Here is a 57,185-nt window from a genome sequence, read left to right as displayed (position 1 = left end):
GGGTCCGCGTCAGAATCGTGGACGCGGCCCCCGGTCCCAGCGTCCATTCCAAGGCGATGCTGGTGTGGCCGCGCACCCTGGACATCCTGGAGGACCTCGGGCTCTCCGGGGGTGTCGGCCAGGTCGCGGTCAAGCTGCGGCAGATGACCTACTACTCGGAGAAGAAGCCGGTCACCCGTATGCGGATGGCCGATGACATGGCTCCCTACTGTCTGCCCCAGCGGCTCACCGAGGAGGTGCTGACCGAGGGTCTGCACCGGCTCGGCGGCCGTGTGGAGCGCGGTGTGCGGCTGGTGTCGCTGCAGGATGTGGACTTCAGCGGGGCGATACGCGAGGGCCGGCCGGTCACCGCGGTGCTGGAGCACGCCGGCGGGAGCGTCGAGCGGGTGAGCGTGCCGTGGGTGATCGGTGCGGACGGCGCGACGAGTGCGGTGCGCCGCCAGCTGGGCATCGCCTATGAGGGCGCCACGTACGAGAACCGTTTCCTGATCACGGATGCGAAGGTGGCCGGCGACCCGCTGGAGCCCGACGAGATCCACTACTACCAGTCACGGATGGGTGTCCTGGCCATCGTGCCGCAGCCGTTCGGGCTGTTCCGTTTCTTCACCAACGCTCCTGCGGACATGGCGGACGGGACGCTGGCCGACATGCAGCGGCTGGTGGACCTGCGCGGGCCGGGCGGGCTGCGGCTGACGGACCCGGACTGGGTGACCACCTTCCGGGTGCACCGGCGCCGGGCCGCCTCGTTCCAGCTGGGCCGGGTGTTCCTGGCCGGGGACGCCGCGCACGCGCACAGTCCGATGGGCGGGCAGGGTCTGAACACCGGGATCCAGGACGCGCAGAACATTGCCTGGAAGCTGGCGTCGGTGGTGCGTGGTGAGGCGCGGACGGGGCTGCTGGAGAGTTATACGCCCGAGCGGGCCGCGGTGGCCGATGCCGTGGTGCGCGACACCGACCTGCAGACCCGGGCTGCGATGTGGACCCGGGGCAGTCAGGTCACCCTGCGGGACACGGCGATGCGGGCCCTGGACCGTACGGGGGTTCTGGACCGCTTCTACGTGCCGGTCGCCGCGGGCCGGCGCTGGGTTTACGGCCCGGTCGCGGACGGGCCGCGGCGTGCGCGGGCCGTGCACTGGTGCTCGGCCCGGGCGGGTCTGCGCCGGCATGCCCGGGAGGGTGCGGCTCTGCCGCGGCCGCTGGCCGTGGCGCTGGGGGTGGCCGGGCCGGCTGCCGATCCGGTGCGGCTGCACCTGGTGGTGCTGCCGGGTGAGAAGGACCCGGACCGGGGGCTGGCGGATGCGGTGCGCCGGCTGGCCGGGCCGTGGGCCGGGCAGGTGCGGGTGGTGGACACCGCGGCTCTGCCCGGGCGGGGTCCGGCCGCGTCGGCCGCCCGTGAACTGCACTGCCGGCACGCCGGTTTCCATCTGGTGCGGCCGGACGGGCACGTCGTCCTGCACGGGCACCGCGAGGAGCTGCGCGAGCTGTACGACACTCTCGACCGCCTTCTGGTCCCCGGGGCGGGCTCCGCTCCGGAGGCCGGCCTTTCACCGACCGTTGAACTCCCGCTGGAGGATGAGGACATGTACCAGACCGCCGGATCCGTTCCTTTCGCCCACACTGTGGGTTCCGGCCCGCACAAGGTGATCGTGCTGCACTCGCTCTTCGGCGGGCATCAGTCGTTCTCGCCGCTGTGGCCGTACCTGGACGGGTCGCGTTTCACGTATGCGTTCATGGATGCCCGGGGTTTCGGGCGCAGCCTGGATGTGGCCGGTACGTACACGACGGATGAGATCGCCTCGGACGTGCTGACCTTGGCCGACAGCATGGGCTGGGAGGACTTTTCGCTGATCGGGCACTCGCTGGGCGGGCAGCCGATCCAGCAGGTGCTGTTGAAGGCTCCGCAGCGGGTGAGGCGGATCGTGGGGCTGAGTCCGGTGCCTGCGGGGGGCATGCCCATCCCGGACTCCGACTTCCCGCTGTTCGCGGAGGCCGCGCACAAGGTCGAGAACCGTCGCATCGTCATCGATCTGACGACTGGCAACCGGCTGTCGCCGCACTGGGTGACGGCTTTTGCCGAGTCGTCGATGAAGGAGGTCGGGCCGGTCGCTTTCCGCAGCTACCTGGATTCGTTCCGTACGACCGATTTCGCCGACCGGGTGAGCGGTGCTCAGGTGCCGGCCCTGGTGGTGGTCGGTGAGCACGATCCGGCGGTGACGGCGGAGTCGATGCAGGAGACGTGGATGAAGCACTATCCGAACGGGCAGCTGGCCGTGGTCGGCAATGCCGGCCACTACCCGATGGTGGAGACCCCGGTCGCGCTGGCCACCCTGCTGGAGGAGTTCCTCTCCCAATAGTCCTGGCTGCCCCTCCCCCGTCCCCCGCGGGCGGGGCGCCGAGGAGGCGGAGGCGGATGTCCGGTGACTCTCCTGTCGGTTGCCCGGGCATCCGCCTTCTGCCTGTCCGGGACCGGTGGTGTGCCGGCGTGAGAGCAGGAAGAGGGAGAGCAGGAAGAGCAAGAGGGAGAGGGAGAGGGGGGAGGGCGGATGCCCAGGGTGGTGACGGGGGTGTCCGTGCCGGTGCGCGGGCCGGGGACGGGTCTGGTGGCGGTGGTGGCCGGGCATGAGCTGACCGCGTTCGTCAGCGCGGCTCTGGAGTCGGCGGGTGCCCGCCCGGCCGACGCGGACCTGACGGCCGAGGTGCTGGTGGCCGCGGATCTCGCGGGGGCGGCGCGGCACGGTGTGGTCCGGCTGCTCCCGTATGTGCGGGGGCTGCTGGGCGGAACGATCAATGGCGCCGCCCGGCCCGAGATCGTGCGCCGGTACGGGGATGTGACCGTGATCGACGCGCATCACGGGCTGGGCCAGCCCGCGCTGGCCTTCGCTGTGGACCAGGCGGTGGAGCGGGCGCGGGTGCACGGTTCGTCCGTGGTCTCGGTGCAGCATTCGCGCCATGTCGGCATCACGGCCTGGTATTCCGGGCGGGCGGCGCGGGGCGGCGCCTTCGGTGTCATCACCACGCGTGCGGCCCGGTCGGGAGGGGGTGCGGGGGTGCTCCGGGAGGGGGCGGTAACAAGCCAGTTCCTGATGTGTCTGAGCGGAACGGCCGCGGGCGTGGCGCGGCCCGTCGCAATGGTCCCGCCGGCCGGCGCCGGGGGGGTGCGGCCGCGGTTGACGCTGCCGGTTCCGGTACTGGACGAGCTGGTGCGGATCGCGGCTCTGGTCAAGGTGACGCCGGTACGGGCGCTGGACCGGCGGCGGCCCACCCGTTCCGAATGTCCGTGAGTAAACACTCCGGACCTTTTCTATTTACCGGCCCTCCTGGAGAACGTACGGGAAGCGGGTGGTGCACACCCGAACCAAAAGTCGTACACACCTCAACAATCAAGGTGGATTTACACGGTAAGTGACCAGTAACGCCGCCGCCGGCAGCCCGTCCGGGAATACTGCGGCGCTGGCTGAATTGTCGTCGGTGTTCCCCTGCAGGTGGACTCGCCGGTCCTGCTCTGCTCGCCAAATCGCCTTGCCGCATGGGATCTTGGCCCCCAAGTTATGCGGAGTGACGGACGTCACGGGCCGGAATTCGCCGTTCCGGGTTTCCTTTGTAAGGAGGCCCGTGTGGCGTGAATCAGCCGGGCCTCGGACGGCAGTTCCGCACGTTTCCCATCGGCTAGTATTCGGCGGATGTTTCAGCGCAGTGCGCGGGCAGCGAAAGGCGAAAAAAGAATGCAGCGGGCGACGGGAGTTCGAGATTCTGATCTTGGAAAGTTCCTTCAGGTACGGCGCAGCCTGCTGTCGCCGGACGACATCGGCCTGCCCAGCGACGGCAAGAGACGCCGGGTGCGGGGGCTGCGCAGGGAGGAGGTCGCCCACATCGCCCAGGTCAGCGTCAACTACTACACGCGCCTGGAGCAGGGGCAGAACCGCAGCGCCTCGCCCGAGGTGCTGGACGCCATCGCCAACGCGCTGCGCCTGAACCCGGGCGAGCGGGCCCACCTGCACAACCTGTCCCGCGCCGCCGAGCTCGCGCGCCCGGCCAAGGCCGCCGAGGAAGTGCGGCCCGCGGTGGCCCGGATGATCTCCGCCTACCTCCAGGGTCCGGCGGTCGTGCTGGGCCGGCAGATGGACATCCTCGCCTGGAACGCCCTCGCCCGGACCATGTTCTCCGGACACATCGACATCGAGGAACTCCTCGCCCGGGACACCCCGCCGAACCTGGCCGAGCTCGTCTTCCTCCACCCCGGCGCCCGCGCCCTCTACCCCCGCTGGAACGACGAGGCGGTCGAGATGGCGGGGTACCTGCGGATGATGGCCGGCCGTTTCCCGGGCGACCCGGAACTGGTCGAGCTGATCGAACGTCTCTCCCACGCGAGCCCGGAGTTCACCGAGATCTGGTCGGGACACGTGGTGTGGGACAAGACGTTCGGTACGCGCCATCTCCACCACCCGGCCGTCGGGGAACTGACCCTCGCCTTCGAGAGCCTGCGCCTTCCCGACTCCCCCGACCAGTGCATCGTGCTGTACCACGCGGAGCCCGCCTCCCTGGAGGAAGAGGCGCTGCGCATCCTCCTGGAAGGCCGCGGCGGCGGCTAGCGGCCCGCGCCGGCAGGACGCCGGCGCCGGTCCGCAGGGAGTCGAGAACACGTCAATACCCGCTGAGGATGACCAGCAGGGGCAGGCGAGGGGATCAACGCCTCGCCGAGACTGGACCCATGGAATCCTTCGCCGACCTCAGCCACTTCCTGCGCTCCCACCGCCTGCGCACGGCCCCCGGGCAGACGGGGGTGCCGGCGGGCGCGGGCCCCCGGACCGCGCCCTGTCTGCTGCCCGCCGAACTGGCCCGGGCCGCGGGGCTCGACGCCGACCGCTACACCGACATCGAGGACGGCCGGGCCGGCCGCGTGTCCCTGTCCGCACTCCACGCGCTGGCATCGGCGCTGCGCCTTGAGGCCGGCGACCGGGCCGAGCTGTTCCGGCTCGGGGCCTCCCCCGGCACGTCCCGGCTGCGGGGGCTCGGCCACCTGACCCGGGCCGTGCCCACGCTGCCGGTCATCGCCTTCAACCACCGCTACGACATCACCGGCTGGAACCTGCCGGGGCAGGCGCTGCTCGCCTGGGACCTGGACTGGCCGGTCGAGCACGTACAGCCCAACCTCGCCCGGATGCTCTTCCTCGGCCGGGCGACGCGGGCGCTGTACGGGCCCGGGCAGCGGCAGGTCGCCGGGCTCGTCGGGGCCCTGCGGCGGGCGGTGGAGCAGCATCCGGACGAGGAGCTGACCCGCCTGGTGGGCGAACTGGCCGCCGGCAGCGGTGAGTTCGCGCAGCTGTGGTCGCGTCCGGCCGGGGAGAGGAGGGACGAGGACGACTGCGGCGTCCTCTTCCGCTTCGAGCATCCGGCGGTGGGCTCCATGGAGCTCTCCCGGGTGGTGCTGGAGGAGGGGGCGCAGAACGGGGAGTGGGCCGTGGTGTTCAGCCCGGATCCCGGTTCCGCGTCCGCGGCCGCGCTGGACGATCTGCTCGCCCGGGTCGCCGGACGGTCCGGCTGATGCACCACGGCCGGCCGGCGCGGCCGGGCCCGGCAGCCGCCGCTGCGCAGGTGCACGCGTACGCGAGGGGCCCGGCCGGCTCAGGCGGGCGGTTGCGGCAGCCCCGGGTAGGCGCGCTCGGCGCGCGGGGGCACGGCGAAGGTGGCCCGGCTCCGGACGTCCATGAACGCGTTGATGCCGTTGTTGCGCCGCACGCCGATCCCGCCGTGGTGGGTGGAGGCGTCGGCCGCGTTCATCATCGCCCGGGTGGCGTGGAAGTCCTCCATGGTGCGCTGCAGGGACACGAAGTGGGTGCCGGGCACCCCGTGGTCCATCGTCGCGAAGTCCCTGCGGTTGATCCGCGGACGGCCGGCGAGCCGGGCCCGCCCGGTCGCCTGGGCGTGGCCGACCCGGCCGTGGGCGGCGGCCACCGCCGCGAGCTCCGTACGGTCGCTCTCCGCGTCCTCGACGAGGGCGTGTGCCTCCTTCGCGGTGGTCCGGGGCGAGTACATCAGAGCGGCACGCTCGTCCTCGTGCTGCTCGTACCAGCTGTCGGTGTCGAGGACGATGTAGCTGACGTGCATGGTCGTGCCGCCGGCCAGCGGCCCCCCGGTGATCGAGACCTCTTCCTCGGTGGCCTGGTTGCGGCGCAGTCCCGAGTGGAAGCCCAGCAGCAGCGGGGCCCCGTCGGGGACGCCGGCCTGCGGCCGGCGCGCGGCCGGCAGGCCCTCCCCCACGAAGCCGCTGCGGGTCTCGCGCAGCACGAGGCGCCCGCGCTGGTCCTGGGGTCCCGGCCCGAAGAGCGACGCGGCGGCCTCGGTGACGGTCTCCTCCCGGTCGGAGGCCAGGTGCAGGCAGGCGTCGTACTCCTCCAGCACCGGGTTCTCCCAGCGGGCCATCGGGACGGGCCGCCCCACCGGGGAACGCAGCCGGGTGTGCCGCTCGAACCAGGCCGGGCCCCAGCCCATGCACATCAGGATGCCGCCGGGTCCGTGCCCGTAGCGCTCCTCCAGGTTGCCCAGGGCGGCCTCCAGGTGTCCGGCGTCCTCCCGTAGGGGGGTGCCCGCGACGTCGAGCATCAGCAGCCGGTGGTGGCGGGGCGGCAGTGCGCGGCCGGCCTCGTCGGAGCGGAAGGTGTCCTCCCAGGCGTGCTGGGCGGCGGGACGTGCGGGCATCACAGCTCCTCCTGCGGCTCGTCGCGGCGCAGGGCCGCGAACGCCGCGGCCCAGTCGGCCACGGGCGCGCCGGGTTCGTTGAACAGGCTGAAGGTCGTGGACCGGCTGGCGGGCTGTTCGATGGCCGCGACGATCGCGGCGGCCATGTCGGAGCGTGCCACCATGCCGTCGCCGTGGGGATGCTGGCTGAGGGTCAGGGCGTGGCTGCCGGGCGGGTCGTCGGTCATCCAGGTGGGCCGCACGATGGTGTAGGGCAGGCCGCTGCCGCGTACCAGCCGTTCGGCGGCGACCCGGGCCGGGAGCAGGGTGTCGTTGATCCGGTTGAGCGGGTGGGCGGGTCCGTGGCCGACCGCGAACGAGCTGAAGAGGACGAAGTGCGCGGCGGGCCGGTGGCGGCGTACCTGTTCCAGCAGCACCCGGGTGGCCCGTTCGGTGTGCACCCGGGCGTCGCCCCGCTTGGGGACGAGGACGACGGCTTCGGCGCCCTCCAAGGCGGTGGCCGCGTCCGTCAGTTCACCGAGGTCTTCCGGCCGGGCCGGGTCGCCGAGGTCGCTGACGTAGCGGATGGTGTGGCCCCGTTCGGCGGCCGCCGAGGCGATGATCTTTCCGGTGCCGGCCCGGTAGGGCGAGCCGGCGACGACGATCCGTGCCACGCCCTCACGCCCCGTCGTGGACGAGCAGGGTGGCCTTGCCGGCGATCCGCCGCTCGCGCAGCGACGTCATCACCTCGGGGAGCCGTTCCCAGGCGTCCTGGTGGCCCAGGACCGGCCGCAGCCGGCCGAGGTCGATCAGGCGGACCAGCAGTTCCAGGTCCTCGCCGACCGGCTCGCCGGACCCGAACACCCAGAAGGGGTGCAGGGTCTGGCGTGCGTGGGGCACGAAGGAGGAGATGCTGAGGCTGGCCGTGCGGCCCGAGGAGGTGCCGAGCACCACGATGTGGCCGAAGGCCGACAGCCGTTTGAGGGCCGTGACCAGTACTTCTCCGCCCACGGATTCGAGGATCACGTCGAAGTCGCCCTCGGTGTCGGCGAGTGAGGTGACCACGTGGTGCGCACCCAGTGCCTTCAGGTCGAGGTCGCGGTGGGTGCCGGTCAGCGCGGTCACCTCGGCGCCCTCGGCGGCGGCCAGTTGCACGGCGAAGGAGCCGACGCCGCCGCTCGCCCCGGTGACCAGGACGCGGCGGCCCAGCAGCGGCCCGCCGCGGCGCAGGGCGCGCAGGGCGGTCAGTCCGGCGACGCCGAGGGTGGCCGCCCCGGCGAAGGCCACCGCGTCGGGGAGGACGGCGAGGCGGTCGACGGGGACGGCCGCGTACTGGGCCCACCCGCCGAAGTCGTTCATCGCCGCGATGCGGGTGCCGGCGGCGGGGCCGCTGCCGTCGGCCGCGGCCCGTACGACGACGCCGGCCAGGTCCTGCCCGGGCCGCCAGCCCTCGGCGCGGCGCCGGAACAGGTTCAGTTCGCCGCGGTTGACGGAGAAGGCCGCGACGCTCACCAGCGCCTGGTCCGGGGCCGGTTCGGGCAGGGCGACGATGCGCAGGTCGGGGCCGTCGGGGGTGCCGATCCAGGCGCGCATCCGCTGGGGCAGGACCGGCGGCACGGGGTGGGCGGAGGCGGGGGACGTGCGGGAAGAGGTCATGCACCGACCGTAGGCAGGGCTGGGGCCGGGAGGGAAAGACCGGCTCTGTCTCGGTTCATAACCCCCGGATATGAATGGGGCGGCGCCTCTACGATGGCGGGGTGACGATGCCCGAGGCGAGACTGCTGCGCTACTTCCTGGCCGTGGCCGAGGAGGGCAGTTTCACGCGGGCGGCGGCCCGGCTGCACATCGCGCAGCCGGCGTTGAGCACGCAGATCCGCCGGCTGGAGAGCCGGCTGGGTGTGCTGCTGCTGCACCGCACCACCCGGGTGGTGCGCCTGACGGAGGCCGGGCAGGCGGTGTACCAGCGTGGTGCGGGTGCGCTCGCCGCGCTGGAGGACGTGTGGGAGGCGGCCCGGCGGGCCGGGCGCGGTGAACTGGGGCGGCTGCGTCTGGTGTACAGCACCAGTACGGGGTACGGGACGGTGCCGGGACTGGTGGAGGCGGTGCGGGCGCGGCTGCCGGACGTCCAGGTGGCCGCCGAGGTGCTGCGGACTCCCGATATCGCGCACGCGGTGCTGGACGGGCGCGCGGATGCGGGGATCGCGCGTTCGCCGGAGGCGGTGGCGGGGGTGCGGCTGCTGCTGGTGCGTACCGAACCGCGCGGGGTGCTGCTGGCGGCCGCCCATCCGCTGGCCGGGCGGCGCGAGCTCGCCTTGGCCGAGGTCGCGGCCTTCCCGCTGGTGCTGCACGAGCGGCAGGCCAACCCCGGCCACTACGACGAGGTGCTGGCCGTGTTCCGGGGGGCGGGGCTGGTACCGCGGCTGACGGAGCGTCCGATGGCCTTCGATCCCACGCAGAGCGTGCTGCGGGACGCCCGCACGGTGGCTCTGGTCGCCGCGTCGTCGGGTGACCAGCTGCCGGGGTGGCTGCGCTGGGTGCCGCTCGCTCCCGGGATCCGGCCGCTCGCCACCCATCTGGTGCTCCCGGAGACCTCGCCGTCGCCGATCGTCACGCACTTCACGCATGCCGCGCTGGACGCGGCCCGGGAGGCGGGCTGGCTGGACGATCCGGGTGCGGCCGGTGCGCTCCGGGGTGTGTGACCGGGGGCCGGCTTCTCCGTGAGGGGGACACGGACGGGGTGTCCGGGGCGCCGGTGAGGGGCGGTTCGTGCTTCTCCCGGCGGGTCCTTCCGCTCGCAGGGCGTGTCGAGCGGGGCCAGCGGCCCCGGGTGGACCAGTGCGTCGCGCAGGCGGGGGTGGGCGGCGAGGATCCGGGCGTCCCGCAGGCGGGCCGGTGCGGGTCCGGGACCGTGCGCGGTGTGCCCGTGCGGCCACTGGGCCGGCACGGCCGGGCCGCAGCGCAGGTGCCGCAGTGCTTCGGCCGCGGCCGGGTCGCCCGTCACCTGTTCGAGCGCCGCGTCGAGGAGGTTCCCGCAGGCGGTGACGGTGGCGGTGCGGTGGCGGTGCGGTGGCGGGCCGTGTCGGTGACCGCGCGGGCGAACGGGGCGCCCCGGTGGTGCCGTTGTCCTCCGGCTCCGGCGATGACGGCTTCGTCGTGCTCCGTGCGGTGGGCGCCGGCCCGGCCCTCGATGTCGAGCAGCAGGCCGGGCGGCAGGCCGGTGCCCGCGAGGCCGCACCGGGCGGGCAGGCGGGCGGTGGGGCCGTTGCCGTCGGGGAACGGGCGGACGGTGAACAGGGGCAGCATTACGAACGCGGCGGCGTCCAGTGCCGGCGAGGCCGTCCGCCGGGCCCGGCGGTACCAGCGCTCGACGTGGCCGTGCAGGGCGCGGCCCGGGGCGAGGGTGACGGCGGGGCGCCGGCCGTCGGGCCGGGTGCCCCGGGCGGGGCGCGCCGGAAGCCGCCCGGGCCGGGGTTGCCCGGGTCGCCGGCCGCGGGCGTCCGGTGCAGGGTGGCGGGCGAGTCGGGGGTGAGGCAGGGCCGCCGGCCGGGCCGTTCGCGCGGTTCGTCGCGTACGGAGGCGGCGGCGGGCAGGGCGGCGGCGGTGCGGGCCCCGGCGGCGGCGGTGATCCGTTCGGTGCCGTCGAGCGGCCGCGGGAAACCTGCTTGGCGGACGCCGGCGGGCACTGCTACGTTCCCGGAGGCCGTGCGAGAGAACGAGGAGGTGGTACCCGTGAACGCAGTATCGACATGGGTGCTCCCCTGCGGGGTCACGGTCGGACGGTAGGCAGGTCGTCCGGGAGCGCCGCTCGCAAGCACTCCCGAAAGGCACGACCATGCATTTCACTTCCGAACAGCGCCTCGGCGACGGCGTCCTCGAACGCGAATTCACCCTCGGTGAGATCCCCGGCACCCTGTGGACGCCTGGATCCGCCGCACCGGTCCCGCTGATCCTGATGGCCCACAACAACGGCCTGCCCAGGGGGGCGGCCCGGCTGGTGGCCCGGGCCCGGCACTCGGCGGCGCAGGGGTACGCGGTGGCCGCCATCGACGCCCCGGGGTGCGGTGACCGGCCCCGTTCCGCCGCCGACGGGCAGGCCCGCGCCGGCCTCCGCCGGGCGATGCAGGCCGGCGAGCCGGCCGACGAGATCTTCGAGTCCTTCATCGGCCCGCTGGTCGAAAAGGCGGTCCCGGAATGGCGGACCACCCTGGACGCCCTCCTCGCGCTGCCCGAAATCGGCGGCCCGGTCGGGTACTCGGGGTGGACCGCCGTCGGCATCCGCCTTGCGGTGGCCGAGCCGCGCATCGCGGCCGCCGGTTTCTTCGCCGGGGGTTACGTGCCCCGCGCCCAGCGCGAGGAGGCCCGGCAGGTCACCGTTCCGCTGCTGTTCCTGCTGCAGTGGGACGACGAGGGGAACCCCCGGCAACGGGCCCTGGACCTGTTCGACGCCTTCGGCAGCAAGGAGAAGACGCTGCACGCCAATCCGGGCGGACACACCGGCACCCCGTGGTTCGAGGTGGAGGACGGGAACCGGTTCTTCGGCCGGCACCTGAAGTGAGGCCGGGCCGCCGGGCCGCCGGGCCCACGGCGGACGGTGAGCGGTGCCGGCCGGGATGCCGCTCTCGTCGGGGACCGGTCCCGGCCCTGCACAGCTCTGTGCAGCTCTGTGCACCGCGGGGCCCTGCCGGACTCCCGGCAGGGGCCCGCGCCGGGGCGGGGCGGAGAGCACCGGATCGGGGTCCGAGCGGCTCACCGGCCGTTTTCGGTGATCATGTCGATCAGGCTCTGGGCCGTGTTGTGCTCGGAGTCGATCCCCGGAACCTCTCCGCCTTCGAAAGTGGCGGCCTGGGCGCTGCGGGGGAACATGGCCTGCTCGTACTCGGTGAGCGCGGCCTCGACGTCGTCGGGGTGCGCGGCGAGGGCCTGGCCGAGTTCGGCGCCGTCGTACATGGCCAGGTTGGCGCCTTCGCCGTTCGGGGGCGCGAGGTGGGCGGCGTCGCCGAGCAGGGTGACTCCCGGTACCCGGTCCCACCGGTGTCCGGTCGGCAGGGTGTACTGGGGGCGCAGGACCGGCGCTGTGTCGCCGTCGGTGATCAGCGCGGTGAGTTCCGGTGCCCAGCCGTCGAACTCGTGCGCGATCCGCGCGGTGGCCGCGGCGGCATCGGTGAAGTCGATGGCGGCGAACCAGTCCTGCGGCCTGGTCAGCGCCACGTAGGTGTGCAGGGTGTCGCCGCTTTCCCGGTGAGCGAAGATCTCCCTGCCCGGCGCGGGCGCCATCAGCATCCCGCCGCCGACCGCTTGCGCGGCGGCCGGGTGGCGGGTGTCGGCGTGGAACAGGTACGTCTCGACGAACGACGTGCCGGCGTACTCGGGTGTGACGGTGGAGAGCAGTGGCCGTACCTGGGACCAGGCGCCGTCCGCGCCGACCAGCAGGCTGGTGGTGACGGTGCTGCCGTCGGCGAACGTCACCTCGTGGCGGCCCGGGCCGAGGGTACGGGTGCCGGCGGCCTTGTGCCCCCACCGGACGGTGCCGGGCGGGAGTGAGTCGAGCAGGATCTGCCGTAATTCGCCGCGCTGCACCTCGGGGCGTCCGCCCGTGCCGTCGTCGGCCTTGTCGAACAGGACGGTCCCGTCCGTGTCGAGGACCCGCATGGCCTGGCGGCCCTCCAGGACGATGGCGTGGAACTCGTCCATCAGGCCGGCCGCCTTGAGGGCGAGCTGTCCGTTGTAGTCGTGGATGTCGAGCAGCCCGCCCTGTGTGCGCGCCGTCGGGGAGGGCTCCGCCTCGTAGACCGTGACCGGGATGGCGTGGACGTGCAGGACGCGGGCCAGGGTGAGTCCGCCGAGTCCGGCGCCGATGATCGTGACGGGCATGTGCATGGTGGCTCCTGGGATCGGGGCCGCCCGGTGGGCTCCGGCCGGCTGTCCCTGGAACGTTGCCGGACCCCGCCGACAGGTCACCGACACCGGACCGGCAGCCGCCGATGGATGACCGACACCGCGTGTCGGTCGTATCGGTCCCGGCACCTGCCCGGAGATGGGGCTGCGCTGGGCATCGGGGTCGATCGTGTTCATGCTCTCGTTCTCGCGCCGCTCCCCGGGCGACGGAGCCCGGCCTGCACGGAGGTGCGGGGAACGGCCGCATGGCTCCCGGCCGGGGTCACCGTTGCGGCGGGCTCGTCAGCGGTGGGTGAGTGCGGCGAGTCCCGCGGAGGAGGAGACCAGCAGGCGGCCTCGCGGCGTCACGGTCTGGGCTCCGGAGGACCAGGGGCCGTCCACCACCTGTCCGGCGGGCTGCCGGCCGGTCAGGTCCCACACCCGCAGGACATGGTCTGCCATGCGCGGCCCGTCTGTCAGGCCGGGCTGGGCGAGGGTGGCGGCCACCGGGCGGCCGTCCACGAGTCCGGCCGATATCGCGAGCGGTTCGGTGGTGGGGCGGCTGTAGAGCTGTTCGCGGGTGGCCAGGTCCCACACCCGCATGGTGTCGTCCGCGCCTCCGGTGACGGCGATCGGGCGGCCGTCCAGGACTGTTGTCGCCACGGCCGGTACCGGCCCGTCGTGTCCGGTCAGCTCGCCGAGCGGCCGGCCGGCGGCCAGGTCGATGACCTGCAGGGGGCCCTCGGCCTCGCTGGTGACGGCGATCGGGCGGCCGCCGAGCACCGCTGTGGTCACCGTCCACACGTCGCTGCAGGCGGAGACGAGATGGTCGCCGATCTGTTCGCAGGTGGCCAGGTCCCACAGTCGCGCCGTCCCGTCGTCGCACGCCGTGACCGCTACCGGGCGCCCGTTCAAGGCCGTTGCCGCAACCGCGTTCACCGGGCCCCGGTAGAGCTCAAGCATCTGCCCGATCTGCTCGCCGGCAGCCAGGTCCCAGATGCGCGCCGTACCGTCCCCGCCGGCGGTGACGGCGACCGCACGGCCGTCCAGGACTGTTGTGGCCAGGCCCAGCACGGAGTATTCGTGGCCGGTGAGAGGTTCACCGGCCGGCCGGCCCGTGGCCAGGTCCAGCATCCGCACGGTCGCGTCCTCGGTCCCGACGACGGCGACCTCGCGGCCGTCCAGGACGGTGCTCGACACCGCGTTGGCCCAGCCGTTGCCCGAGACGGGCCCGATCCTGCTGTCCCAGTCCGTCTGCCACCGCGCCGCACCGGAGCTCTCGCCGGGCTGCCCGGCCGGTGTGTCCCCGGGACCGGCCGGGGACATGGTTGTTTCCCGGGTCTGGGCCGCCGCGGCCGGGAGGGCGTCACTGTGCTCGGTGTGGGGCATGCACGCCACCCTACGGCGGGCCACCGACAGCCGTGAGGCGGGCATCTCCCCTTGCGCGGGCGCTGTGTTCGGCGGCGGAGCGGATCGCGGGTCTTACCCCGCCGCACCGGTGGCGTAGCCGGTCGCGGTGGCGGCGTCCTCGGCGGTGTGGGCGGGGTGGCGGGAGTCCTGGTCCCCCAGCTGCCCGTTCGGCACCCGCATGCTTCGGAGCCCGGGTGTGTTCGCCCCGGCGATGTCGGCAGGGGGTGAACCGCCGGTGACCTGTGCGCCGGTGAGGGGCGCTTCTTGCGGCCGGCCGCCTCAAAAGTCACCCAGCCCCGGACGAGCCGGCCGAGTCCGCAGCGGCGGATCCTGGCTTCCTGCTGGGCAGTGCGGGCCGTTGGTGACGATCACACAGGTCCAGCCGCCGGCGCGGGCTTTGTCCAGAGCCGCGCGGGAGGAGTCCGCCGGCGCGACACGATCGGCGGCGCCCTGGTCGGGCAGGGCGTGGACGGCCTCGGCGGGTGCCAGGTCCCGGTATCGGTCCGTCATGGCCGCGGTGACGTCCTGGCCGGGGGGCGGCCGCCGGCGCGGGCGGTCATCACCTCACCCAGGTGAGATCGGTGTCGGGCAGGCGGTGTTCGGCGAGGAAGGCGGCGACGGCGTCGCGGAAGGCGGCGTCGCGGCCGGTCAGGGTGTTGCCGAGGTCCGGCATCAGCAACGGCGTGACCGGGAGCAGGCCGCGGGCGGTGCGGCGAACGGGCCGGAGCGGCGGCCCGTACCTGCCCCGGCGGTTGCCTTCGCCTTCCCCGGCGCCCGGGCCTGCGGCGGGCGGCCCGTCCGGCGGCCCGCACCTGTTCCGTGCGGGCATCGTGCCGGCCGGCACGTGGCGGTCCCGGAGACCGGGCCGGGGATCCGGTGACGATCGGTCTGGCCGTCCTGCCGGGCCGGTGGCGGCTGGACGTTCCGTCCCGCGGCCGGCCGGCCGCACGGCGACGCCCGGTGGGCGCGGCGGCACATGGCGGATCACGCCCGCGGAGTAGCGCGAGGAGGTTCCCGGGGGGTGGTGCCGGGGCGGTCGGGGTGGCGCGTTCGCGGAATCCGCTGCGTGCGGTGCTGCCCGGTTAGGCTCGTGACCGGTCCGGGCCGGTGCGTCGTGCGGAGCCATGCCTGCGGCCGGCAGGGGGGTCTCGATGCTGCTGGGCATCGCCCACGGAAAGAGGCCTGATCATGCAGCTCACCCTCCTCGGCGCCACGGGTCCCATCGGCCGGCAGGTGCTCGGGCAGGCCCTCGCGGCCGGGCATCGGGTCACCGTCCTGGTTCGTGACGCGGCCCGGCTGCCGCAGCGTGACGACGAGCGTGTCACCGTCGTCGTGGGCGACGCCGCCCGCGCCGCGGACGTCGAAGAGGCGGCCCGGGGCAGCCAGGCCCTCATCTGTGCCCTGGGGCCGGGCAAGGACTACAGGTCCACTCTGGCCACCCGCACCGCCGGGCCGGTCCTGGAGGCCATGGCTGCGGCCGGTGTGGGGCGTCTGGTGTGGCTCTCGGCTCTCGGCTCGGGCGGTACCGCCCGGCGCCAGTCCCTCTTCCAGGCCGCGGCGTCGAAGCTGGTGATGGGCGCGCTCATGGCGGACAAGGGCGTCGCCGATGAGACCATCGCCCGCAGCGACCGCGACTGGACCATCGCCCTGCCCGTGATGTTCGGCGACGGCCGGGCCACGGGCGGCTACCGGGCGATCCCGCTGGACGGGACCCGGGGGCGGGTCGGCGGGAGGATCGGCCGTGCCGATGTCGCGGACTTCCTGCTCTGCGCCGCGGCCGGCGGCCGGTGGGTCCGCCGGCGCGTCATCCTCACGCGCTGAGCCCTGCGGGCGTCAGGTGGCGGGGCAGGGCGGGTCGAAGCCGACCGCCGTGAAGTACTGGGCCCACTGGGCTCTGGTGATCCGGGGGTGGGCGCTGTCGCAGATGCGGGTGGTGACCCGGTCCAGGGCGGTGTCCCGCAGCCGGATCGTGAAGTCGTTGCCGCCGGTGGCCAGGGTGGTGCCGTCCGGGCTGAACGCCACGGCCGGTACGGGGTTGGCGTGGCCGGTGAGGACGGTGGGGGCGGCCGGGCCGCCCACGTCCCACAGGAGGGCTTTGCTGTCCGCGGCGCCGGCTGCCAGCCGGCGGCCTTGCGCGTCGAAGGCCAGCGTGTAGAGCCAGGAGCCGGAGGCCGGCAGCTGCGCCGTCTTCGCCGGGTGGTGGATGTCGTCGACGTCGATCAGCCAGATGGTCCTGTCCGTTCGGTGGAAGGCGGCCAGTCGCCGGTTGTCGGGGCTGAACACGCCGCCGGTGAGGGGGTCGGACCGGAAGGGGGAGGGCAGTTCCCGGGGGGTGCGGGGCCGGGTGATGTCCCACAGTCGCAGTGAGCCGGACTCGCCCGTGCTGGTGACCAGCGTGTGGCCGTCCGGCCGGAACGAGGCCGTCGTGACGTTCGGCCCGTCCCCGGCGATCCGGCTCAGCGGCCGGGGGGCGGCGGGATCGGTCAGGTCCCACAGGCCGGCCGTGGCCTGTGCCCAGACGGCCAGGAGGCGGCCGTCCGGGGCGAAGGCGGTGCCGGCGACTTCGCCGCCTTCGGGGGCGATGACCGATGTCAGGCGGGGCTTGCGGGGGTCGGTGACGTTCCAGACGCGGGCGGTGCCGTCCTCACTGGCGGTGACGAGGGTGCGGCCGTCCGGGCTGAACGTCACGCAGCGGACGAACCCGGTGTGTCCGTGCAGGGCCGACAGCGGCCACAGGGCGCGGCCGCCGGTGACCTGCCACAGGCGTGCGGTGCCGTCCCAGCTGGCGCTGGCGAGGAGGTGGCCGCCGGGTGCGAACGCGAGGGAGGTGACCACGTCGTCGTGGGTGGCGAGGGAGAGGTCCCGCAGGTCCAGGAGCCGGTCGGCGTTGGCGAGGAGGCGGCCGTCGGGGCTGAACGCGGCTTGGTAGAAACCGCCTTGGACCGTGCTGGTCCGCTTCGGGCCGGCCGGGGCGGCGATGTCCCAGAACTGGGTGGTGCCGCCGACCGAGACGAGTGTGGTGGCGTCCGGGCTGAAGGCGAGTGACCAGACGATCGCGGGATGGCCGGGCAGGACGGCGGGCGGCCGTGTGCAATGGCCGCCGGTGATGTCCCAGACGCGTGCGGTGCGGTCCCAGCTCCCGGTCGCCAGGGTCGTGCCGTCGGGGCTGAAGGCGGCTGCGGTCACGGTGCCGGTGTGTCCGCGCAGGACGTCGAGGAGGAGCGGGTGCGCGGGGTCCTCGACGTTCCACAGTCGGGTGGTGGTGTCGCCGGTGGTCGCCACCGTGCGGTTGTCCGGGCTGAACGTCACCGAGGTGACCGTGCCGGAGTGGCCGGGCAGGGCGGCCAGTTGCCGGGGGCGGCGGGGGTCGTGCACGTTCCACAGGCGCGTCGTGCCGTCGGTGTGGCCGGTGGCGATGAGGCCGCCCGGCCCGCACGCCACCCATGTGGGTGCGGACGGCTGGTCCGGCAGGGTGCTCAGTTCGGCGGGCGCGCGCCGGTCCGTCACGTCCCAGAGCCGCACGGAGCGTTCGCTCGCCGTGGCCAGGATGCGGCCGCCCGGGTCGAAGGCCACCGACATCAGCCGTTCCGGCTGGGTCACGACGGCGAGCTGTACGGGGTGGTGGGCGTCCTGGGTGTCCCACAGCCGGACGGTGCGGTCCCAGCTCGCGGTGGCCAGGATCCTGCTCTTCGGGGCGAAGGAGACCGAGACCACGTCGGAGGTGTGGCCGGTGAGCCGGCTCGTGTAGGGCGTGGCGAACGTGCTCATGAGTTGGTCGCGGACGTCGGTGGTCGGCGCCAGCCGGTAGGCGGCCAGGTTCAGTTGCGCGGCGAGCGCGGGGTCGTGCCGGCGTACCTCGGCCGCGTCGGCGGCGGCCTTGCGTGCGATGGCCACGTTGCGCTGGCGGACGGCGGAGTCGCGCGAGCCGACGGCCAGTGCGCCTGCGGTCGCCGCGACGGCCACCAGCACGGTGAGCAGTGTGACCAGTTGCCGCAGGCGGACCGTCCGTCGCCTGACCGCCGCCGTCTCGCCGGCCTGTGCTTCCCGGCTCGCGTCGAGGAAGCGCCGTTCCTTCGGGGTCAGGCGGCTGCCGTCCGCGGCGGCCAGGTCCAGGGCCGCGGCCAGGCGGGCGCCCCGGTACAGGGTGTGCGGGTCGCGGTCCTGCCTCTCCCAGCCGGCGGTCGCGTCGGTGAGCCGGCGGTGCAGGAGCAGCCGGTCGCGGTCTTCGGTGAGCCAGCCGCGCAGTCTCGGCCAGCAGCGGATGATCGCCTCGTGGGTGATCTCGGCGCATTCCTGGTCGAGTGTCACGAGCCTTTTGCGGGCGAGGGATTCGAGGACGTGGAGGGTGTCGGGGCCGGGGTCCAGTTCGTCCCTGGTGATGCGGCGCCTGGTGTCCTCGGTGCCGTCGCCCAGGGCGGTGAGCCGGAGGAACAGCGCCCTGGCGAGGTCCTGCTGTGCCGGTGACAGTGCTTCGTAGGCGGCTTCCGCGGTGTGTGCGAGGGCGTGCTGGATTCCGCCGGCGGCCAGGTAGCCGTCCAGGGTCAGGCGGCTGCCGCTGCGCCGGCGCCAGGTCTCGACCATCGCGTGCGAGACCAGGGGCAGGGCGCCCGGCTGGCCGGTGGCGTCCGCGACCACGGCCGCCAGGAGCGGGCCGGTGACCGTGCAGCCGGCGAGGGCGGCCGGCCGGGTGATGGCCTCGCGCAGTTCCTGGCTGCTCATCGGGCCGACCGCGATCTGCGCGTCGCGGATCGCCTCGACCAGCCGGGGGTCCTGGACGCAGTGGCCGTAGAAGTCGGCGCGTACGCCGAGTACCACCCGGGTCCGGCTGGTCGCCGCCTCGGCGGCCGTGGTCAGCAGGGCGATGAACGCGCCGCGTTCGTCCCGGTCCCGGCAGAGGGTGAAGACCTCTTCGAACTGGTCGACGACGATCAGTGTGTCGGTGTCCGGTGTGTGGCCGGTCATGGTCTGCCGGATGCGCAGGTGCAGTGCCGCGGGATCGTCCTGCAGTTCGGTCAGCAGTGTGCCGGGGGCCTCGCCCGTCGCCGCGGCGAGGTGGATCGCGGATTCCTCCAGGGGGTGCGGGCCGGGGGTGAGGAGCATGACCGGCCACCCCGATGCCCGTGCGCGGGCGACGAGTCCGGCCCGCAGCAGCGAGGATTTTCCGGATCCGGAGGGTCCGAAGACGGCCAGGAAGCGGCGGTCGCGTACCTTCGCGAGGAGTTCGCAGGTCAGCCGCTCGCGTCCGAAGAAGCGGTCGGCGTCTTCGGGCTGGAATGCCGACAGCCCGGCGTAGGGGGCGTTCTGACGGCTGGTTTCCGCGGGGGCCTCGTGTGGTGCGCTCGCGGCGATCTCGGCGGCGACGGCATGCCACCGGGTTTCCCATGCGCGGCGGTCGCCCTGGCAGGCGTCGACGTAGGCGAGTGTGACGGCAAGGCTCGGGAAGGTGTTCCCGCCGGCGGCGTCCGACAGTGTCGTGGACGAATAGTGTGCCTTTTTCGCCAGTGCCCGGTAGGGCGGGCGTCCCGCTGCCTCGCGCAGTTTCCGGAGGTCGGCCGCGAAGCGTGTCAGCGGACCGGAGTCCGGGTCGAGCGGGCGTTCGGGGCGTGGCATTGCCTTCCTTCCTGCGGCTTTCCGCAGCCGTGTCGGGTGGTGTTTGTCCAGCTTTTGATGTCCGGAATCCTCGTTCCGGCGCCGGACATCGGCCGGGGGCTAGACAGGGGCCGGCGCAACCGCGCCACGGTGATGGGAAGGGGAAATTTCATGAGGTCCGTGCGACGACTGATGCTGCTGGCGGCGGTCACCGGGCTGCTGGCCGGTCCTGTCCTGACCGGCTCGCCCGCGTATGCCGCGGCACCGCTGCTCAAGTCCAATCTGAACGGGAGGTGCGCCGACATCTTCATGTTCCACAACGAGAACGGTGCTTCCACGGTGACGTGGGACTGTCACGGCGGGACCAACCAGCAGTGGTACTGGGACGGTGAGCAGATCCGTTCGAGCATGAACGGGAAGTGCCTGGAGATCTACGGCCCGCATCTGGGTGACCAGGGGTCGGTGAGCATGTGGGACTGCCACGGCGGTCTTCACCAGAAGTGGTACCGCAACGGCAGTGAGATCCGTAACCGGGTGAACGGGAAGTGCCTGGACATCCTGGCCGGGCGGCCTGACATCGGCCAGCTCCTGGTGAGCTGGAGCTGCAACGGCGCGCGGAGCCAGAGCTGGGACTTCTGAACGCCGGCCCGGCCCGGTCCGGCACCCCGTATGCCGGGCCGGGCCGGTGCCTGTCCCGTGTCCCGCGTCTTGGGTCTTGGGTCTCGGGTCTCGGGTCTGTGCGGTTCAGGCCTCCCGCGGCGCGGTGCCTCTGTCCAGGACGGCCGAGACCCGCCGGGCCGTTGTGCTCCGGGCGCCGTTGTGCTCCGGGCGCCGTTGTGCTCCGGGCGCCGTTGAGTGCCTTGGGGCTGATTCCGCCGATCCGGTCCGGCAGGGCGCGCGGGCGCATCGGGCCGCCCTCGCCGGGGACGAGGGCCACCACGCTGTCGCACCGGTTCGCCGGCACCTCGAAGGCGGCCCGGGCCCGGCAGTCCGCCGCGGACCCGTCCCCCGCCGGCTCCTCGTGCTCTCCCATCCGCCTGTCCTGCCCGGGTCCGGGGCATGACACCCCCCGGGGAGCGGCAGCATGCGCATCGGCATTCCCGGCACGGGCTCGATGGCGGCGGCCACGGCGGCGGCCCGGATCGGAGCCGCCGGGCACGGCGGGCACGGCGGGCTCGCCGGGGCGGCCGGCTACGGCGGGGCGGTCCTGATGGCCGTATCCGCGGACAGTGCACCGGGGTTGGCCCGAGAGCTCGCCCCCGTTCCGGCCGGGCGGACGGTGCTCGACTGCACGGTGCCCATGGCGGCGGGCCCGGACGGGCCCTCGCCGGCCACCGCGGGCGGCACGGACTCCGTCGCCGCGCGGATCTCGCCAGCCGCGCCGGACGCGGGTGGTGCCAGGGTGTTCGGCATCTGCCACGAGCGTGTCTGGACGCTGCCGCGGCCCGCTTTCGAGGGAGCGCCCCTGGCGGTGCCGTTCTGCGCCGGCTCCCCCGCCGCCGCGGTCTCCGCGGCGGAGCCGATCACGTCGGTGGGCTGCGGCGGGCTGTCGCGCGCGGCGCTGCCGGAGCCGGCGGCCGTCTTCGCCGCCGGGGTGTGGTGGTCCGGCGGCGCGGCACGCCATGCGTTGCCCTCCCCCGCCCTGGCACCGGGCGCGGTCGGCGACGAGCCCTGAGTGCCGCACCGTTCGCCGTGCGTTGTCCGTTTGCGTGTGGTGGTCACCTGCCGTCGGGGTGCGGCCGGCGGCCGAGGGGAAGGAGGTACTGGAGCGGCTGGTCCGGGTCGTGGAGTCCGAGCAGTTCGTGGGCCAGGTCGTCGTGGAAGCCGCCCAGCGGGGTCCCGCCCAGGCCCAGGGCCGACGCCGTGAGCAGCAGGGTCTGGGCCAGGTGGCCGGTCTCCAGCAGGGCCAGGCGCAGCGCGCGCAGTCCGTAGCGGCGGCGCAGCAGGCCGAGGTCGGCGTAGAGGGCGAGGAGTACCGGTGCCTGTGCGATGCCGATCCAGTCCGGGTCGGCGGAGGGGCGTGAGAGGTAGGTCGACAGGGCGGTGATGTCCTCCAGCGGCGCCGGCGGGCCGATGCGGCGCAGGGTCCGGCGTTCGGGGACGCAGTCGTAGGTGCCGGCGGCCAGACCGCTCACGTCGAGGACGAGGAGGCGGACGCGTGCCGTGTGGAGGGCGCCCGCGCTGGGGTAGGGGCGGTGGGCCAGGGTACGGGTCGTGCCGTCGGCGAGGTGCTGCTCGCTGCGGCCGCTCTCGGCGAGGGAGTGCCACAGCAGGGCGCCGAGCGTGCCGGTGTCGAGGGGGCCGGTGAGGGCGCCGCGCAGCGAGGAGCGTGCGGCGAGGACCGCGGCCAGGGGCACCTGGGGCAACGGGTCGGCGGGGAGCGGGATTTCGGCGGGCCCGGCCGGGTCGGGCAACGGGGCCGGGGCCGGGGCGGCTCCCGGTGCCGGGGCGGGCGCCGGTGCCGGGGCGGGCAGGGGGCGCAGTGCCGAGTCCTGGCCGCGGCCGATCTGGAATTTGCTGCGCTCCAGGTACTGCAGGTCGGGGGCGGTGTGGCCGGGCGGGAAGAAGTCTGCCGGTCCGTCCGTCTCCAGCAGGGTGCGCGCGGCCAGCCGGCACACGGCCCGTTCCTCGTCGGGGCTCACTCCCAGCCGGTTGAACAGCATGTGCAGCTGGGAGCCCCAGATCCCGGCCCGGGTCCGTTCGCCGGGGCCGCCGAGCAGCGTGTCGGCCTCTCTGACCCGTTCGGCCCAGTGCGCCAGCCAGGGCGCCGCGGTGCCGGCCTGCAGGCGTTCGCGCAGGTCCGCGGCGCGGGCGCCGAGGGTCGTGCGCTGCGCGGCGTGGACGGTGTTGACCCGGGTGTGGACGGCGGCGGCGGGCAGCAGCGGCACCTCGGTGACCCAGCGCCAGCCCGCCGCGTGCGCGCGGAGCCAGCGTGCGGCGGCGAGCGGGTCCATGCCGAGCGCGTAGGCCGTGGTGTGCGCCAGGTCCGCGGCCGCGGTGAGCCGGGATGCGGCCGTGGCCGTGGCGGGCAGGGCCCGCAGTACGTCGAGGGCGGTGCGGGTGGAGGTGGCGAAGAGCGCCTCGGCGACGGGCAGGGCCCGCGGTCCGCCGTAGCGCCGGGTTTCGGGTACGTAGGGCACGGCGCGGATCTCGGCGTGCTGGGAGGGCCAGGGGCCGGGGACGGCGGGCACCTGCCGGGCCCGCCGGGCCAGCAGGCCGGTGAGCCGGGGGAGGTCCGCGGCGGTCGCGGTCCCGGTGGTGCGGACACGGATCCGCAGGTGGGGGCCGTCCTGCCCGTAGCGGATGAAGAACCAGCCGGCGGCTTCTCCGGCGGCCACGAGGCCGTCGAGGAGGGGGGCCGCGTCACGGGTCAGGAAGCGGTCGGTGTCCTCGGTGGTGGAGTGCAGGAAGAGGTGGTGGCTCTGCCAGGTGCCGGCGGCCGCGCCCGTGCCGGTGCCGGTGTGGTTGTCGGTGCTCGTCACGTCGTCCGGTCCTCGCCTCGCGTGTCGGGTCAGGGGAAGGGGTGCGGGTGCAGGGGCAGTTCGCCGTGGCGGACCGGCCGGCCGGTGCGGCCCAGGCGGTGGGGCACTTCCAGCAGCCGGGGCAGGCCGAGGGTGCGCCGGTTGACGTGCCCGAAGGTCATCGGGAGCGCGCCGGGGACGACGACCTTCACGCAGTGCAGGCCGAACCGCTCGCGCAGCCCCGGCTCGCTCTGGTCGACGGTGATGACCTCCAGTCCGGCCCGGGCCAGCCGGGCGACGGTCCGCGTCAGGAGGCCGGAGAGGTCGGGCACCGGCAGGGGGGCGCCGGGCCAGGCTTCGTCGACCGCCGCGGCCGGGGTGTCGGCGAAGAGGAACTCCAGGCGGGGGGCGGCCTCGGGCAGGGTGCTCAGTGCGACGTGGTCGTCCAGGGTGAGCACGAGTTCGGGGTGCTCCAGCATGGGCCGCAGCCGTTCGGGGTCGCGTGGCCCTCCCCGGGCGGAGGAACGGTGCGGTGCCTCCAGCACGTTGGTGACGGCCTCGGCGACGGCGGAGCGGATGGCGGCGCGCGGATCGTGGTGGGCGCCGGCCGCGAGGAACATCCGCGGCGCGCCGGGGTGGCCGCCCTCGTAGCGGCAGACCGCCAGGACGGCCGGGACGGCGAAGTCGTTGGTCGCGTCCAGGAGCAGGAGCCGGTAGCCCGCGGCCGCCGCCCGGTCCGCGAGCAGCAGGGTGTCGGTGTCGTCGGCCGGCGGGTGGATGCGGCGCAGCGGGGTGGCGGCGTACCAGGCCATGAGGAAGGCGTCGCGTTCCGCGACCTCGAACAGCCCGTACAGGGCGGCCTCTTCGGGGCTGTTGCCGAGGCCGCAGCCGTTGGAGGACTCGTATACGACGCGGGGCCGGTCCGGTCCGGGCACGTCCCAGTAGGCGACGTGTTCGGGGACTGCGGTCGGCTTCTGGTGGGTGAGGGACCAGCCGTGTACCCAGTGGAGCGGCAGGTCCGGGGTGTAGGGGACGGTGGGTGAGGCGGGGTGGCCGTGGTGGTCGGGGTCGGGCAGGCCGAGCCGTGCGGGGTCCAGTGCCCGGTCGGGGCCCAGTTCGGCGAAGGAGGCCAGGAGGTCGGTGCGGCGGCCGGTGGGGCGCATGCCCGCGTACCGTTCGACGGCCTCGAAGAGGGCGATGCGTTCGCTGTCGGGGAAGGTGCGGGCCCGGCCGTGGCCGCCGTCGTCGAGGGACCTGCCGTCGGTGACGACCGCGCTGGTGAGGCTGAATGCCGAGTCCTCGGAGCGGCGCAGCAGCCGCACGGGTCCGAAGCGTTCGTCGTGCAGGGCGGCTCGCAGTGCGGCGCCGGCCGTACGGGGGTTGGGGGCGCGCAGGACGGCGGGGTCGGGCATCGGGCGGGGTCCGCAGGGCAGGGGGCGGAGCGGTGTCTGCGTGTCGGAGGGCAGCGGGCGGCACACGTCGCAGCCGCCGACGGGGCGGACGTGGTGGGTGGACCAGGTGCCGCGGCCCTGGTGGACGACATAGACGACGGCCGTGTCCGGGTCCGCGTCCGGGTCGGGGTGGGGGTGGTCGAGGAGGTCGTGGACGAGGGCCTCCACGGCCGGGGTCAGGGCGGGTGAGGGTACTCCGGCCAGGGTCAGTTTCGGGGTCTGCCACGGGACCCGGCCGCCCGCGGTCGCCAGGCGCTGGTACTCGGTGCAGACGAGGCAGGCGGCGCCGCCGGGCCGCAGGACCGGTCCGATCACCGCCAGGGGCCCGTCGTAGCGCACCGGGACCAGGGCCACGGGCCGGTGCAGGGCGTGGCGGCTCAGTTCCCCGGCGAGGCCGAGCGTCCAGCGGGTCAGCAGGACCGCGGCCCGGCCGGTGGTGGCCGCCAGGGCGGCGGCCGCGTCCAGTACGGGGACGGGGCCCGGACCGGCCGCGGGTGCGGGGGCTGTGGCGGGGGCTGTGGCGGGGCGGGTCACCGGGCCTCCTCGGCGGTGTGCAGCACGGTGAAGCCGAAGGAGCGCAGCAGGCCGGCGAGGCCGGGGTCCGGTGCGCAGCCGGGTGCGGATCCGGGGGCGGGCGGTGTGATCGCGGGGCCGGTTCCGCGGAGTCGGTGCAGGGTGTCCTGGAGGGCTTCCTCGCGCCCGGCCAGGTCGGCGAGCCAGCCCCCGGTCCAGCCGGGGTCCTCCCAGGCGGCGGTGGGCGCACCGGCCGCCGCCAGCGGGGCGGCCGCGCCTCCGGAGGGCGGTGGCGGGGCGCCGGGCGTCCCGGCCGCGGCGGTGCAGACGGCGGTGACGGCGGCCAGCGCGGCGAAGGCGGCGGCGTCGCCGGGCGTCGCCTCGACGGCCTCGCCGAGCAGCGGGCCCGGCCCGCGTCCCGGCCCTTGCGGGGTGCGGCGGACGACGGCCCGGTACGCCTGTGCGTGGGGGGCCGTCCGGTGCACCTCCAGTCGTGCGGGGACGGCGAGCCGGCCGGTCAGGGTCGTCCACCAGTGGCGCAGCTGCGGGTGGCCGGACCATCGGGCCGGGTCCAGCGGGGGGCGGCCGTGCGGGGCGGCGGCGAGGCGGCGTGCGGTGGCGTGGCGCAGGGCGCGGCCGCGGGCGTGGCCGGGGTCGGCCCCGACGGTGAACGCGGTGTCCCCGAGGAGGAGTTCGGCGGCGCGGCAGAACAGTTCGAGGCGGGCCAGGTCGAGGCGGGGCCCGCCGCCGGTCAGGGTGCGGGGGGTGGTGGCGTGTCCGGTGGCGGGGGCGGGCAGTGTGCAGGTGGCGAGGGGTACCGGGAGTTGGGGCAGGTCTCCCGGCAGGGGTGCGGGCAGGGGTCCGCAGCGGCGCTCCCCGAGGGCGGTGATCCGCCGCAGTGCCTCGGTGAGCCCGGCCGGGGGTGCGAGGCGGACGCGGCGGTCCGCGTCGATCCGCTCGGGGCCGAGCCAGCTGTGGTGGCCGGCGTGTGCGGGGCGGGCGTCGGCGAGGAGGACGGCGGGGATGCCGGGGAGCAGCCGCGGGTCGTCGGCCTCGGTGGCCGGGTCGGGCAGGTGGGCGGCCGCGCACAGCAGCCGGTGTGCGGCGGCGCCGGCCAGCAGCGCGGTGAACGTGCCCGGGGTTTCGTGGGGTTGCGGCGCGGCAGCGCCGTCGGCGGCGGTGGCGGCGGTGAGCCGGGCTTCGAGGGCTGCCGCGTCGGCGCGTGCCTGGGCGGCGCTGCCGGGGGCGGTCACGTATCCGGTGGCGCCGCCCCGTCCGGCCGCGACCGTCCGGTCCGGGCCTGTGCCGCGGACGGTCAGCAGGACGCGGCCTGGGGGCAGGTCCGGGTCGGGGGTGAGGGTGACGGGCACACCGCCGGCCGTCAGCGCCCGTACGGCGGCGGTGGCGGGCGGGGAGGCCGGGTCGTAGGCCAGGACTTCGGCCCGGGTGGTGGCGAGGAGGGCGGCCGCGTCGGCGGGGCGTGCGGCCGTGGCGTCGATCCACCGTGCGACGGCGGGGTCGGGGTGCGGGGCGGCGGGTGGTGCGGGGAGGAGGAGGTCGTGGCCGGCGAGCCGGGCGAGGAGGGTGTCGGCGGCGGTGCGGACGGCCGATCCCGGCTTCAGGCCCTCCCGGAACTCGGCGAGGCCCCCGGTGCGCAGGGGTTCCTCCAGCAGGCCCCACACCACGGGAACGGCGGTGCTGCCTTCCAGTGTGATGCTGCCGCGCCGCCCCCGCAGGTGCAGGCCGGCGCGCAGGGGTGTGACGGCGGTGCCGGGACGCAGCCGGTGGCCGGCGCTCGCGCGGTTGCCGCCGGTGTCCTGGGTCTCCTGGGTGTCCTGGGTGTTCTGGGTGTTCTGGGCGGTGTGTTCGCCGGTCATGTCCGTGCCTCCACCGCGTCGATGACGGCGCCGATCTCGGTGCGCCAGTCGCAGCCGGTCAGGGCGGGCACGGCGCGGACGACGAGGTGCGCGGCGAGGTAGCGCTCCAGCGGGCGGACGTCGCAGACGGCCAGCAGCCGGTACAGGGCGTTGGTGCAGGCCCGGTGGATGAGGTAGTCGGGGCGGCTCCACATGGTGCCCTGCGGGTCGGCGCGGCGCAGCAGCCGGTGGAACTCGCTGTAGCGGGTGCGGATGTCCTGGTTCCAGCGTTCGTAGGCGGCGGGGTCGCCGGTGGCGGCCGCGCGGGTCCGGTAGGCGAGGGGGTTTCCGTGGAGGTCGGCGCCGGCGGCGTGGCGGCGGGCCGTGAGCTGCCAGGCGGTGCGGGAGAAGCCGGCCCAGGCCTGTTCCCAGTCGTGCGCGGGTCCGTCGGCGATGCGTGCGACGAGGGCGGTGGCGGTGTCCCCGGCGGTTTCCGCGTGCCGTTCGAAGGTGGCGCGGAGCCTTCCGTCGGGGTCGTCGTGGAGGAGGAAGTCCTCCAGGTGGGAGACGTAGGACCAGTGTCCGCCGGTCAGTCCGCCGGGGTGGGCGCAGGCGTGGGCGGCCAGGGCGGTGACCGCGAGGCGGAGCCGGGCCCGGTCGGTGTCCCCGTGCCGGCCGAGGTAGCCGGCGCCGGCCCGCAGGGCGTCCAGGCCCGCGTGCAGCAGGTCCTCCCGCAGGCGGGTCCCGTCCGTTCCGAGCAGGCCCCGTACCGGGGTCCGGTCGACGGGTTCGATGCGGGTGGTGTTGTCGGGGTGGACGGGCCCGTAGGGAGGGGGGAGGAGTTCGGCGCGCCCGGCCTCGGCGGCCTGTTCGAGGAGCTGGGCCTGGTTGAGGTCGCTGCGGGAGGGGTGTGCGCGCAGCCAGGTGCGGATGCGGGCGGCGGCGGCCGCGGCGGTGTCCGCGACGGCGGCGGGGTCGGTGCCCTGCAGGCGCAGCCGCAGGTGCGGGCCGTGCAGCCAGTGCCGCTCGACGTGGGCGGCGGTGCCGCCGGCGGTGGCGGCGGCGGCGAGCGGCAGCATGACCTCGCGCAGCAGGGGGGCTTTGACCGGGTGGTGGTAGTAGGCGACGACGTCCAGGGCGCCGTGGTCGCGGGGGTCCTGTCCCGGGGTGGGCTGGGGGCCGGGGGGCGGCATGTCCGGTGCGCTCCTGTCGTGGTGCTGCGGGCTGGGCGGGCGGGTCATCGGCGGTGTCCGTCCCGGTAGACCTCCAGGGCGAGTTCGACGGCCCGGGCGGGTGCGGCCAGGCCGCCGGGTGCGGGCAGTGCCTCTTCCAGGACGACGCCGTCGGTGTGCCGGGACAGCCATTTGGCCAGGCAGCGCAGGTGCAGGGCGTTGCCGAGGTCCGCGAGGTGGGGTTTGGGGCGGGTGAGGCGGCTGAGGAAGTCCTCGGTGGCGCGGCCGGTGGGGGCGCCGGCCGCCGGGTGCAGGAAGACCTGTTCGGGCAGGCCGAGGCGGGCGCGCCAGTCGGCGGTGGCGGCTGCGGGGACCCGGTGGGGGCTGGTGTCGGCGGCGAGGTCGGCGCGCAGGGCGGCGACCACGGCGGGCGGCAGCAGCCAGCGGCGGCGCTGGAGGACCACGTGGCGGTGGCGGAGCCGGGAGCTGACGGTGACCCGGCCGCCGGGTGCGTCCAGGGTCCGGCGGGGGGCGAGGGGCCGGAAGTCGACGGCGCCGGCGGGGTGGTCGGCGAGGTGGGGGGCGATGCGGGCGGGCAGCAGCACGGGGGCGAGGAAGCCGGGGTAGAGCACGTCGAGCGGTTCGCCGGTGGTCCGCAGGTGTATGCGGACCTGGTCGGTGGCTTCGTCGTGGACGAGTTCGAGGTCGGCCTCGGCGATGGGGGTGCGGTCGCGGTCGGAGCCGATCTCGTCCGGGACGAGGAGGGGGTGGAGGTTGGCGTTGAACCCGCCGACGGGGCGGATCTGGGCGGGGCGGGCGCCGGGTCCGAGGCCGCGCCGGATCTGCCGGGACACCTCGGCGGTGGCGCGGGGGTCGAGGAAGTCCAGGAAGCGGCTGGTGAACCGGCCCCATCCGCCGTAGACGTGGTTGACGGCCAGCAGTCCGGCGGCGGGGTCGCGCTGGAGGAAGTAGGTGTAGCTGAGGGGGCGTTCGAGGGCCGTGGCGGGGAGCCGTTCCCCGAGGGTCCTGAGGGTGTCCGCGGGCAGGACCGCCTCGTCGGCGGGGGCGGCGGCGTGGCGGGGGCGGGGGCCGCCGGGCTCGCGCAGGGCGGCGGTGATCTCCGCGCGCAGCCGGGCCAGCGGTTCGGTCGCGGTGGGGAAGGCGTCGCGGTCGGCGGGGTCGAGCAGGGCGATCCGTCCGGCGGACTCCCAGGCGGCGGTGACGTCGGTGCCGAATTCCCAGGGGTGTGCGCAGCGTCCGCCGGGGCCGTAGCGCTCGACGAAGCGGTCCCGCAGGGCGCGGCGGACGAGGTGGCCGAGGTCGAAGAGTTCGGCGAGGGCGGTGACCTCGGCGAGGGCCTGGTGGTCGGCGGCGGCGAGGAAGCCGTCGAGTGCCAGCGGGCGCGGGGCGATCACGTCTTCGGACAGGACGGTCAGCGGGGCGGAGCCGGTGGGGACGGGCCGGCCGGCGGCGGCGAGCTCGGCGGTCCAGCGCTGGGTGAGGGCGGTGAGCAGGGCGGGGCGGCCGGCGGCCGGGGCGGCGGCGAACCGGGCGGTCAGCGAGCCGAGTTCGGCGATCCGGTCGGCGCGGTGGGCGTCTTCGGGGTGGCCGGGTGCGAAGGAGCGCACCCAGGCGTCGAGGCGTTGCAGGGGGGCGGGGTCCTGCGGGGCGACGGGGTGCTGCGGGACCAGGAGGTCCGCGCGGGTGAGCCGGTCGAGGAAGGCGGCGACCGCGGCCCGGCCGCTGCTGCTGCTGTCGTTCTCGCCGGCCGGGCAGAGCGCCGTGGCCAGGTGCCGGGTCAGGTCCGCGAGGGGTACGGGGTTCTCGGCGAGGCCGGTGAGCAGGCGCAGCGGTCCGCCGGAGGCCACCTCGGCCTCGTCCTCGCCGGGCACGAGGTAGCGGCCGCCGGCGAAGGAGGGCCGGTCGCGGGTGTAGGCGGTGCGTGGGCCGGCGGTCCGTGCGGTGCTGGTGATGCGGTGGGGAAGGGTGGTGCGCCGGTGCGGCGCGTCGAGGAGGGCGAGGGTCAGCGCGGTGGTCAGGGTGCGGTTGGCCCGTACGACGGAGCGCAGGGGGCCGTCGAGGACGGGTGCGGTGCCCCAGGAGGTCACCGGGCGGGCGGGGCCGCCGGCGGGGTGGCCGGCCAGTGGGCCCCATCCGACCGCCGTGAACCATGAGAGCGGGCTGGTCTTGGTGCTGGCCCGCAGGGCGTAGCGCAGCACGGTGGGCTCCTCCTTGCGGGTGCGGCGGTCGGCCGTGCCGGTGGCGGCACGGTTCATGGCGCGCAGCAGGTCGGCGCTGGTCAGGGCGGTGGCCTTGGCGAGGGCGGGTTCGCGGCAGAGGGCGGCGAGCGAGGCGCGTTCGGCGTCGAGGGCGGGGCCGCAGGCCGTGTCGAGGGCGGTGAGGAGGGTGTCGCGGGCGGCGCGCAGGGCGAGCCAGGCCGCGAGCCGGGGCAGGCGGGCCGGCAGGTCGCCGAGGCGGGCGAGCAGGGCGGGGCGGGGTTCACGGCGGTTGTGCAGGGCTCGGCGCAGGGGCAGGACGGTGTCGCGGTGGAAGTCCGCGGGGTGGCTGTCGCGGGTGGCATAGAGGTCGTCGCAGAGCGGTGCGGCGGTCAGGGCCAGTTCGGTGTCGAGCCGGTGGAGGCGGGTCAGCAGGTCCCGGAAGGCGGCTGCGGCGGGAGGCTGGGCGGGGAGGGCGAGCACGGTGGCGCGGGCCAGCGCGTAGGGCGCGGACCGTACCCGGTAGCCGTCGGTGCCGGGGGCGGAGTGCGGCTGCGGCTGCGGCATGGGTTCCCGTCCTGTGGGTGGGGGCGGCGCGCGGCTTCCCGCCGGGCGCGGGGGCACGGCGGGAAGCGTCTGGCGAGCGGTCATGCGGTGGCGCGATGGCGCGGTCATGCGGTGGCGCGGTGGCGCGATGGCGCTGTCATGCGGTGGCGCTGTCTGCGGTGGCGCGGTGGCGCTGTCTGCGGTGGTGCTGTGGCGCTGTCTGCGGTGGTGCTGTGCGTGGTGGTGCGGGTGGCGCTGTCATGCGGTGGTGCGGTGGCGCTGTCATGCGGTGGCGCGGTCATGCGGTGGCGCGGTGGTGTTCCCCGGTTACAGGGGGAGTTCGGGCAGCTGCGGGTGGGCGCAGGAGGACGAGCCGCAGGAACAGGAGCTGCCGCCGTTGGACGCGCCTCCCTCGGGCAGCGCGACCGTGTCCCGCATGGAGGTCACGGTGAGTTCACCGAGGTCGAGGTCGTCGAGGTCGAAACCGGCGGACTGCGTGGCGTCGTTCATGGGGTGCCTCTCGTGTAGGGGTCAGACTTCGAGGGCGGTGACGTCCTGCGGCTGGGCGCAGGACGAGGACCCCTGGCAGGAGCAGGAGCCCCAGGACGCCCCGCCCTCGGGCAGCGCGGCGGTGTCCCGCATCGAGGTGACGGTGAGGTCGCCGAGGTCGAGCTCCAGGTCGTGGAGTTCGGCCTCGGGGGTGTGTGCGGTGTCGGACATAGCTGTCTCCCGGGATGTGGAAGCGGAAAGCCGGAAGTGCACTGAACGTCGGTCGGCCGGACCGTCGGGAGAGTATTGCGATGCCGTCCGGACGGCAGCAAGTGCCTGAGGGTTATGTTCGCCGTCCGTCCAAGTCCGGTTCTGATCGGTGATGTCGCCGTCGGCCGAAACCGGCCGCGGGGAATTCCGGCCGTTCCCCCGGCATTCCGTCCGCTCCCCCGGTATTTGGCGGGGCCGGCCGAGGCCTGCGGGAACGGGGGCGTCCGTATTTCCCGGCGGGGGCGGGGAATGCGCGGCGTGCGGGCCGTCCGCGCCGGATGCCGTGCACCGTTGCGGCCCGGCGCCCTCCGGCAGGGCCGGAAGCGGCGGCCTGCATTCCGGGCCGGCCCGGTGGGTGTCCGGCCGTACGGAGGCGATTCGTGCGGCACCGGAATCCCCGCCGCCTCTTTTCCCCACGGGTGTTTTCCCGTCAGCCGGCACAGGGGGCGGCAGCGGTTTCCCGCCATTCCGGGAACGCCCCCAACCGGATTCATTCATCGCGCATCTACCAGCGTGTGACGGGTGAGATGAGCCGTCCGATTCGGACACCGACATGACGGAGTGTTTTCTTGAGCCCTTACCTCGGACGTGGTGCCGGCCGGCGGATGCTCCTGGCGCTGCTCTCGGCCCTGTGCGCGGTCGTCGCTGCCACCGCGCTCGGTACGGCCCCGGCGGCAGCGGCAGCCGCCGATCAGCGGCACCCGGTCTACGCCATCGCGCACCGCGTCGACACCCTGGACGGTGTGGACGCCGCGCTGGGGCATGGTGCCAACAGCATCGAGATAGACGTCTGCGCGTGGTGGAACCCGAACGAATGGCGGGCCTATCACGACTGTTCCTCGGCCGGTGACAACCGGCTGGGCCCCGGCTTCGACAGCATGATCGACCGCATTCTCTTCCACGCGGGCCAGGGGCGCAGGCTGTCGCTGGTCTGGCTGGACATCAAGGACCCGAACTACTGCGGGGAGCGGGAGAACCGCGGGTGCAGCGTCGCCGGGCTGCGCGACAAGGCGCAGCGGCTGACGGCTGCCGGGATCCAGGTGCTCTACGGGTTCTACGAGTACCACGGCGGCAGCACCCCGGACGTGGGGGGCCGGGGCTGGAAGAGCCTGGAGGGCAGGCTCGGCGCCCTGGAGGGCATCACGACGACCGGGACCCGCGACCGGGTCCGGGGCGCGTTCGACCGGTCCGGTTCCGGATTCCCGGCCGGCCGCCGGGTGATGGACTACGGCGACAGCGACATCACCAAGGGGTTCGGCAACTGCACGGAACCCACGTACTACACGTGCGCGGAACTGAAGAAGGGCGCCGCGGACCGTGACGCCGGACAGCTCGCGGCGACGCTGTCCTGGACGACCACCTACAACGATCCCTGGTACGTCGACAAACTGCTGGGCGACGGGCGGGTGGACGGCATCATCGCGGGCTACGGGGCCTTCACCGGGGTGCGCGAGTACGACGACAGCTGGCAGTGCGCCAACTCCGTCGGTCTCATCCGTGACTGGGTGAACCGGCACGGCGGCACCCATCGCATGGCCGTACCCGGTGACCGTCTGTTCAGGTAGGGCACGGGAAGGCGCCGCCGGCCGCGGTGCGCCCGCGCCGCGGCCGGCCCCGGCCCGCCCGCCTGCCTGCCTGCCGGGCCGGGCCGGGGCCGGGGCCGGAACGGGCGTGACGTACTCCGGTCCGGGTCGTTGAACCGGTAGGTCAGCGAAGTGCACGAAGGCCCCGGGTCGATGCCGGGGCCTTCGTGGTGTCCGCCGTCTCGGGGGAGGTCCAGCCGCCGGCCTTCGTGTCCCGTTTCTCTTCCGGTCGCCGCCCGCGGGCGGGCGCCGCGTCGCACAGAACCCGTACGGTGCCCGGTTCGTACGGGTTCGCAGCGGCGGGGCCGGGACAGGGGCGGGGTGTCAGGTCCGGCCGTGCGGGGCGATCGCGAGCATCGCGACGTCGTCGTGGAGGTGGGGGGTGTGGCGGGGGAGGTCGGTGTTGAGGAAGTCGACGACGTCGGCGGGGCCGGGTGCCGGGCGGCCTTCGAAGCGGTGGCGGAGCCGTTCGACGAGCGGATAGAAGTCGCCGCCGGTGTCACGGGCCTCCACCAGTCCGTCCGTGACCAGCAGCAGTACGTCGCCCCGGGTGAACCGGTGGCTGCACGGCACCGGCCGCTCCGCCGCGGCCAGGTGGCCGAGCCCGAGCGGCAGCGCCGGCGGGCCCTGAAGTGTGCGGACCTCGCCGCGGGAGATCAGTACCGGCTCCACGTGCCCGTGGTTGGTCACCGTCACCCGGTGCGCCAGGCTGTCGTACTCGATGAGCACGGCGGTCGCGAACAGTTCGGCGTCCCGGATCTCCTCGGCCTCGCGGACCAGGCCCCGTTCCAGCCGGGCGGAGATGGCCGGCAGGTCCCCCGCCTCGTAGGCGGCCTCGCGGAAGGTGCCCAGGATCGCCGCGACCGTGCGGACCGCCGGGAGCCCTTTGCCGCGTACGTCGCCGATGATGGCGCGCTCCCCGGTCCGGGTGGCGCGGATGTCGAAGAGGTCGCCGCCCACCATGGTCCCGGCCTCGCTCGGCCGGTACAGGCCGGCCGCGAGCACGTTCCCGACCTGGTGCGGCACCGGGCGCAGCAGGGCCCGCATCAGGGCCTCGGCGACGGAGTTGGCGTGGACGAGGTGGCGTTCTTGGCTGCGGCGGTGCGCGGCGAGGGCGGTGGCGAGGATGCCGACGACGGCGGTGGCGATGTCGGCGGTGACGTGGTGGGTCTCGCCCAGGTGGTGGGAGACCGCGGCGAGGAGGCCTTCCAGGAGGATCGCGAGGACGGTGAGCGCGGCCACGACGACCGGGCCGTAGGCGTATGCGGCGATGGCGGGCAGGGCGACGAGGAAGAGGCTCACCGCCCATTCCTCCCGCTGGGCGGCTTCCAGGAGGAGGACGAAGGCGACGTAGACGAACGGCAGCCACCGCGTCCACGCCGGCGGTGCGGCCGGCCGGAAGCCGTCGTCGGTGCCGGCCGTGAGGGAGGCGTCCGGGCGGGTGCCTCTCACCGCCCGCCCCCGGGCGCCGTGCGGAGGGCCGCGCACCCACGGGACCTGTGCACACGGGCCTCCTGACCTGAGCGTGATCGACTGTCACAGCGTGAGGAGGAAGTCGGGTCGAAGCTCCGATTACGCCGAACGCGGCATGTTGCCCGGTGGCCTGCGGCGGTGTGTGCGGGGGGTGTTCGCCGCCGCCCGCCGTGCCCGCCCTGTCGCCGGGGACGGTGCTTCGCCGGGACGGTGCTTCGCCGGGACGGTGCTGTCCGGGCGTGCCCGCCGGGCGGGGAGCATGGCCGGGCGAGTGCTGCCTTGCACTGCGCCGTGTGCGGCGCCCGGCTTTCCGCTCCGGTGCGTGCAGGTGTCCCCGCCGGCGCAGGGGCAGGCGTGGGCCCCGCTCGGCTCTCCCGTGGATCCCTGCCCGCCCAGGATGGCGGCGGGGAGCTCCGCCCGCGCTCCGGAAGCCGGGCCGGACCACCCGGGCCCCGCTGCCGGGGGCCCGGGGATCTCCCGTGCGGGACACCGGCCCGGGGCGGACCCGGTGGCCGCCCGGCAGGCCTGGCGGGCGCCGGGAAGCTGCCGGACCGCTGGGCCGGGTGCTGAGGTGCTGCGGGCCGGGCGGGCCGAACCCGGCCTGCCCGGGTGCGGGACACAGGGCGAACTGCGGACCGGCGGCTGCCACACCTGGGGGGAGGCGGTGCTCGGCGGGCGCCCGGTCAGCCGTTCCCCCTCGGAGCGGCCCGGAGTTCCCCGCCGGGTGGACGCCGTGGGGACGCCGTGGGGACGCCGTGGGGCTACTCGGCCCGCAGCGCGGCCAGCCGCTGTTCGAACGGCACCGTCCGGAAGCCGTTCGCCGGATCCGTCGATGTGATCGCCCCGGTCGGCGAACGGGGTGCGAGGACGGCGGCGGTGTCCGGGGCGGCGGGGCTCATGGCGTGTGCCAGTTCCGTGCCCGCGCGGGTGATCCGCCGGGCCAGGCCCTGCTCGCCCCAGTCCTGCGAGGCCGCGTACACGGCGGTGGGCTGGACCTGTGCGCGCAGGTAGGTGAACAGCGGGCGCAGGGCGTGTTCGGTGACCAGGCTGTGCCGGGCCGTGCCGCCGGTCGCGCCGAGGAGGACCGGTTTGCCGGTGAGGGCGTCCTTGTCGATGAGGTCGAAGAACGACTTGAACAGGCCGCTGTAGGAGGCGGCGAAGACCGGTGTCACGGCGATCAGGCCGTCCGCGGCCGCCACCGTGTCGAGTGCGGCGGCCAGCCGGGCGGGCGGGAACCCGGTGACGAGGTGCTGGGCGATCTCGGTCGCCAGTTCCCGCACTTCCATGACCTGGGGTTCGGCGTCCAGGTGGCCGAGTGCCGCGGCCGTGAGCCGGTCGGCGAGCAGGCGCGTGGAGGAGGGCGAGCTCAGCCCTGCCGATACGACGGCGAGTTTCATGCCTGTGTCTCCTGTTCCGGGGCCGGGCGGGCGGCCGCCACGCGGGCCTGGTGGGTCGGCGCGTCCGGTACGCCCGCGGGGCGCAGGTTCGCGAACTCCTTGCGCAGGACCGGTACGACTTCTTCGCCGAGGAGGTCGAGCTGTTCCAGGACGGTCTTCAGGGGCAGGCCCGCGTGGTCCATCAGGAACAGCTGGCGCTGGTAGTCGCCGGCGTAGTCGCGGAAGGACAGGGTGCGTTCGATGACCTGCTGCGGCGAGCCGACGGTCAGCGGTGTCTGGGAGGTGAACTCCTCCAGGGACGGGCCGTGGCCGTAGACGGGCGCGTTGTCGAAGTAGGGGCGGAACTCGCGTACCGCGTCCTGGGAGTTCTTGCGCATGAAGACCTGGCCGCCGAGACCGACGATGGCCTGTTCGGGGGTGCCGTGCCCGTAGTGGGCGTAGCGCTCCCGGTACAGGCTGACCATCTGCCCGGTGTGGGAGGCCGGCCAGAAGATGTTGTTGTGGAAGAAGCCGTCGCCGTAGTAGGCGGCCTGCTCGGCGATCTCCGGGGAGCGGATGGAGCCGTGCCATACGAAGGGGGCGACGCCGTCCAGGGGGCGGGGGGTGGAGGTGAAGGACTGCAGCGGGGTGCGGAACTTGCCCTTCCAGGTGACGGTGTCCTCGTCCCACAGGCGGCGCAGCAGGGCGTAGTTCTCGATGGCGAGGTCGATGCCGTCGCGGATGTCCTTGCCGAACCAGGGGTAGACCGGTCCGGTGTTGCCGCGGCCCGTCATGACGTCGACGCGGCCGTCCGCGACGTGCTGGAGCATCGCGAAGTCCTCGGCGATCTTCACCGGGTCGTTGGTGGTGAGCAGTGTCGTCGAGGTGGACAGGATCAGGTTCTCGGTGCGTGCGGCGATGTAGCCGAGCATCGTCGTCGGCGAGGAGGGGACGAACGGCGGGTTGTGGTGCTCGCCGGTGGCGAAGACGTCGAGGCCGACCTCCTCGGCCTTCTGCGCGATGGCGAGCATCGCCTTGATGCGCTCGTGCTCGCCGGGCACGCGTCCGGTCGTCGGGTCGGCCGTGACGTCACCGACGGTGAAGATCCCGAACTGCATGGCTCCCCATCCCCTTCCAAGATTGTTGACTGTTCAACCACACTCGGGAACGGGGGGTGCGCCCGCGGTATTCCCGGCGGCGGGTACGGGGCCGCCCCCGCGGCGCCCGGCCGTAACGGGCCGGGCGCCGCGGGGGCGGGGAGCCGGACGCCCGGGACGCCCGGGACGCCCGGGGGCCTGAGGCGCCGGGGGGCCTGGGGCGCCCGGGGGCCTGGGGCGGCGGGGGGTGTCAGCCCTGGCAGAGGCCGCGGGCGTAGTCGTACGTCGCGGTGGCCTGGGAGTAGCGCCACTGCGGGTCCAGCAGGTCGCTCTTGATCTGTCCGGCCGCGGCCGGGCTCTCGACGACGTACCCGAAGTCCTGGAGCCAGGACGGGTAGAGGTTCTTGGAGCCGATGTAGAAGGCCGATCCGTCGACCGAGACCAGCTTGTGGTGCTGGGCGTAGGGCTTGCCGTCCGCCCAGGCGGGCCGGTCGGAGGCGCGGAACGTGGCCAGCTGGAGGTTCTCGCACATCGCCGTGCGCGCCCGGCCGCCGTCACCGGTCAGGGCGGTCAGGCGGCCGCGCAGGGCGTCGCTCACCTCGGAGAGCGACTTGATCTGCGAGTAGCCGCCGCTGCCGATCGTGCCGCGGTTGGCCGGGTCGCTGACGACGATGCGGACCTTCACGCCGGAGACGAGCTTCGCGGCGAGGGCGTCGTAGAGGCGTACGTCGTAGCGGGGCAGCGGCGGGCAGGTGGCGTGCACGTCCTGCTGGGAGATCTCGACGTGCGAGGTCGCGCTGGAGACCAGGGCGCGCAGGGCGCTCTCCTCCGGGTTGACGGTGTCGTAGTCCCGGTCGGCGTTGGTGTTGTCGTGCACCCCGATCCCGCACTTGGTGTCGCCGGCCGTGGGCAGGACCGGGCGGAAGGAGGAGGCGGGGTCGCTCTGGCGGATGCCGACGCCGAGGCCGCCGACGGCGAGCGCGGGCACGTCCCCGCCGCCCGCCGGGGCGGCCGGGCGGGGCAGGGAGGGCATGCAGTCGGCGCCGGGCGAGGCGGCGAACCAGACCGAGGCCCAGTTGCCCTTGTTGCGGCAGGTCCAGTCCCACAGGGAGTCCAGGTAGCGGCCCGCGGAGCCGGCGGCGGGCCCGGTCAGCGCGAGGTCGACGTCGGCGACCGGGTGGGTGGTCTCCAGGTAGTCGTCCTTCCAGCTGTTGATGCCGCCGGTGATCACCGAAGTGCCGTCCACGACGACCAGCTTGGAGTGGTTCCAGGAGAACGCGGTCCTGGAGGTGGTCATCGAGGCCACGTTGAGGGTGATGCCGCCCGCGGCGGCCGGGCCCAGCCTGGCGAGCAGCTCGTCGCGGTAGGACGAGGGGATCACCGTGGAGTGGTAGACGGGCGCGGCGCCCACCATGATGCGCACCTTGAGCCGGCTGCCCTTCTGGGCGGCCTCCTTCAGGCCCGCGACGATCGCCTCCTGGTAGCCGCCGTTGGGGAAGGGCGCCAGCGTCGATATGTCCACCGTCTCCCGGGCGCCGGCGATGTCCTGGCGCATCTTGTCCAGGAGGCGGCGCGATCCGGGCCGGTCGGCGCAGGCGGCGTCGCCCCAGCAGCCGGGGGTCTGGAGCAGCCAGTCGGCGCCCCCGGGGACGGAGGAGCCGAGCCGGTTGCCGGCGGTGCGCTCCCACACCGAGCCCTCCAGGCCCGGCGAGACCTGGCGCAGGGTCTGCTCGACCGAGTCCAGGTGCGGTGTGGGTGCGTCGGCGGCGGACGCGGGGGCGGCGGCGCCGAGGAGGGAGAGGCCGAGTGCGAGGGCCGTGGCGGGGACGAGGGCCGCCGCAGCGACGGTGCGTGCCAATGTGGTTCCTTGACTGGGGGTGGGGGTGGCTCCGGCCGGGAGCGTGGCCGGCCACACCCCCGGCCTTGATCAACTCGCGTAAGTTACCAGCACGTAGCCCCTTGTTCACCCGCCCCGGGCGAGTTCCGGCCACCGGAGCCGGACCACCCGCCGGGCGGGGCCGGGAGCGCCTGCCGGGCGGGGCCGGGAGCTCCGACCGGGCCCGGGATCCGGGGTGTTGGCCGGGACCGTCCTCGCGGACGGCTCCGCCCGGCGGCGGGAGGGTGTCTGGCCGGTCGGGCCGGATCGGCGGGCCCGGGCCGGCCGGCAGGACACCCGTTAGGGTGGGCGGCGATGACTCCCGGGACGGCATTGCGCCACACACGGATCGGTGACCCGGTGCTCCGCTGAGCGCCGTACGGGCCGGTGTGGGCCCCCAGTTCGGGCGAGGAGCCCGCGCCGCCGCGCGGGCTCCGCCTCCGTCGTGTTCGGCCACATGCTCCGCACACCGACCACGACTGGAGAACCCATGCCCGTCACGACCCTGTCGATCCCCACCGCGGACGGCCCGGCCGACGCTTTCGCCGCCTGCCCCGGCCACGGCGGACGGCAGCGGTACCCGGGGGTGCTGATGTACGCGGACGGCTTCGGCATCCGGCCCGTGCTGCGGGAGATGGCCCTCGAACTCGCCGGGCACGGGTACTACGTACTCGTCCCCAACCTCTTCTACCGGCACGGCCCGGCACCGGTGATCGACCTTCCCGAGCACATCGGGGAAGAGGCCCGGCCCGCGGTCTTCGCCCAGCTGATGCCGCTGATCGAGGCGCACACCACCGAACGCGTCCTGAGCGACGCCGACGCCTACCTCGGGTTCCTCACCACCCGGCCCGAGGTCGGCGCCGGCCCGGTCGCGGTGACCGGCTACTGCATCGGCGGGCTCCTGGCGATGCGCACCGCCGCGGCGCACCCCGGCCGGGTGGCCGCCGCCGCCTCGTTCCACGGGCCGGTGGGCACCGACGGGCCCGACGGCCTGCGCCGCCTGCTGTCCGGGCTGACCGCCCAGGTCCACCTCGGCCACGCCGAATCCGACATCACGCCCGAGGCACTCGGCGAGCTCGGCCGGGCCCTGGACGCCGCGGGTGTCGGCCACACCTGCGAGATCTACCCCGGTACCGTCCACGGCTTCACCATGTCCGACACCGACGCCTTCGACCCCGCCGCGCTGCAGCGCCACTGGGACCGCCTGCTGCCCCTCCTCGGCCGTACCCTGACCGCCGGCTGAAGCCCCCGGCCCCGGGGCCCGGGGCCCGGCTCGGGCCCGGGGCCCGGCTCGGGCTCGGGCTCGGGGCGGCTCGGGCTCGGGGCTCGGGCTCGGGCTCGGGCTCGCCGGGGGGTTGTCCGAGCGGTCTCGCAGCCTGGGCCCATGACCACCGGGGCGCCGGAAGCCGTCTCGCACGAGGCGCCCGGGCGATACCTGCCGGTCATCGACGGGATGACCGTGCGGCCCTTCCCGGAGGCGGACTTCGAGGACGCCGCCGGCTACGGCGGCCCGGCCTGCTGCGTCCGTGTGCCGCGCGCGAGCCAGGACTTCCGGGACGGCGAGTACCACCGGGCCCTGGACCGGGCCGGCGCGGAGATGAGCGCCGGCCTCGGCGCTCTGGCCGCGGCCCTCACGGTGCGCTGGGGCGATCCGCTCGCCGTCGGCCCGGGGCCGTACCCGGAGGCCGGCTTCGGCGGGAGGACGGCCCCGGAGCCGGTCGGGCGCCTCTCCCAGAGCGCCTGCGGCATGCAGGCGCGGACCGTCCCGGACAGCGGCCGCCGGATCGGCCTCACCGTCGGGCGGCACGGCACGGAACTCCCGCTCGCACTCATGGCCGTGGCCAGCCGCACCCCCCGGCCCGCCCCGGGCGCCGGCGGCGGAGGCTGAGCGCGGAGCCGCGTACGGGCCCGCCGCGGGGGTGCGGGCGGGGTCCGTACGGCCGTCCGGGCTGGGCCCGGGTGGCCGTACGGACCCGGTGTGCGCTCCTCAGGAGGCGGCCAGGGCCTCCAGGGCGGGGACCGTTTCGGCCGGGGTCGGCAGGGCCGCGTTCTCCGCCCGGAGGCGGGCGGCCCCCTCGCGCAGGGCCGGGTCGGCGGTGAGGCGGGTCAGGAGCGGGGCGTCGACGTCGTCGGAGGCGGAGCGCAGGGCGGCGCCGGTGGCGGTCAGGGCGGCGGCGTTGGTGAAGTGGTCGGCGCCCTGGGGAAGCAGGAGCTGGGGCAGGCCGGCCTGCAGGGCGGTGAGCAGGGTGCCGGAGCCGCCGTGGTGGATCAGTGCGTCGCAGGCGGTCAGCAGCTCGGCGAGCGGGACCCAGGGCAGCGGGCGGACGTTGTCCGGGAGGGTGCCCAGCGGGCCGAGGTCGGCGTCGCCGACGGCGAGCAGGAACTCGGCGTCCACCGACGCGGCGGCCTCGGTCAGGCGGACGATGGCGCGGACGCCGTCCAGCTCGGTGAGCACGGTGCCCAGGGTGACGGCGACGCGCGGACGGCCTGCGCGCCGGAGCAGTCCGGCGGGGACGGTGCCGCCGCCGTTGTAGGGGAGGTAGCGCACGCGCAGGCCGCCCGGGTCGCCGCCGAGCGAGGCGGGGACGATGTTCAGGGCGGTGGGCTCGGCCGGGGCGTCCACCCCGTACGTCCCGTACGCCTCGGTGAAGTTGGCGGCGAGCCGGGCGACCATGTCCAGGCCTGAGGTGACACCGAAGTTGTGGACCACCGACGGGATCTTGAGTTTGGCCGCGACCAGCGGGGCCGACGCCTGGAAGGAGTCGTAGACCAGCAGGTCGGGGCGCCAGCTTTCGGCGGCCTCCAGCAGACCGTCCACGGTGGAGCGGGAGACGAGCGCGAAGCCGTGGGCCGCCCGGTCGAGGATCTGGTCCGTGGTCATGTCCGGGGCGACGTAGCGCACTTCCCGGTCCGCGGACTGCTCGAAGACGTCCCGGATGCTGCGGCCGTCGCCGATCTCGACGATCGGGAAGCCGCTCTCGCGGAGCTGGCCCAGGGGCTGCGAGCCCGCGAACAGCACCTCGTGGCCGGCGGCGCGCAAGGCCTGGGCGGTCGGGATCATCGGGAAGAGGTGGCCGGCTGCGGCCGGTCCGGTGAAGAGTATGCGCACGGTTTCTCCTTGCCATCGAATCTGCCGGCCGGGCCGGGCCGTGCGGGCCCGGCCCGGCCCGGCCCGGTTCCCTCCGGTGAACCGACGCGCACACACGCCGCGTTCCCTCCGGGGGATCGATAATCGGACGTTCTTGGGCGCGTCTGTCCGGGAAGGGTGCGATGCGCTCCCGGGCGGCGGCCGCACCGGGGGCCGGCCGCGCCGGGACGGGAGCCGGCCGCGCCGGGCCGGGGCGGGGCGGGGGCGGGCCGGGGCGGCTTTCTGCGCTGCCTGGCTGCGGAGCGGCACCGGTACGATCGCGGGACGGGCGGGGCCGTAGCGCAGAGGTCGACGCGCGCGGTCTCCAAAATCGCGAGGACGCCGGTTCGATTCCGGCCGGCTCCGCCCGCCCCGGGTCCGGGCCCGCCCCGGCCGGTGATCACATCACGCAGGCGGAGGCCGGGAGGGGCTTCGGTCCGCCCGCAGGACATCACGACGGCAGCATGTCCGGGCCGGCCGGGCGGCGTTCGCGCTTCCCGCGGAGCGGGACCGGCAGCCCTCGCACCCGAGGCCGTACGCCGTGCCGTGCCTTCCCGACCGGTCCCCGGACCGCCCCTGTCCGGGGCCGTGAAGCCCGGATGGCCCGCGAAGCGGCCGCACGCGCCGCGGCCGGCCTCCGCGGCCGGCGACGGCACGGCGGCCCCCGCCGCGTCACGGCTGACCGCCGCCACCGGGGGGCCTGCGCACCTGTACCGCCGGCCCCGCGGACCGCGGCACGTCGCCGGCGCTCCGCCGCCGCCTTCCACTCCCCCGCCGGGCGCCTCCCGCACGAGGCGGTGCACCGCCGAGGCCTGACCGTCCGGCCCGTCCGCCCGTCCGCTCGGTTTGCCCGGCAGCCGGAGCCCGGCGGGCTGGTCACGTACGCGTTCACGCACGAGGTGACCGGTCCGCGGCTGCCCGTGCTGAAGCCGGACGGCGGCAGGCCGCCGGTCGTGCCCGCTCCGGCGCGCGGAGCGCATGACGGGCGGGAAGCGGCGGAGCCCGGACGTGAAGCCGGGCCTGACGGCGACGGCCGTGATGGTGCTCCCGTCCGGCGGCACTCCGGGCCCGGCCGGGGCGGCGGCCCGCGCCTGCGGCGGCGGGCGGCGGGCGGCGGGCGGCGGGCGGCGGGCGGGCCGGCAACGCCGGCCCGGGTCCTGGCGGCGGCGGAAGCGGTCCGCCCGGCGCGTGCCGGTCCCCCGGGGCCTCTTCCCTGCCAGGATGGGCCCGTGACCGGATCTCATGCGTGGACGGACCCGTGGTGCGGGGGTGAGGGGTCCGCCCTCTCCCTCTGGTCGAAGGACTCGGTCCTGTCGATCGGCTCGGTGGGCTCGGTGCTGTCGATCGGCTCGGTGGGCTCGGTGCTGTCGATCGGCTCCGTGGGCTGCGCGCTCTCCGCCGCTTCCATCGGTTCCTCCCTGTCCGTGCTCTCCGCGGCCTCCTGGCTCAGCACGGGCTCGCTGCTGTCCGCGCGCTCGCGCTGGTCGGTGCTGTCCTGGCGCTCACGTGACGGCTTCATGGTGGCCGGCGTCGCCGCCGCGACCGCCGCCGCCGGGCTCGCGCTGCACTTCGGTGCGCGCCGCGGCGGCCGCCGCAGGGGTGTCCTGTCCCCCTGATGCGGGGCCGCCGCGCGCTCCTTGCGGGATCCGGCAGGCCCCTATGCTGCCGGGATGATCAAGCCGATTGAACTCGTGATATTCGACTGCGACGGAGTGCTCGTCGACACCGAACGCATCGCCGTGCGCGTCCAGATGGCCCTGGGAGCGGAGCTCGGCTGGCCGCTGACCCGTGAGGAGGTCGTCGACCGGTTCATCGGGCGTTCCAGGGAGTCGATCTGCGAACAGATCGCGCAGCGGCTGGGCGAGGAGACGGCCGCCGTGTGGTGGGAGCAGCTGCTGCGGCGCCACCGGGACGCGGTGGACAGCGGGCTGGAGGCGGTCGACGGGCTGCCCGGGGCGCTGGCGGAGATCACCCTGCCGGTGTGTGTCGCCTCCAGCGGCTCGCACGACAAGATGCGCCACACCCTTGGTGTCACGGGGCTCTACGAACGCTTCGCGGGCCGCATCTTCAGCGCTGCCGAGGTGGCCCGCGGCAAGCCCGCCCCCGACCTCTTCCTGCACGCGGCACGGCGGATGGGCGTCGACCCCGCCGCGTGCGTGGTCGTGGAGGACAGCCGCCCCGGCGTCCAGGCCGCCCGCGCCGCCGGGATGCGCGCCTTCGGCTACGCGGGCGGGCTCACCCCCCGGGAACGGCTCGCGGGCCCGGGCACCGTCGTCTTCGACGACATGCGCGAACTGCCCGGCCTCGTCACCGGGCAGCTCTAGGGGGTGTCCTGCCGGTCAGGGCGGATCAGGGAGCGGTGGCCGGCGCCATGGGGCCTCCCCAGGCCCGCCACGGCCGGGGGGAAGGACCGCACGGCGGACGAGGGAGGCGACGCGGAGCATCGCCGGCCGAGGACAACGCGGCCAGGCGCGGTGCCGGGCGCCGCGAGCCCGGCCTGACCGGCAGGACACCCCCTACGCCGTCTCTTTCGGATCCTGTCGGCCGGGCCCGCGCCGTCTGGTGCCGTGCCTCTCCCCTCGGCTGCCCCCGGGGCGGAGGGGCCCCCGGCGGAGGGGCCCCCGGCGGAGGGGCGCCCGGGTACCGGACGCGGTCGAGTGCCCGGGCGAGGCGGCGGGGTGCGGTGCCGGGCGGTGCGGGTCGGGCAGGCTCCGCAAGAGACGGCCTGGCGGCGTCAGGTGGCGGGCGGGGTCCAGTCGGCGGGCAGGCCCGACTGGGCAAGGACGGTGGCCAGGCTGTAGTGGTCCTGGTCAAAGGCGATGCGGCAGTGGTTCCTGTCGAGGTCGAGCCGGGTGGTCATCGGTACGGCGAAGGGCTTGGGCGCGCCCTTGAGGTGGCCTGAGTAGACGGCCCGGACGGTGAGGCGGTCACCGTCGAGGCGGGTGGTGCGGATGGTGACGTGGACGTTGTCGATGAGGGTGTCGGCGCGGGCCTTCCACCCCGCGATCTCCTCGCGGCCGCGGAAGGTGACGCCGACGGCTTCGTCGGTGTAGGTGCCGTCGGCGGTGAACAGGGCGCCGAGGGCCTGGGGTTCGGTGCCGTTCCAGGCGCGGGCCCAGGCGGTGGCGATCCCCGGCGTGCGGTGGCCGGTGCCCTGTGCGGCGTAGGCGGTGGAGGCGGTGGCGCAGAGGGAGGCGGTGGCGGTCAGCACGGTGAGGGTACGCAGCGCGCGGGACGTCATGGTGGAGGCTCCTGGGAGTGCGGGTGCGGCCTTGCCGGCGACGGCGGCAGCGACAGCGGCGACGGTGGCGACGGTGGTGGTGGCGGGCGGGTGCGGGGGGTTCGGCGGCCGGGTGGGCGGCAGAGCCGTTGCGGGCCGAGGGCGCGGGTGTGCCGCCCCGTCCGGCTGTGTACGTGCAACCTTCATGGGACACAGACTCGTGCCGGGCGGTGTCCGGTCTCCAGCCCCCGCAGGGGTGGGGGGCTGTCCAGCACTGCCCACTGCTGTCCACCCGGTCCCGGTCCCGGTCCCGGGTCCGGGTCCGGGTCCGGGTCCGGGTCCGGGTCCGGGTCCGGTGTGGGCGGCGGCCCGCTCCGGGGCGCCGGCGGTGCGCAGCGCCACGGCTTGTCCCGGACGGCGGGGCGGGACCGGGCGGGCCGTGGGGTCGGCGGACCTGGTCCGGGCGGTCCCGATGCCGGGTTGCGTACCCGGTTTCCCGGACCCCGGTGCTTGCGCGACATGCCCGGGAGGCGGCCGGCCGGGCCCGCCACTGCGGCAGCTGCCGCGAGCGCGTGTTCCACCGCCGCCGGACCCGTCGTCCGGCCCGGCCCGCGCCCCCGCGAGTCCGGCGCGGTCGGGACACCGGTGTGAGCGGTCCGGCCCGGGCAGGCCCTATGTCCGGCGGCGGCGGCTGTCCGGCCGTGCTCGCGGACCGTGAACGCGGGTGGGGTGATCTCGTCCGGAGCGGCCTCGCCCGTGTCCTGACGGCCTGCCGGCCGCTCCGGCCGCCGAAGGTCCGGACGGCCGCCCGGCTGTTGTCCCACCGCCGGCGTCCCTGGCTCCGCACGGCAAAGGCCCGCCGGGGACGCGTACGGCAGGGCTGCCGGAACCGGCACCCGCGCCGCCGGCAGGACCTCGCGGACCGTGTCGGGTCCGTGAGAGCTTCCGCCGGCAGCATCGCCGGGGTGTCCCGGCGGTCCCGGACGCTCCCGGACGGTCCCGGCCGTACTCGTGCCCGGCGGGGTCACGGTCGCCGGCCCGCCCCGGGTGGCCGCGCTGGGCCGGCCGGGCGGGCTCTGTCCCGGTCGCGGCGAGACGGCCGCGCCGGCACCGCCCACCGGTGCGAACGGCACCGGCGCTCCCGTGCCCGGCGCTCCCGCAGCCCCCGGGCTCTGGCCGGCGACGGCTCCACCGGCATGGCCGCGGTCCTGCCGGTCCGGGCGCGCTGCCGGCCTGCGAACCGGTCCGGCGGGGGATCAGAAGAGGTACCCGGCGCGGCTGTTGCCCGCCGGGGTGGCGCCGCGGGCCTGCCCGGGCCGCCGGCCCTGCCCTCGCGTCCTGGTCACCGCGTGCGGGACGCGGATCAGGGACCCGCGGCCGCCCGGGGCCCGCCGCCCGGGGCCCGCCGCCCGGGGCCCGCCGGCCGGGGCCCGCCGGCCGGGCACACCCGGTCATGGCGTCTGTGCGGTCAGGGCCGGCGGCCCGGCTCCCGTGCGGTGCCGTCGCCGTCCGCCCGCATGGACAGGGGCGGGATCCTGCCGAGCACCACGAGCCGGTGGCGTAGGGCCATGACGACGGCCGATGCGGCGACGATGACCGTCCCGCCCAGCTGCAGGACCGTGTCGTAGGTGTCCTCGGGCGGCCGCTGCGGGGTCATCGCGGAGATCGCCGCGGCCGTCCCGGCGAGGGCGATCGCGCCCAGCGTGACCAGGAACGTCAGCAGTACGCCCGAGGCCTCCCCCGCCCTGGCCGGTGCGACGACCTGCTGGGTCGCCACGCCGGAGAAGGTCCAGCCCAGGCCCAGGCCCAGGCCGCACCACGCGAACACCGGCACGTACAGCCACCATGGGCCGGCGTGGGCGAGCACGTACATTCCGGTGCCCGCGACCGCGCCGGCGAGTGCCATGACCGCGGTCGGCCGCATGTGCCGGCCCAGGCGCGCCCCGAGCGGGCCGCTGACGGCGACGAGCAGGGCCGGGGCCAGGAACACCGTGCCCGCCAGGAGCGGCGAAAGCCCGCGTACGCCCTGGAGGTAGAGGGTGGCGAGGAAGACGGTGACGCCGTAGCCCATGTTGGAGAGCGAGCCCATCGCGGTCACCAGGACGTACGGGACGTTCCGGAAGAGCCGCAGGTCGACCAGCGGGTGCCGGGCGAGCCGCTCCCGCAGCAGGAACAGGGCGCCGGCCGTCACGGCCAGGGCGGAGCACAGGAGGGTACGGGCGCTCCCCCAGCCCCAGGCGTCCCCGCGTTCCACGGCCAGGGTGAGCGCGGCCAGCGAGCACACGATCAGGGCGCAGCCCGGGAGGTCGAGCGCGCGGGGGGCCGAGGTGTCGCGCGAGTCCGGTACGTACAGGAGGGCGGCGAGCAGCGAGAGCAGGCCCAGCGGTGCCATCAGCCAGAAGATCCAGCGCCAGCCGGGTCCTTGGGTGAGGCCGCCGCCCACGAAGGGTCCGAGCGCGGTCCCGATGTTGGCGACGCCGAAGACGGCGCCGAGGGCTTTGGCGCGGGTTTCCCCGGGGAAGGTGTTGGTGATCACGGACACGGACACCGGGAAGACGAACGCCGCGCCCACGCCCTGCGCGATCCGGGCCGCCACCAGCGGGCCGAGGCCGGGTGCCAGTGCGCAGCCCACGGAGCCGGCGGTGAACAGGGCGATCCCGGCCAGGAGGCTGCCGCGCCGGCCGAAGACGTCCCCGGCCCGGCCGCCGACGATGAAGAAGCAGCCGATGGCGAGCATGTACGCGGACAGGGTCCACTGCGCGGCCGGGACCGTGACGCCGAGTTCCGCCGCGATCCCGGGAAGGGCGAGGCTGAGGGCGAAGAAGTCGAGCTGGATGCAGAACAGGGCGACGGCGACGGCGATGAAGGCCCCCGTCCTGCGCGCGGCCGGTGAAGTCTCAGCGCGCATGAGGGCGTTCCTCTCAGCCGGCACGCCGGAGGGGGCGGCGCGGGACGCGCGGGACGCCCGCGCGCGTGCCCTGGTCCCATTGTGGGGCGGCCCGCTGCGCGGTGCAGTCCGGCCCCGGCCGGGCCGGGGGCGGCCGGAAGGCCGGAAGGCCGGGTACGCGAGAACGCCCGGCCGGGAGGTCCCGGCCGGGCGTTCTCGTATGTCTGCTGCGCTGCGCGGTGCCGCGCGGTGCGGTGCTGGTGCCCGCTGGTGGCTTAGTACCAGTGGTTGGCGGACCAGAAGTTCCAGGCGCCGACGGGGCTGCCGTAGCGGTCGTTCATGTAGTCCAGGCCCCACTTGATCTGGGTGGCCGGGTTGGTCTTCCAGTCCGCGCCCGCGGAGGCCATCTTCGAGGCCGGCAGGGCCTGGGCCAGGCCGTAGGCGCCGGAGGAGGCGTTGGTCGCGGTGTGGTTCCAGCCGCTCTCGTGGGAGATGATCTTGTCGAACGCGGCGAACTGGGCCGGGTCCTTGATCATCTGCTGCGCGATCGCCTTGGCGCTCACCGGGGCCGCCTGGGCGGGAACCGTGGCGAGCATGGAGCCGGCGACACCCAGGGCGACGACGGTGCCCGCGAGGGCCTTCCTGGAGGCGGCGATGCGGCGGATGACGGCGTTGGACACGGATTGACCTTCCACAGGGAACAAGGGCGGTCGCAGGCATGCCGGAGACATGCGTGAGCCACTCACGCGGTGGAGAGGGGTTCGTCGGCGGCGGGTGAAGTACCCGTGCCGCCTGGCGACTCATCCAGTTCTACAGACGGCCCGGCACCCTGGCAACGGCCCCTGGTACTAAGGGCCCTCGCAGCCGGGGACCGGCGGCCCTGCCACGGGCGGGGCGGGATCCGTGCAGGCGGGGCCCGATACCGGGGGCGATACGGGACCTTCGGGGCCTACTATCCCGGCTCGTATGTGACGTGGGCCCTATGGGGCGGGTCACCCCCGGGGCGCCCGAATCTCACCGGCTGTCATCGCCCGTACCCCCGTCGGGCCGGCCGGCCGGACGCCGGGACCGCCCCGGGACCGGGAAAGAGGCGGGCCGGAGGCCCGTGTCCGCCGGGGCGAAGGCCCGGGTCCGCCGGGGCGAAGGCCCGCGTCCGCCGGGGCGAAGGCCCGCGTCCGCCGGGGCGAAGGCCCGCGTCCGCCGGGGCGAAGGCCCGCGTCCGCCGGGGCGAAGGCCCGCGTCCGCCGGGGCGAAGGCCCGGGTCCGCCGGGGCGAAGGCCCGGGTCCGCCGGGGCGGAGGACCGCTCCGCCGGGGCGGAGGACCGCTCCGCCGGGGCGGAGGACCGGCCCGGGTCCCGGCGCCCCGTCGCGGGCGCCGGGACCCTCCCCTCACCGCGCCGTCCGCGTCCATGTGGGCGAAACCGCGGGCGAAACGCTGCCCGCCGTGCCTGCGGGGGGCCATGGTCTCTTCACAGACACCGGCCCGGAGAAGGGAACGAGACATTGCTTGTGAGGCGTACGGGAACGGTCCTGGGCGCGGCCGCGCTGAGCGTGCTGGGCGTGCTGGCGGTCCCGGCCGGTGCCCGCGCCGCGGCGGTCGCCTGTGGCGGGGGCACCTCGACCGGCCGGGTGGCGGTCAACGGCTGCATCAGCGCCGAGCGGGGATCGGCCGGCAGGTTCCCCACGCGGGAGATCACGGCGCACATCAGGGCGCGCAACACCGGGACGAGGGGGGTGGACGTCGCCTACGAGGCGTTCTTCCGTGTCGTGGACGGCGGTCACTGGGAGAAGGTGGGCAGCGGCCGTGTCCACGTGCGGGCCGGCGAGTCGGTGGGCCCGGTGGAAGTCGGGAGCACGACGCGGGTATGCGGCCCCGTGAGGGTGGAGATCCGGGTTCACGCCCGGGCCGGGAGCGCCGCCTGGAGCGGCTGGTCCCCCGCGGCCACAAAGCAGTGCCAGACCTGACAACCCGCACGACCCACGCCCACGCCCACGGCCGTGGCCGCAGGCCGTGGCCGCACGCCGTGGCCGCACGCCGTGGCCGCACGCCGGTGGCCGCACGCCGGTGGCCGTGGCCGCACGCCGGTGGCCGTGGCCGCACGCCGGTGGCCGTGGCCGTGGCCGCACGCCGGTGGCCGTGGCCGGGGCCGTGGCCGCACGCCGGTGGCCGTGGCCGTGGCCGCACGCCGGTGGCCGTGGCCGTGGCCGCACGCCGGTGGCCGTGGCCGTGGCCGCACGCCGGTGGCCGTGGCCGTGGCCGCAGGCCGGTGGGGGTGGTGGTTCCTGTTTGCGGTGTCACGGGGACGGCGGCGGCCTCCAGGCCGGATCGCGCCCGCTCAGGCCGACGGCCCGCTCCAGCAGCGGGGCGTCGTCCGGTACGGGCACGACCGCCGCGAAAACACCCCCGCCGCGGCCCGCGTCCTGCGCGGCCTCCAGCAGGAACGCGTACGAGACGCGCAGCGCGGCCGGGTCGGGCGCGTACTCCTGGCCGGTGGCCCGGGCCAGGTCCCATCCGTGCACCACCAGCTCACCGGCGGCCACCACGGCGGCGACGGCGCCGGGCAGGTCCACGCCGCCCGCGCGGGTCATCCCGGTCCAGGCCGCCGGGTCCTGCCAGGCAACGGCCAGTTCACCCAGGACCCCGGGCAGCTCCTCACGCCAGCGCGCCGACAGAACAGGCGCCGCCGCTCCGGGAGCCGTGTCGGTCGTCGCGCCCAGGTCCTTGCGGGCGGCATCACGGAAAGCAGCGGCAAGACCCGCGAGGTGACCCAGCAGACCGGCAACCGTGTATCCGGGGCAGGGCGTCCGGCCCGCGAGCCGGGAATCCGGAACAGCAGCCACGAGACCGGCCACGATCCGGACCTGCGGTCCGAGGCCGAACACCGCCCCACCAGTCACCCGCCACTCCCGCCACTCCCGCCGGACGGTGGATCTGCAGCGTAGACCGGCCCCACAGCCCGCACCCCACACAACACGACAGCGACACAACACGACACGGGGCACGGCCCGGCACGGGGCACGGCCCGGCGGGGGCCGGCACGGGGCGCGGCACGGGGCGGGGATCGCCACGGCTCGGCACGGGGCGGCGGGGCGGCGGGGGGGGGGGGATCGGCCCGGCGGGGGGCCGGCACGGGACGGCACGGCACGGGAATCGGCCCGGGGCGGGGATCGGCACAGCGCGGCACGGGGCGGCGGGGCGGCACGGGAATCGGCACGGCGGGCGGCACGGCACGGCACGGCGCGGGGCGGGGCGGCGCGGGGCGGGGCGGCGCGGGGCGGCGGGGCGGGGCACGGGGCGGCACGGCACGGGGCGCGGATCGGCCCGGGGCGGCATGGCGCGGCACGGCACGGGGATCGGCACGGCGGGCGGCGGCGTGGCACGGGGCGGGGCGGGACGGCACAGGCGCGGCGCGGCACGGGGCGCGGCACGGGGGGCGGCCCGGGGGGGCGGCGGGGCACGGGATGGCACGGGCGCGGCCCGGGGCGGGGATCGGCCCGGCGGGCGGCGGCGTGGCACGGGGCGCGGCACGGGAATCGGCACGGCGGGCGGCACGGCGCGGGGCGGGACGCCACGGGCGCGGCACGGGGCGGGGATCGGCCCGGGGCGGCACGGCGCGGGTGGGGATCGGCACGGCGCGGGCGCACCGCGGGGATCGGCACGGGGCGGCACGGCCCGGGGTGGGGTGGCGGGGCCCGGGTCGACGGGCCCGGCGCCGCGACGGAGGATGAGGGACTGTGATGACAGTCCTGCTGGTCGGCATACCCGAGGGCGCGGAGCTGGACCTGCTGCGGTCCCGGATCCAGCGCAACCCCCACTTCCGCGTCATCTCCCACACCCCCACACCCGGCACCGCCCTGGCACACGCCCGGGCCCTGCTCCCCGACATCACCGTCCTCACCCTGCCCGGCAGCCTCCACGACGACCCCGCCGCCCTCGGCGTATTCCACGGAGTACGCGCCCTGGACCCGCCCAGCGGCGTAGTACTCCGCACACGAGCCGAAACAGCCCCCCACGACCTCGGCGTCAACACCACCGACGGAGCCGTCCACCAGGTACGCGCAAGCGACGAGGAAGGACTCATGCGAGCCCTGCACACCATCGGACTACGCCGCACCACCTGCGACCCCGACAAAACACCCTAACCCCCCACCCCCACCCCCACACAGCCCGAACACGGCAGTGGCGGACCAGACACAGCACATGCCGTCGTTGTCGAACGCGGCGATGCGGTCGGCCTCTCGACGAACCCCGCGCCCGGTGGCGTCGCCCGGTGGACGTACTCCAGGACCGCCTGCCTGACGGGGCCCTCGTTCCGGCTCGCCAGCACCTGCTCCACCACAGGCCCACTCCCCGGCTCGGTGTCCACTAGGCCACGAAGCCACGGTCGCCCCGGACGGCGGCGGGCGCTGCCCGGACCTGCCCGGAATGCCGCCCCGGCGCCGGCCGGACGACGGACTACGGATACGGATGCGGATACGGCGAGCACCCCCGGACGGAGCCGGAGTGCGGGCGGGCCGGGGGCGGGACTGCGGGCCGGACTGCGGAGCAGATCGCGGGCAGGACTGCGGAGCGGACCACAGGCCGGGCTGCGGGCGGACCGGGGGCGTACAACCCTGGCGGTAGCCGGGAATCAACTCCTGGCGGGCCGACAGGGGCGGTGGCCGGCCGCTACGTTGTCGCCCGTTCCGCAGCATCCGTGACGGAGGAGCGCCGTATGACCCGTTTGGCCGACGACCCCCGCAGGCGCGTGGTGTGGGGGATATCCCTGGTCCTGATCGCGGTCACCGCGCTCCTGGGGGGAGCGTCCGGCACCGCCGCCACCGCCGGCGCGGCGGGGGCGGGGGGCGAGGGGGCGCCGCCCGTCCCGGTGTTGTCCTGGGGCCCCTGCGACGGGGCGGTGGACGGCTTCGAGTGCGCGACCGCCCGGGTGCCGGTGGACTACCGCCGGCCCGCCGGGCCCACGCTCGCGCTCGCGGTCACCCGCCGGGCGGCGGCCGACCCGGCGCGCCGCACCGGTGTCCTGGTGCTGCATCCCGGCGGGCCCGGCAACTCCGGTGTGAACTTCGCCCGCGGCAGCTACGAGGCGCTGCCCGCCTCCCTGCGCGACGCCTTCGACGTCGTCGGGTACGACATGCGCGGGGTGGCGCGCAGCGGGCAGGTGGAGTGCTGGGACGACAAGGAGTACGCCGCCGCGGTCGACGGTGCGCGCGGTGTGCCCGGGCCGGGGGCCCTGAGGGAGGCCGTGCGCCAGGGCGCCGGCTTCGCCGCCGCCTGCCGGGAACGCTCCGGGGAACTGGTGCCGTTCATCGGCACCGCCTCGAACGCAGGAGACCTCGACCTGCTGAGGCAGGCCCTGGGCGAGGAGACACTGTCCTTCTACGGCCGTTCCTTCGGCAGCTACGTCGGCACCGTCTACGCGGCGCGGTTCCCGGCGCGGGTGCGTGCCATGGTCCTGGACGGGGCCTACGATCCGCGCCGCTACGCGGATGTGCCGTACGCGTACGACGCCGGGCAGTTCACCGCCCTCGACGCGGCTCTCGGCAGGTTCCTGGACTGGTGCGGGGACAACACGGCGGCCTGCGGGTTCGGCGAAGGCCGGCCGCGGCAGGCGTTCGAGGAGCTGAAGCGGGACCTGGACGCGGACCCGGTGATCACCGCGAGCGGGCGCCCGGCCACCGGCTACACCCTGGCCTACCGCCTGATGTTCAACATCAACGCGGGCAAGGAGATCTGGCCCTCTCTGGGGCAGGCGCTGCGGGCGGCCCAGGCGCGGCAGGCCTCGTTCCTGCTGTCGCCTCCCTCGCCCGCGTCGTTCGACTTCCTCAGCGCCAACCTGGCGGTCGAGTGCGCCGACCGCCTCTACCCGCGCAGCCGGCTCCTCCTGGGCGCGCTGGTCGGCGCCGAGACCGCGTCCGCGCCGCTGCTGGGACCCCCGATCGGCCTGGGGCCGCCGACCTACGACCACAACCACGCCCCGGCCTGCGCCCAGTGGCCGGCGGAACGCCCGAGCCGGTTCGAGGGTTCCTACCGGGCGGCGGGTTCCGCCCCGATCCTGGTACTCGGCACGACCGGGGACCCCGACACCCCCTACCAGGACGCCGTAACCCTGGCCGGGACGCTGGACCGCGGAAGGCTGCTGACCTTCGACGCCGAGGGACACACCGCCTACCACCGCAGCGCGTGTGTCAGCGCCCTCGTCGACGACTACCTCACCACTCTGGCACTGCCCCCGCCCGCCACCGTCTGCGCGGACGAGGCTCCCCCGGAACCCTCCGCCCGCCGCACCCCGGTCGGCGAGGCCGACGAGACACGCGACGTAATCCCGGCCCTGCACTGAACCGACCCCGACACGCACCGGCACACGCACCGGCATACGTGCGGGGGCCGCAGCGGGCCGCCACGCCCGCCGCGGCCCCCGCACGCCGCCGAAGCCCCCCGGCCCGTGCCGAACCGGGTGCGGCGGGCCGGTCCTGACGCCCGCTCACCTCACGGCCCGTCAACCACACCCGCCGACACCGGCATTCCCGCCTCCCACCATCCTCACTGGAGCATTCAGCTCCAATTCATTGCAACGAACTAGGGGAATACTGTTGCGTTAAGCTCGAAATCATTGCAATGAAATCACCGCTATGACCTGCAGATATGCAGTTTTCAAGCAACGAATGCGTTGTCGAATCTTCGAACGCAACGTAGCTTTTCGTTCATCAGAAACCGCGGGGCGCGCAGGGCGCAGCCGCTGATGAAGGAGAAGCACGATGCAGAAGTTCGCCACCGTCGCCCCGATCGCCGCCGTCTTGGACGTCCCCGCCGCGCTCATCCGGTTCATCGCCGCCGATCGCGCCGACACCACCGTCGAGATCCTCCCCGCCGACGCCTCCAAGGGCCGCGACGTGAAGGCCGCCGGGCAGACCACCGCCGAGTACAAGGACGGCGTCCTGCGGATCACCACCGCACCCGCGGAAAACCGGATCCTCGGCAACCCCGGATCCGTCGAGATCACCGTCCAGCTGCCCGCCGGCTCCCGCGTGGAGGCGAAGACCGCGGCCGCCGAGTTCCGCGGCGTCGGCCGCCTCGGCGACGTCACCTTCGAAGCCGCCCAGGCCACCGTCAGCCTCGACGAGACCGCGAGCGCCCACCTCACCCTGATGGCCGGCGACATCCGCATCGGACGCCTGGACGGCCCCGCCCGCATCACCACCCAGAAGGGCGACCTCCACATCACCGAAGCCGTCCACGGCACCGTCGAACTGTCCACCCAGGCAGGCGACATCACCGTCGGCACCGCCCCCGGCATCTCCGCCACCCTCGACGCCGGCACCGCCCACGGCCGGATCAACAACGCCCTCACCAACACCGACGGCCCCACCGCCCGCCTCACCATCCGCGCCACCACCACCCACGGCAACATCACCGCCCGCAGCAACTGACCCACCACTACCACCACAGGGACCCCCAGAACTGCCGCACCCCCGATCCCGGGGGGCGCGGCATGCCGGACGGCACAGGCCGGAACCACCGCACACCGATGACGAACCGCACACGCCGGAACCGGAACCGGCCGACACGCGAACGCCGGCCGCTCCCCCGCCCCGAACAGACCCGGACCGGCCAGACCCGGACCGTACGGGCACGTCCTTCCACCCCGGCAACGGATCCACCGCGGACCCGTCGATGCCAGACCCCCCCGACACGCACAAACCGGGACCGCCCGCCCGCCCGCCCGCACAACACCCCCACCTCAACGCCCGCTCCACGGAAACCCACGACGGCGCCGGCGACCCGACCTCCAGGCCTGGGCCCGCATCCCCCAACACGGGCCCCGACCACCAACCGGCACGCAGATGACCCTCATCCACGGCAGACGGACAACCAGACCCACCCCGACCACACACCACGCCTCACCCACCCGCCACCCGCCCATCACGATCAGCCCCGAACCCCTCCGCGCACAGTTCACCCGAGCCACCCCGACACACCCGCCCGCCCCCGGTACAGCCGCCCGCCCGCGACCGCCCGGGCACGGCTGCCCAGGTACGGCCCGCCCGCCGGGAGGAGGCAGGCGGGGGGCGGGGGCCAGCGGGCGGCGGCCCGGTCGGCCGGCAGCGCGAACGGGGCGACACAGGCAGGCCAACCGCTTCAGCTCCACCACCGTCACACCGAACGCGGCCGCGAACGCCCTGACCGCGGCCGCCGGACCCGGCCCGTCGCACAGCGAGCACAACCGCATGGCAACGGCGAACCCCACCCGGCCAGGACCACGAAACACGGCGCCAAACCCCGCCGATGCACTGCCAGGCGCAGGACGCCGACCCGGGACACAGCAGATACTCAACAGCACCCCCGGCGAGGAACCCGAACACACCGCCGGCCAGGACGAAATCGCGGCCGCGCCGACGACAACCGGGCCAGGTCGCCGACGGGCCTCGGGCCGGAGGCCGTCCCCGGCCGGACCGCCTCCTGACAGGACATCCCTCGGACAGACCGGCGGAGCGGCTGCCGCCCCGGCCGACTCCGGCACCTCTTCACGTACAGGGCGGCCGGGCATCCGCGGCAGGAACCGTACGGCCCGATGGCGGTGGCGGAGGGTCGGCCGGTCCGGGACGGGGCGGCGTAGCCAGCGGCAAGGGATACGGGCCGCGCCGCGTTCCGGATCCGGCCGGACCCGGAACGCCCTGGGCCGTCGGGCAGTCCTTCGGGCAGTCCGTGCCAACGCCCGGCGCGACGGCTCCGCGCCCGAAGCGGGCGCGGGGAGATGTCCACCGCTGGTGAGGATCCCGGCCGGCAGGTCCGCCGGCCGAACAGGCCGGACGGGAACGTTCCCCGCTCCTGTTCCGGCCCGCACCCACACCCGCCCGCCCGCCTGTCCGCCTGTCCGGGGCCGGACCCGGGCGGGTGGCGGCGGACACGTCCACCCGTTCGGGCGGCCGCCGGGGTCCGCCGCGCGACGGCCGTCCATACGGCCGTCCCGGGGAGCGGTGCCCGCACGGCAAAGGGGCCTTCGGGGGGGAGCCCCCCGAAGGCCC

General features: G+C 75.2%; 43 protein-coding genes and 1 tRNA gene (1 of these 44 cut by a window edge). 19 read left to right on the top strand and 25 right to left on the bottom strand.

What is annotated here, in order from left to right:
- The 4 genes from ACFY0D_RS07105 to ACFY0D_RS07090 form a co-directional block, all read left to right on the top strand.
- Positions 1-2,354, top strand: the 3' portion of a protein-coding gene (locus ACFY0D_RS07105; RefSeq protein WP_390797380.1) for an alpha/beta fold hydrolase. Its footprint begins 127 nt before the window's first position; 2,354 of the gene's 2,481 nt are visible here — the last part of the coding sequence; the start codon falls outside the window, past its left edge; its stop codon occupies positions 2,352-2,354.
- 189 nt (positions 2,355-2,543) lie between these two features.
- The gene (locus tag ACFY0D_RS07100) at positions 2,544-3,281 is read left to right on the top strand and encodes an Ldh family oxidoreductase (RefSeq protein WP_390797379.1); all 738 of its coding nucleotides are present in this window, start codon (positions 2,544-2,546) and stop codon (positions 3,279-3,281) included.
- Between the two features lie 441 nt (positions 3,282-3,722).
- The gene (locus ACFY0D_RS07095; RefSeq protein ID WP_382539600.1) at positions 3,723-4,589 is read left to right on the top strand and encodes a helix-turn-helix domain-containing protein; all 867 of its coding nucleotides are present in this window, start codon (positions 3,723-3,725) and stop codon (positions 4,587-4,589) included.
- 119 nt (positions 4,590-4,708) lie between these two features.
- Positions 4,709-5,542 (top strand): helix-turn-helix transcriptional regulator, encoded by an 834-nt coding sequence (locus tag ACFY0D_RS07090; RefSeq protein WP_390797378.1) that lies wholly within the window; start codon positions 4,709-4,711, stop codon positions 5,540-5,542.
- An 80-nt stretch (positions 5,543-5,622) separates the two neighbouring features.
- Here ACFY0D_RS07090 and ACFY0D_RS07085 read toward each other — a convergent pair whose 3' ends face one another.
- The 3 genes from ACFY0D_RS07085 to ACFY0D_RS07075 are packed head-to-tail and all read right to left on the bottom strand — an operon-like array spanning position 5,623 to position 8,331.
- Positions 5,623-6,696 carry a hypothetical protein gene (locus ACFY0D_RS07085; protein ID WP_390797377.1) on the bottom strand — a complete coding sequence of 358 codons (1,074 nt, stop codon included), beginning with the start codon at positions 6,694-6,696 and terminating at the stop codon, positions 5,623-5,625.
- Entirely contained in the window at positions 6,696-7,349 is a 654-nt protein-coding gene (locus ACFY0D_RS07080) for an NAD(P)-binding oxidoreductase (protein WP_390797376.1), read from the bottom strand. The genes ACFY0D_RS07085 and ACFY0D_RS07080 overlap by 1 nt, the downstream gene beginning before the upstream one ends.
- A gap of 4 nt (positions 7,350-7,353) precedes the next feature.
- Positions 7,354-8,331, bottom strand: coding sequence for a zinc-binding dehydrogenase (locus ACFY0D_RS07075; RefSeq protein WP_390797375.1), 978 nt, complete (start codon positions 8,329-8,331; stop codon positions 7,354-7,356).
- Between the two features lie 107 nt (positions 8,332-8,438).
- Here ACFY0D_RS07075 and ACFY0D_RS07070 point away from each other — a divergent pair, with 107 nt between their 5' ends.
- Positions 8,439-9,374: a LysR family transcriptional regulator gene (locus tag ACFY0D_RS07070; RefSeq protein WP_390797420.1), complete on the top strand. Its 936-nt coding sequence runs from the start codon at positions 8,439-8,441 to the stop codon at positions 9,372-9,374.
- 298 nt (positions 9,375-9,672) lie between these two features.
- Here the strand turns inward: ACFY0D_RS07070 and ACFY0D_RS07065 are convergent, their stop codons facing one another.
- A complete protein-coding gene (locus ACFY0D_RS07065; protein WP_390797374.1) occupies positions 9,673-9,978 on the bottom strand; it encodes a hypothetical protein in 306 nt (101 codons plus the stop codon).
- Positions 9,978-10,358 (bottom strand): hypothetical protein, encoded by a 381-nt coding sequence (locus tag ACFY0D_RS07060; RefSeq protein WP_390797373.1) that lies wholly within the window; start codon positions 10,356-10,358, stop codon positions 9,978-9,980. Before ACFY0D_RS07060 ends, ACFY0D_RS07065 begins: the two co-directional genes overlap by 1 nt.
- A gap of 149 nt (positions 10,359-10,507) precedes the next feature.
- Here ACFY0D_RS07060 and ACFY0D_RS07055 point away from each other — a divergent pair, with 149 nt between their 5' ends.
- Positions 10,508-11,230 (top strand): dienelactone hydrolase family protein, encoded by a 723-nt coding sequence (locus tag ACFY0D_RS07055; RefSeq protein ID WP_390797372.1) that lies wholly within the window; start codon positions 10,508-10,510, stop codon positions 11,228-11,230.
- A 191-nt stretch (positions 11,231-11,421) separates the two neighbouring features.
- Here the strand turns inward: ACFY0D_RS07055 and ACFY0D_RS07050 are convergent, their stop codons facing one another.
- The 3 genes from ACFY0D_RS07050 to ACFY0D_RS07040 form a co-directional block, all read right to left on the bottom strand.
- Positions 11,422-12,552 carry an FAD-dependent oxidoreductase gene (locus ACFY0D_RS07050; RefSeq protein ID WP_390797371.1) on the bottom strand — a complete coding sequence of 377 codons (1,131 nt, stop codon included), beginning with the start codon at positions 12,550-12,552 and terminating at the stop codon, positions 11,422-11,424.
- A 300-nt stretch (positions 12,553-12,852) separates the two neighbouring features.
- Entirely contained in the window at positions 12,853-13,938 is a 1,086-nt protein-coding gene (locus ACFY0D_RS07045; protein ID WP_390797370.1) for a WD40 repeat domain-containing protein, read from the bottom strand.
- Between the two features lie 300 nt (positions 13,939-14,238).
- Complete coding sequence (locus ACFY0D_RS07040) at positions 14,239-14,469, bottom strand: hypothetical protein (RefSeq protein ID WP_390797369.1); 231 nt, start codon at positions 14,467-14,469, stop codon at positions 14,239-14,241.
- 678 nt (positions 14,470-15,147) lie between these two features.
- On the opposite strand from ACFY0D_RS07040, the gene ACFY0D_RS07035 reads away from it, so the two are divergent.
- Positions 15,148-15,780, top strand: a complete 633-nt coding sequence (locus ACFY0D_RS07035; RefSeq protein WP_390797368.1) for an NAD(P)-dependent oxidoreductase — start codon at positions 15,148-15,150, stop codon at positions 15,778-15,780.
- A gap of 12 nt (positions 15,781-15,792) precedes the next feature.
- Here the strand turns inward: ACFY0D_RS07035 and ACFY0D_RS07030 are convergent, their stop codons facing one another.
- On the bottom strand, positions 15,793-19,569 hold the full coding sequence (locus ACFY0D_RS07030) for a hypothetical protein (RefSeq protein WP_390797367.1): 3,777 nt from the start codon (positions 19,567-19,569) through the stop codon (positions 15,793-15,795).
- 159 nt (positions 19,570-19,728) lie between these two features.
- Here ACFY0D_RS07030 and ACFY0D_RS07025 point away from each other — a divergent pair, with 159 nt between their 5' ends.
- A complete protein-coding gene (locus tag ACFY0D_RS07025) occupies positions 19,729-20,187 on the top strand; it encodes an RICIN domain-containing protein (protein ID WP_373043846.1) in 459 nt (152 codons plus the stop codon).
- A gap of 445 nt (positions 20,188-20,632) precedes the next feature.
- Complete coding sequence (locus ACFY0D_RS07020) at positions 20,633-21,223, top strand: NADP oxidoreductase (RefSeq protein WP_390797366.1); 591 nt, start codon at positions 20,633-20,635, stop codon at positions 21,221-21,223.
- A gap of 43 nt (positions 21,224-21,266) precedes the next feature.
- Here ACFY0D_RS07020 and ACFY0D_RS07015 read toward each other — a convergent pair whose 3' ends face one another.
- From ACFY0D_RS07015 to ACFY0D_RS06985, 7 genes are all read right to left on the bottom strand, one after another.
- Positions 21,267-23,030, bottom strand: coding sequence for a thiopeptide-type bacteriocin biosynthesis protein (locus tag ACFY0D_RS07015; RefSeq protein ID WP_390797365.1), 1,764 nt, complete (start codon positions 23,028-23,030; stop codon positions 21,267-21,269).
- A gap of 29 nt (positions 23,031-23,059) precedes the next feature.
- Positions 23,060-24,994 carry a TOMM precursor leader peptide-binding protein gene (locus ACFY0D_RS07010; protein ID WP_390797364.1) on the bottom strand — a complete coding sequence of 645 codons (1,935 nt, stop codon included), beginning with the start codon at positions 24,992-24,994 and terminating at the stop codon, positions 23,060-23,062.
- Complete coding sequence (locus tag ACFY0D_RS07005) at positions 24,991-26,850, bottom strand: hypothetical protein (protein ID WP_390797363.1); 1,860 nt, start codon at positions 26,848-26,850, stop codon at positions 24,991-24,993. The genes ACFY0D_RS07010 and ACFY0D_RS07005 overlap by 4 nt, the downstream gene beginning before the upstream one ends.
- Positions 26,847-28,022, bottom strand: a complete 1,176-nt coding sequence (locus tag ACFY0D_RS07000; RefSeq protein WP_390797362.1) for a lantibiotic dehydratase C-terminal domain-containing protein — start codon at positions 28,020-28,022, stop codon at positions 26,847-26,849. Before ACFY0D_RS07000 ends, ACFY0D_RS07005 begins: the two co-directional genes overlap by 4 nt.
- Before the next feature lie 44 nt (positions 28,023-28,066).
- Positions 28,067-30,784, bottom strand: coding sequence for a lantibiotic dehydratase (locus ACFY0D_RS06995; RefSeq protein WP_390797361.1), 2,718 nt, complete (start codon positions 30,782-30,784; stop codon positions 28,067-28,069).
- 306 nt (positions 30,785-31,090) lie between these two features.
- Entirely contained in the window at positions 31,091-31,273 is a 183-nt protein-coding gene (locus ACFY0D_RS06990; protein WP_030774781.1) for a thiazolylpeptide-type bacteriocin, read from the bottom strand.
- Positions 31,274-31,294: 21 nt separating this feature from the next.
- Positions 31,295-31,483: a thiazolylpeptide-type bacteriocin gene (locus ACFY0D_RS06985; RefSeq protein ID WP_390797360.1), complete on the bottom strand. Its 189-nt coding sequence runs from the start codon at positions 31,481-31,483 to the stop codon at positions 31,295-31,297.
- A 608-nt stretch (positions 31,484-32,091) separates the two neighbouring features.
- On the opposite strand from ACFY0D_RS06985, the gene ACFY0D_RS06980 reads away from it, so the two are divergent.
- The gene (locus ACFY0D_RS06980; RefSeq protein ID WP_390797359.1) at positions 32,092-33,087 is read left to right on the top strand and encodes a phospholipase; all 996 of its coding nucleotides are present in this window, start codon (positions 32,092-32,094) and stop codon (positions 33,085-33,087) included.
- A gap of 342 nt (positions 33,088-33,429) precedes the next feature.
- Here the strand turns inward: ACFY0D_RS06980 and ACFY0D_RS06975 are convergent, their stop codons facing one another.
- The 4 genes from ACFY0D_RS06975 to ACFY0D_RS06960 all read right to left on the bottom strand — a co-directional run bounded on the left by ACFY0D_RS06975 (position 33,430) and on the right by ACFY0D_RS06960 (position 38,909).
- Complete coding sequence (locus tag ACFY0D_RS06975; protein WP_390797358.1) at positions 33,430-34,557, bottom strand: PP2C family protein-serine/threonine phosphatase; 1,128 nt, start codon at positions 34,555-34,557, stop codon at positions 33,430-33,432.
- Between the two features lie 782 nt (positions 34,558-35,339).
- The gene (locus ACFY0D_RS06970; protein ID WP_390797357.1) at positions 35,340-35,975 is read right to left on the bottom strand and encodes a CE1759 family FMN reductase; all 636 of its coding nucleotides are present in this window, start codon (positions 35,973-35,975) and stop codon (positions 35,340-35,342) included.
- Positions 35,972-37,072, bottom strand: coding sequence for an LLM class flavin-dependent oxidoreductase (locus tag ACFY0D_RS06965; protein ID WP_390797356.1), 1,101 nt, complete (start codon positions 37,070-37,072; stop codon positions 35,972-35,974). Before ACFY0D_RS06965 ends, ACFY0D_RS06970 begins: the two co-directional genes overlap by 4 nt.
- A gap of 229 nt (positions 37,073-37,301) precedes the next feature.
- Entirely contained in the window at positions 37,302-38,909 is a 1,608-nt protein-coding gene (locus ACFY0D_RS06960; protein ID WP_390797355.1) for a phospholipase, read from the bottom strand.
- Between the two features lie 508 nt (positions 38,910-39,417).
- Between ACFY0D_RS06960 and ACFY0D_RS06955 the strand changes: the two genes are divergently transcribed.
- Both ACFY0D_RS06955 and ACFY0D_RS06950 read left to right on the top strand, forming a co-directional pair.
- Positions 39,418-40,170 carry a dienelactone hydrolase family protein gene (locus ACFY0D_RS06955; RefSeq protein WP_390797354.1) on the top strand — a complete coding sequence of 251 codons (753 nt, stop codon included), beginning with the start codon at positions 39,418-39,420 and terminating at the stop codon, positions 40,168-40,170.
- A gap of 141 nt (positions 40,171-40,311) precedes the next feature.
- Positions 40,312-40,815 carry a hypothetical protein gene (locus ACFY0D_RS06950; protein ID WP_390797353.1) on the top strand — a complete coding sequence of 168 codons (504 nt, stop codon included), beginning with the start codon at positions 40,312-40,314 and terminating at the stop codon, positions 40,813-40,815.
- A gap of 99 nt (positions 40,816-40,914) precedes the next feature.
- On the opposite strand, the gene ACFY0D_RS06945 is transcribed toward ACFY0D_RS06950, so the two are convergent.
- A complete protein-coding gene (locus ACFY0D_RS06945; RefSeq protein WP_390797352.1) occupies positions 40,915-42,036 on the bottom strand; it encodes a glycosyltransferase in 1,122 nt (373 codons plus the stop codon).
- A gap of 309 nt (positions 42,037-42,345) precedes the next feature.
- On the opposite strand from ACFY0D_RS06945, the gene ACFY0D_RS06940 reads away from it, so the two are divergent.
- From ACFY0D_RS06940 to ACFY0D_RS06930, 3 genes are all read left to right on the top strand, one after another.
- A tRNA-Trp gene (locus ACFY0D_RS06940) sits at positions 42,346-42,420 on the top strand.
- Between the two features lie 863 nt (positions 42,421-43,283).
- On the top strand, positions 43,284-43,670 hold the full coding sequence (locus tag ACFY0D_RS06935; RefSeq protein WP_390797351.1) for a hypothetical protein: 387 nt from the start codon (positions 43,284-43,286) through the stop codon (positions 43,668-43,670).
- Positions 43,671-43,724: 54 nt separating this feature from the next.
- Positions 43,725-44,378 carry an HAD family hydrolase gene (locus ACFY0D_RS06930; RefSeq protein ID WP_390797350.1) on the top strand — a complete coding sequence of 218 codons (654 nt, stop codon included), beginning with the start codon at positions 43,725-43,727 and terminating at the stop codon, positions 44,376-44,378.
- Positions 44,379-44,788: 410 nt separating this feature from the next.
- On the opposite strand, the gene ACFY0D_RS06925 is transcribed toward ACFY0D_RS06930, so the two are convergent.
- The 3 genes from ACFY0D_RS06925 to ACFY0D_RS06915 all read right to left on the bottom strand — a co-directional run bounded on the left by ACFY0D_RS06925 (position 44,789) and on the right by ACFY0D_RS06915 (position 48,892).
- Entirely contained in the window at positions 44,789-45,295 is a 507-nt protein-coding gene (locus ACFY0D_RS06925; RefSeq protein ID WP_390797349.1) for a nuclear transport factor 2 family protein, read from the bottom strand.
- Positions 45,296-46,742: 1,447 nt separating this feature from the next.
- On the bottom strand, positions 46,743-48,182 hold the full coding sequence (locus ACFY0D_RS06920) for an MFS transporter (protein WP_390797348.1): 1,440 nt from the start codon (positions 48,180-48,182) through the stop codon (positions 46,743-46,745).
- 254 nt (positions 48,183-48,436) lie between these two features.
- The gene (locus ACFY0D_RS06915; protein ID WP_390797347.1) at positions 48,437-48,892 is read right to left on the bottom strand and encodes a transglycosylase SLT domain-containing protein; all 456 of its coding nucleotides are present in this window, start codon (positions 48,890-48,892) and stop codon (positions 48,437-48,439) included.
- A gap of 778 nt (positions 48,893-49,670) precedes the next feature.
- Between ACFY0D_RS06915 and ACFY0D_RS06910 the strand changes: the two genes are divergently transcribed.
- The gene (locus ACFY0D_RS06910; protein ID WP_390797346.1) at positions 49,671-50,126 is read left to right on the top strand and encodes a hypothetical protein; all 456 of its coding nucleotides are present in this window, start codon (positions 49,671-49,673) and stop codon (positions 50,124-50,126) included.
- A gap of 330 nt (positions 50,127-50,456) precedes the next feature.
- Here the strand turns inward: ACFY0D_RS06910 and ACFY0D_RS06905 are convergent, their stop codons facing one another.
- Complete coding sequence (locus tag ACFY0D_RS06905) at positions 50,457-51,059, bottom strand: TIGR03086 family metal-binding protein (protein ID WP_390797345.1); 603 nt, start codon at positions 51,057-51,059, stop codon at positions 50,457-50,459.
- An 840-nt stretch (positions 51,060-51,899) separates the two neighbouring features.
- Between ACFY0D_RS06905 and ACFY0D_RS06900 the strand changes: the two genes are divergently transcribed.
- From ACFY0D_RS06900 to ACFY0D_RS06890, 3 genes are all read left to right on the top strand, one after another.
- Positions 51,900-52,304, top strand: a complete 405-nt coding sequence (locus ACFY0D_RS06900; RefSeq protein ID WP_390797344.1) for a hypothetical protein — start codon at positions 51,900-51,902, stop codon at positions 52,302-52,304.
- A 572-nt stretch (positions 52,305-52,876) separates the two neighbouring features.
- Complete coding sequence (locus ACFY0D_RS06895) at positions 52,877-54,499, top strand: alpha/beta hydrolase (protein ID WP_390797343.1); 1,623 nt, start codon at positions 52,877-52,879, stop codon at positions 54,497-54,499.
- A 418-nt stretch (positions 54,500-54,917) separates the two neighbouring features.
- Positions 54,918-55,589, top strand: coding sequence for a DUF4097 family beta strand repeat-containing protein (locus ACFY0D_RS06890; RefSeq protein WP_390797342.1), 672 nt, complete (start codon positions 54,918-54,920; stop codon positions 55,587-55,589).
- The last annotated feature ends 1,596 nt before the right edge of the window (positions 55,590-57,185 follow it).

The organism is Streptomyces sp. NPDC001502 (genome assembly GCF_042894785.1).
In the GTDB taxonomy this organism is placed as follows: Bacteria; Actinomycetota; Actinomycetes; order Streptomycetales; family Streptomycetaceae; genus Streptomyces; species Streptomyces kutzneri.
Note: the sequence above shows the minus strand (reverse complement) of the source record. Positions and strands in the feature narration are given on the sequence as shown.

Coding starts and splice junctions, on each gene's coding strand:
- ACFY0D_RS07100 (WP_390797379.1), top strand. CDS start 2,544: ATGCCCAGGGTGGTGACGGGGGTGTCCGTGCCGGTGCGCGGGCCGGGG.
- ACFY0D_RS07095 (WP_382539600.1), top strand. CDS start 3,723: ATGCAGCGGGCGACGGGAGTTCGAGATTCTGATCTTGGAAAGTTCCTT.
- ACFY0D_RS07090 (WP_390797378.1), top strand. CDS start 4,709: ATGGAATCCTTCGCCGACCTCAGCCACTTCCTGCGCTCCCACCGCCTG.
- ACFY0D_RS07085 (WP_390797377.1), bottom strand. CDS start 6,696: ATGCCCGCACGTCCCGCCGCCCAGCACGCCTGGGAGGACACCTTCCGC.
- ACFY0D_RS07075 (WP_390797375.1), bottom strand. CDS start 8,331: ATGACCTCTTCCCGCACGTCCCCCGCCTCCGCCCACCCCGTGCCGCCG.
- ACFY0D_RS07070 (WP_390797420.1), top strand. CDS start 8,439: ATGCCCGAGGCGAGACTGCTGCGCTACTTCCTGGCCGTGGCCGAGGAG.
- ACFY0D_RS07065 (WP_390797374.1), bottom strand. CDS start 9,978: ATGCTGCCCCTGTTCACCGTCCGCCCGTTCCCCGACGGCAACGGCCCC.
- ACFY0D_RS07055 (WP_390797372.1), top strand. CDS start 10,508: ATGCATTTCACTTCCGAACAGCGCCTCGGCGACGGCGTCCTCGAACGC.
- ACFY0D_RS07050 (WP_390797371.1), bottom strand. CDS start 12,552: ATGCACATGCCCGTCACGATCATCGGCGCCGGACTCGGCGGACTCACC.
- ACFY0D_RS07045 (WP_390797370.1), bottom strand. CDS start 13,938: ATGCCCCACACCGAGCACAGTGACGCCCTCCCGGCCGCGGCGGCCCAG.
- ACFY0D_RS07040 (WP_390797369.1), bottom strand. CDS start 14,469: ATGACGGACCGATACCGGGACCTGGCACCCGCCGAGGCCGTCCACGCC.
- ACFY0D_RS07035 (WP_390797368.1), top strand. CDS start 15,148: ATGCAGCTCACCCTCCTCGGCGCCACGGGTCCCATCGGCCGGCAGGTG.
- ACFY0D_RS07030 (WP_390797367.1), bottom strand. CDS start 19,569: ATGCCACGCCCCGAACGCCCGCTCGACCCGGACTCCGGTCCGCTGACA.
- ACFY0D_RS07020 (WP_390797366.1), top strand. CDS start 20,633: ATGCGCATCGGCATTCCCGGCACGGGCTCGATGGCGGCGGCCACGGCG.
- ACFY0D_RS07005 (WP_390797363.1), bottom strand. CDS start 26,850: ATGACCGGCGAACACACCGCCCAGAACACCCAGAACACCCAGGACACC.
- ACFY0D_RS07000 (WP_390797362.1), bottom strand. CDS start 28,022: ATGCCGCCCCCCGGCCCCCAGCCCACCCCGGGACAGGACCCCCGCGAC.
- ACFY0D_RS06995 (WP_390797361.1), bottom strand. CDS start 30,784: ATGCCGCAGCCGCAGCCGCACTCCGCCCCCGGCACCGACGGCTACCGG.
- ACFY0D_RS06990 (WP_030774781.1), bottom strand. CDS start 31,273: ATGAACGACGCCACGCAGTCCGCCGGTTTCGACCTCGACGACCTCGAC.
- ACFY0D_RS06985 (WP_390797360.1), bottom strand. CDS start 31,483: ATGTCCGACACCGCACACACCCCCGAGGCCGAACTCCACGACCTGGAG.
- ACFY0D_RS06970 (WP_390797357.1), bottom strand. CDS start 35,975: ATGAAACTCGCCGTCGTATCGGCAGGGCTGAGCTCGCCCTCCTCCACG.
- ACFY0D_RS06965 (WP_390797356.1), bottom strand. CDS start 37,072: ATGCAGTTCGGGATCTTCACCGTCGGTGACGTCACGGCCGACCCGACG.
- ACFY0D_RS06955 (WP_390797354.1), top strand. CDS start 39,418: ATGCCCGTCACGACCCTGTCGATCCCCACCGCGGACGGCCCGGCCGAC.
- ACFY0D_RS06950 (WP_390797353.1), top strand. CDS start 40,312: ATGACCACCGGGGCGCCGGAAGCCGTCTCGCACGAGGCGCCCGGGCGA.
- ACFY0D_RS06930 (WP_390797350.1), top strand. CDS start 43,725: ATGATCAAGCCGATTGAACTCGTGATATTCGACTGCGACGGAGTGCTC.
- ACFY0D_RS06925 (WP_390797349.1), bottom strand. CDS start 45,295: ATGACGTCCCGCGCGCTGCGTACCCTCACCGTGCTGACCGCCACCGCC.
- ACFY0D_RS06920 (WP_390797348.1), bottom strand. CDS start 48,182: ATGCGCGCTGAGACTTCACCGGCCGCGCGCAGGACGGGGGCCTTCATC.
- ACFY0D_RS06915 (WP_390797347.1), bottom strand. CDS start 48,892: ATGTCTCCGGCATGCCTGCGACCGCCCTTGTTCCCTGTGGAAGGTCAA.
- ACFY0D_RS06900 (WP_390797344.1), top strand. CDS start 51,900: ATGACAGTCCTGCTGGTCGGCATACCCGAGGGCGCGGAGCTGGACCTG.
- ACFY0D_RS06895 (WP_390797343.1), top strand. CDS start 52,877: ATGACCCGTTTGGCCGACGACCCCCGCAGGCGCGTGGTGTGGGGGATA.
- ACFY0D_RS06890 (WP_390797342.1), top strand. CDS start 54,918: ATGCAGAAGTTCGCCACCGTCGCCCCGATCGCCGCCGTCTTGGACGTC.